The sequence below is a fragment of the Kitasatospora sp. NPDC058162 genome, from assembly GCF_042884005.1.
Taxonomy (GTDB): Bacteria; Actinomycetota; Actinomycetes; order Streptomycetales; family Streptomycetaceae; genus Kitasatospora.
Genome location: NZ_JBHVUS010000008.1, coordinates 1 through 57,671, shown reverse-complemented (window position 1 = coordinate 57,671; position 57,671 = coordinate 1). Strand labels below are relative to the sequence as shown.

The 57,671-nt window shown below is 73.6% G+C and carries 45 protein-coding genes (1 of these 45 running past the window's edge); 13 read left to right on the top strand and 32 right to left on the bottom strand.

Going from position 1 to position 57,671, the window contains the following annotated elements; genetic code table 11:
• Nucleotides 1-426 carry the beginning of an NAD(P)/FAD-dependent oxidoreductase gene (locus tag ACFVXG_RS17770; RefSeq protein ID WP_387928516.1) on the bottom strand. 909 nt of this gene lie to the left of the window's left edge, so the window shows 426 of its 1,335 coding nt (coding positions 1-426); the start codon lies at nt 424-426; the stop codon falls past the left edge of the window.
• 383 nt (nt 427-809) lie between these two features.
• Between ACFVXG_RS17770 and ACFVXG_RS17765 the strand changes: the two genes are divergently transcribed.
• From ACFVXG_RS17765 to ACFVXG_RS17740, 6 genes are all read left to right on the top strand, one after another.
• Entirely contained in the window at nt 810-1,955 is a 1,146-nt protein-coding gene (locus ACFVXG_RS17765; protein WP_387928514.1) for a magnesium and cobalt transport protein CorA, read from the top strand.
• Nucleotides 1,956-2,168: 213 nt separating this feature from the next.
• Nucleotides 2,169-3,740, top strand: coding sequence for a hypothetical protein (locus ACFVXG_RS17760; RefSeq protein ID WP_387928512.1), 1,572 nt, complete (start codon nt 2,169-2,171; stop codon nt 3,738-3,740).
• 216 nt (nt 3,741-3,956) lie between these two features.
• On the top strand, nt 3,957-4,553 hold the full coding sequence (locus tag ACFVXG_RS17755; RefSeq protein ID WP_387928510.1) for a helix-turn-helix domain-containing protein: 597 nt from the start codon (nt 3,957-3,959) through the stop codon (nt 4,551-4,553).
• A gap of 65 nt (nt 4,554-4,618) precedes the next feature.
• Complete coding sequence (gene lepB / locus ACFVXG_RS17750) at nt 4,619-5,626, top strand: signal peptidase I (RefSeq protein ID WP_387928508.1); 1,008 nt, start codon at nt 4,619-4,621, stop codon at nt 5,624-5,626.
• Nucleotides 5,627-5,743: 117 nt separating this feature from the next.
• The gene (locus ACFVXG_RS17745; RefSeq protein ID WP_387928506.1) at nt 5,744-6,019 is read left to right on the top strand and encodes a hypothetical protein; all 276 of its coding nucleotides are present in this window, start codon (nt 5,744-5,746) and stop codon (nt 6,017-6,019) included.
• Between the two features lie 110 nt (nt 6,020-6,129).
• Nucleotides 6,130-6,789 (top strand): zinc ribbon domain-containing protein, encoded by a 660-nt coding sequence (locus tag ACFVXG_RS17740; RefSeq protein ID WP_387928504.1) that lies wholly within the window; start codon nt 6,130-6,132, stop codon nt 6,787-6,789.
• A 117-nt stretch (nt 6,790-6,906) separates the two neighbouring features.
• Here ACFVXG_RS17740 and ACFVXG_RS17735 read toward each other — a convergent pair whose 3' ends face one another.
• A complete protein-coding gene (locus tag ACFVXG_RS17735) occupies nt 6,907-8,577 on the bottom strand; it encodes an LCP family protein (protein WP_387928502.1) in 1,671 nt (556 codons plus the stop codon).
• Between the two features lie 220 nt (nt 8,578-8,797).
• On the opposite strand from ACFVXG_RS17735, the gene ACFVXG_RS17730 reads away from it, so the two are divergent.
• Nucleotides 8,798-9,172: a hypothetical protein gene (locus ACFVXG_RS17730; RefSeq protein ID WP_387928501.1), complete on the top strand. Its 375-nt coding sequence runs from the start codon at nt 8,798-8,800 to the stop codon at nt 9,170-9,172.
• A 118-nt stretch (nt 9,173-9,290) separates the two neighbouring features.
• Nucleotides 9,291-10,499 carry a trans-sulfuration enzyme family protein gene (locus tag ACFVXG_RS17725; protein ID WP_387928499.1) on the top strand — a complete coding sequence of 403 codons (1,209 nt, stop codon included), beginning with the start codon at nt 9,291-9,293 and terminating at the stop codon, nt 10,497-10,499.
• A gap of 128 nt (nt 10,500-10,627) precedes the next feature.
• Here ACFVXG_RS17725 and ACFVXG_RS17720 read toward each other — a convergent pair whose 3' ends face one another.
• The gene (locus ACFVXG_RS17720) at nt 10,628-12,427 is read right to left on the bottom strand and encodes a SpoIIE family protein phosphatase (RefSeq protein ID WP_387928497.1); all 1,800 of its coding nucleotides are present in this window, start codon (nt 12,425-12,427) and stop codon (nt 10,628-10,630) included.
• Between the two features lie 182 nt (nt 12,428-12,609).
• Between ACFVXG_RS17720 and ACFVXG_RS17715 the strand changes: the two genes are divergently transcribed.
• Complete coding sequence (locus ACFVXG_RS17715; protein ID WP_387928495.1) at nt 12,610-13,482, top strand: SDR family NAD(P)-dependent oxidoreductase; 873 nt, start codon at nt 12,610-12,612, stop codon at nt 13,480-13,482.
• A gap of 192 nt (nt 13,483-13,674) precedes the next feature.
• Nucleotides 13,675-14,895 carry an ROK family protein gene (locus tag ACFVXG_RS17710; RefSeq protein WP_387928493.1) on the top strand — a complete coding sequence of 407 codons (1,221 nt, stop codon included), beginning with the start codon at nt 13,675-13,677 and terminating at the stop codon, nt 14,893-14,895.
• Between the two features lie 49 nt (nt 14,896-14,944).
• Here ACFVXG_RS17710 and ACFVXG_RS17705 read toward each other — a convergent pair whose 3' ends face one another.
• Nucleotides 14,945-16,117 (bottom strand): S1 family peptidase, encoded by a 1,173-nt coding sequence (locus ACFVXG_RS17705; RefSeq protein WP_387928491.1) that lies wholly within the window; start codon nt 16,115-16,117, stop codon nt 14,945-14,947.
• Between the two features lie 236 nt (nt 16,118-16,353).
• Here ACFVXG_RS17705 and ACFVXG_RS17700 point away from each other — a divergent pair, with 236 nt between their 5' ends.
• Entirely contained in the window at nt 16,354-16,866 is a 513-nt protein-coding gene (locus ACFVXG_RS17700) for a hypothetical protein (protein WP_387928489.1), read from the top strand.
• A gap of 126 nt (nt 16,867-16,992) precedes the next feature.
• Here the strand turns inward: ACFVXG_RS17700 and ACFVXG_RS17695 are convergent, their stop codons facing one another.
• The 25 genes from ACFVXG_RS17695 to ACFVXG_RS17575 all read right to left on the bottom strand — a co-directional run bounded on the left by ACFVXG_RS17695 (nt 16,993) and on the right by ACFVXG_RS17575 (nt 52,260).
• The gene (locus ACFVXG_RS17695) at nt 16,993-18,423 is read right to left on the bottom strand and encodes a DUF6519 domain-containing protein (protein ID WP_387928487.1); all 1,431 of its coding nucleotides are present in this window, start codon (nt 18,421-18,423) and stop codon (nt 16,993-16,995) included.
• Between the two features lie 45 nt (nt 18,424-18,468).
• A complete protein-coding gene (locus tag ACFVXG_RS17690; protein WP_387928485.1) occupies nt 18,469-20,688 on the bottom strand; it encodes a hypothetical protein in 2,220 nt (739 codons plus the stop codon).
• A gap of 73 nt (nt 20,689-20,761) precedes the next feature.
• Nucleotides 20,762-24,541, bottom strand: coding sequence for a putative baseplate assembly protein (locus ACFVXG_RS17685; RefSeq protein WP_387928484.1), 3,780 nt, complete (start codon nt 24,539-24,541; stop codon nt 20,762-20,764).
• The gene (locus ACFVXG_RS17680; protein WP_387928482.1) at nt 24,538-27,774 is read right to left on the bottom strand and encodes a putative baseplate assembly protein; all 3,237 of its coding nucleotides are present in this window, start codon (nt 27,772-27,774) and stop codon (nt 24,538-24,540) included. Before ACFVXG_RS17680 ends, ACFVXG_RS17685 begins: the two co-directional genes overlap by 4 nt.
• A complete protein-coding gene (locus tag ACFVXG_RS17675) occupies nt 27,771-28,229 on the bottom strand; it encodes a GPW/gp25 family protein (protein ID WP_387928480.1) in 459 nt (152 codons plus the stop codon). Before ACFVXG_RS17675 ends, ACFVXG_RS17680 begins: the two co-directional genes overlap by 4 nt.
• A complete protein-coding gene (locus ACFVXG_RS17670; RefSeq protein WP_387928478.1) occupies nt 28,226-28,558 on the bottom strand; it encodes a hypothetical protein in 333 nt (110 codons plus the stop codon). Before ACFVXG_RS17670 ends, ACFVXG_RS17675 begins: the two co-directional genes overlap by 4 nt.
• Nucleotides 28,559-28,572: 14 nt before the next feature.
• On the bottom strand, nt 28,573-29,082 hold the full coding sequence (locus tag ACFVXG_RS17665) for a phage baseplate assembly protein V (protein WP_387928476.1): 510 nt from the start codon (nt 29,080-29,082) through the stop codon (nt 28,573-28,575).
• Nucleotides 29,083-29,104: 22 nt separating this feature from the next.
• On the bottom strand, nt 29,105-30,262 hold the full coding sequence (locus tag ACFVXG_RS17660) for a hypothetical protein (protein WP_387928474.1): 1,158 nt from the start codon (nt 30,260-30,262) through the stop codon (nt 29,105-29,107).
• Entirely contained in the window at nt 30,255-30,608 is a 354-nt protein-coding gene (locus tag ACFVXG_RS17655; protein ID WP_387928473.1) for a LysM peptidoglycan-binding domain-containing protein, read from the bottom strand. Before ACFVXG_RS17655 ends, ACFVXG_RS17660 begins: the two co-directional genes overlap by 8 nt.
• Complete coding sequence (locus tag ACFVXG_RS17650) at nt 30,605-31,249, bottom strand: hypothetical protein (protein ID WP_387928471.1); 645 nt, start codon at nt 31,247-31,249, stop codon at nt 30,605-30,607. The genes ACFVXG_RS17655 and ACFVXG_RS17650 overlap by 4 nt, the downstream gene beginning before the upstream one ends.
• Nucleotides 31,246-31,860: a hypothetical protein gene (locus ACFVXG_RS17645; RefSeq protein WP_387928469.1), complete on the bottom strand. Its 615-nt coding sequence runs from the start codon at nt 31,858-31,860 to the stop codon at nt 31,246-31,248. Before ACFVXG_RS17645 ends, ACFVXG_RS17650 begins: the two co-directional genes overlap by 4 nt.
• Complete coding sequence (locus ACFVXG_RS17640) at nt 31,857-38,195, bottom strand: DUF4157 domain-containing protein (protein ID WP_387928467.1); 6,339 nt, start codon at nt 38,193-38,195, stop codon at nt 31,857-31,859. Before ACFVXG_RS17640 ends, ACFVXG_RS17645 begins: the two co-directional genes overlap by 4 nt.
• On the bottom strand, nt 38,192-38,578 hold the full coding sequence (locus tag ACFVXG_RS17635) for a hypothetical protein (protein ID WP_387928465.1): 387 nt from the start codon (nt 38,576-38,578) through the stop codon (nt 38,192-38,194). The genes ACFVXG_RS17640 and ACFVXG_RS17635 overlap by 4 nt, the downstream gene beginning before the upstream one ends.
• On the bottom strand, nt 38,569-40,611 hold the full coding sequence (locus ACFVXG_RS17630) for an ATP-binding protein (protein ID WP_387928463.1): 2,043 nt from the start codon (nt 40,609-40,611) through the stop codon (nt 38,569-38,571). Before ACFVXG_RS17630 ends, ACFVXG_RS17635 begins: the two co-directional genes overlap by 10 nt.
• Before the next feature lie 22 nt (nt 40,612-40,633).
• Nucleotides 40,634-41,902, bottom strand: a complete 1,269-nt coding sequence (locus ACFVXG_RS17625) for a DUF4255 domain-containing protein (protein WP_387928461.1) — start codon at nt 41,900-41,902, stop codon at nt 40,634-40,636.
• Entirely contained in the window at nt 41,899-42,606 is a 708-nt protein-coding gene (locus ACFVXG_RS17620) for a hypothetical protein (RefSeq protein ID WP_387928459.1), read from the bottom strand. The genes ACFVXG_RS17625 and ACFVXG_RS17620 overlap by 4 nt, the downstream gene beginning before the upstream one ends.
• Nucleotides 42,599-43,330 carry a hypothetical protein gene (locus tag ACFVXG_RS17615; protein WP_387928458.1) on the bottom strand — a complete coding sequence of 244 codons (732 nt, stop codon included), beginning with the start codon at nt 43,328-43,330 and terminating at the stop codon, nt 42,599-42,601. The genes ACFVXG_RS17620 and ACFVXG_RS17615 overlap by 8 nt, the downstream gene beginning before the upstream one ends.
• A gap of 11 nt (nt 43,331-43,341) precedes the next feature.
• Complete coding sequence (locus tag ACFVXG_RS17610) at nt 43,342-43,866, bottom strand: phage tail protein (protein WP_049649365.1); 525 nt, start codon at nt 43,864-43,866, stop codon at nt 43,342-43,344.
• A gap of 7 nt (nt 43,867-43,873) precedes the next feature.
• A complete protein-coding gene (locus ACFVXG_RS17605) occupies nt 43,874-45,721 on the bottom strand; it encodes a phage tail sheath family protein (protein WP_387928456.1) in 1,848 nt (615 codons plus the stop codon).
• A 197-nt stretch (nt 45,722-45,918) separates the two neighbouring features.
• Entirely contained in the window at nt 45,919-46,326 is a 408-nt protein-coding gene (locus ACFVXG_RS17600) for a hypothetical protein (RefSeq protein ID WP_387928454.1), read from the bottom strand.
• Between the two features lie 19 nt (nt 46,327-46,345).
• Nucleotides 46,346-48,091: a peptidoglycan-binding protein gene (locus tag ACFVXG_RS17595; protein WP_387928452.1), complete on the bottom strand. Its 1,746-nt coding sequence runs from the start codon at nt 48,089-48,091 to the stop codon at nt 46,346-46,348.
• Nucleotides 48,092-48,431: 340 nt separating this feature from the next.
• A complete protein-coding gene (locus tag ACFVXG_RS17590; RefSeq protein WP_387928450.1) occupies nt 48,432-49,094 on the bottom strand; it encodes a transcriptional regulator in 663 nt (220 codons plus the stop codon).
• Nucleotides 49,095-49,267: 173 nt separating this feature from the next.
• Nucleotides 49,268-49,666 (bottom strand): hypothetical protein, encoded by a 399-nt coding sequence (locus tag ACFVXG_RS17585; protein WP_387928448.1) that lies wholly within the window; start codon nt 49,664-49,666, stop codon nt 49,268-49,270.
• A 109-nt stretch (nt 49,667-49,775) separates the two neighbouring features.
• Nucleotides 49,776-50,357: a DUF6817 domain-containing protein gene (locus ACFVXG_RS17580; protein ID WP_387928447.1), complete on the bottom strand. Its 582-nt coding sequence runs from the start codon at nt 50,355-50,357 to the stop codon at nt 49,776-49,778.
• A gap of 139 nt (nt 50,358-50,496) precedes the next feature.
• Nucleotides 50,497-52,260 carry an Imm49 family immunity protein gene (locus ACFVXG_RS17575; RefSeq protein WP_387928445.1) on the bottom strand — a complete coding sequence of 588 codons (1,764 nt, stop codon included), beginning with the start codon at nt 52,258-52,260 and terminating at the stop codon, nt 50,497-50,499.
• A 279-nt stretch (nt 52,261-52,539) separates the two neighbouring features.
• Between ACFVXG_RS17575 and ACFVXG_RS17570 the strand changes: the two genes are divergently transcribed.
• The gene (locus ACFVXG_RS17570) at nt 52,540-54,048 is read left to right on the top strand and encodes a serine hydrolase domain-containing protein (protein ID WP_387928444.1); all 1,509 of its coding nucleotides are present in this window, start codon (nt 52,540-52,542) and stop codon (nt 54,046-54,048) included.
• Between the two features lie 56 nt (nt 54,049-54,104).
• Here ACFVXG_RS17570 and ACFVXG_RS17565 read toward each other — a convergent pair whose 3' ends face one another.
• From ACFVXG_RS17565 to ACFVXG_RS17555, 3 genes are read right to left on the bottom strand one after another with little or no spacing between them, the layout of a single operon-like run.
• Nucleotides 54,105-54,977 (bottom strand): ketopantoate reductase family protein, encoded by an 873-nt coding sequence (locus ACFVXG_RS17565; protein WP_387928443.1) that lies wholly within the window; start codon nt 54,975-54,977, stop codon nt 54,105-54,107.
• Nucleotides 54,978-55,022: 45 nt separating this feature from the next.
• Nucleotides 55,023-55,361 carry a hypothetical protein gene (locus tag ACFVXG_RS17560; protein ID WP_387928441.1) on the bottom strand — a complete coding sequence of 113 codons (339 nt, stop codon included), beginning with the start codon at nt 55,359-55,361 and terminating at the stop codon, nt 55,023-55,025.
• Entirely contained in the window at nt 55,358-55,876 is a 519-nt protein-coding gene (locus ACFVXG_RS17555) for a hypothetical protein (protein WP_387928439.1), read from the bottom strand. The genes ACFVXG_RS17560 and ACFVXG_RS17555 overlap by 4 nt, the downstream gene beginning before the upstream one ends.
• 234 nt (nt 55,877-56,110) lie before the next feature.
• Between ACFVXG_RS17555 and ACFVXG_RS17550 the strand changes: the two genes are divergently transcribed.
• Nucleotides 56,111-57,550: a hypothetical protein gene (locus ACFVXG_RS17550; protein WP_387928437.1), complete on the top strand. Its 1,440-nt coding sequence runs from the start codon at nt 56,111-56,113 to the stop codon at nt 57,548-57,550.
• The last annotated feature ends 121 nt before the right edge of the window (nt 57,551-57,671 follow it).

Genomic DNA, 57,671 nt, shown 5'->3' with positions numbered 1-57,671 from the left:
GGTGCCCTCCAGGAACTCGATCGACGGCTCGGTGCGGACCCGGTCCAGCACCACCTTGTCCAGGACCGGGCGGGTGCACGAGAGGAACGCCAGCCGGGCCGGGTAGTCGGCCATCCAGCCGGCGGAGCTCAGCCACCGGAGGTCGCCCGAGGTGGCGACCCGGTGGGCGCCCGCGTCCGTCAACTCCTGCTTGATGCCGGGCATCAGCTCCTCCAGCGCCCGGTGGCCCGCCTCCAGCACCAGGTGGGCGTGCCGGCCCTGCGGCACCCCGGCCCGGAAGGCCGGCCCGTCCGGGTACCGGTCCCGCTCCACCACGACGATCCGCTCGGCGCGGCCCCGCAGCGCCCAGGCCGCCACCACGCCGGCCAGCCCGCCGCCGATCACCACCGCCGTGCCCCGCGCGGGGGCCGTCTCCGAAGAATCCATGCGACGTAGCGTAGTGGTGGCGGCGCCGGTCCGTAATCGTTCCAGCTGGACGAACGTGCCGGTCCCGCAGGCCCGTTGACGTCGCGCCGGGGTGGGCGGGTGTCGCCGGGGGCTTCGGCGGCGAGGTGCGGTGGCGGGGCCCGCCGGCGGGGCCCGGTGGCAAGGGTCGATCGTGCGGGTACTAAAATCGTGCGGGTTGCGTCGGCGTCCTCCGGGGCGCGCGGATTCGAGGAGGTGAGGGCCGTGGAGTGCAGTAGTACGGGCCGAAGTCGGCCCCACCCCCGGTTGTCCCGCAGGATTCGCGGCCCCCGGCACTCCTCCTCCGGTACGGCTCCCGCGCAGGGCTGACCCCGCCACCGGCGGGGCGCGCTGCCGGTCGCGCCGTGCGCGCGAGCAAGCGTCCGTTCTCCCGTCCGACGGCCGAGCGGCGGCCCGTCGACCCCCGGTCCGCGCCCGAGCACTCGATGGACCCGCGCCCCGAGCAGCCGGCCGAGCCGGTGGCGCTGGAACGTTCCGTCGTGGACGCGGCGGTGTACCGCGACGGCCGCCGGACGGCCGCGCCCGCCGACCTCGCCGAGATCTACCGCGAACTGCCCGACCGGCCCGGCACGATGGCCTGGATCGGGCTGTTCCGCCCGGCCGAGGCGCAACTGCTGGAGGCCGCGGACCGGTTCAACCTGCACGAGCTGGCCGTCGAGGACGCCATCGTCGCCCACCAGCGGCCGAAGCTGGAGCGCTACGGCGACACCCTGTTCGTGGTGCTGCGCGCCGCCCGCTACCTGGACGAGGCGGAGGAGGTGGACTTCGGCGAGATCCACCTGTTCGTCGGCCCCGAGTTCGTCATCACCGTGCGCCACTCGCAGGCCCCGGATCTCTCCGCGGTGCGCCGCCGCCTGGAGGACGACCCGGAGCTGCTGGCGCTCGGCCCGGAGGCGGTGCTGTACGCGGTGCTGGACGCCGTGGTGGACGGCTACGCGCCGGTCATCGCCGGGCTGCAGCACGACATCGACGAGATCGAGACCGAGGTGTTCGGCGGGGACCCGCACGTCTCCCGCCGGATCTACGAGCTGTCCCGCGAGGTGATCGAGCTCCAGCGGGCCACCCGGCCGCTGCTGGAGATCATGCGGAGCCTGGAGGCGGGCTTCGGCAAGTACGGCACCGACGAGGAGCTTCAGCGCCGGCTGCGGGACGTCGCCGACCACGCCACCTACGCGGCCGAGCGGGTGGACGGCTTCCGGCAGATGCTGCAGAACATCCTGACGGTGAACGCGACGCTGGTCTCGCAGCGGCAGAACGAGGAGATGAAGCAGCTCGCCGAGGCGGGGCACGCGCAGAACGACGAGATCAAGAAGATCTCCTCCTGGGCGGCCATCCTGTTCGCACCGACCCTGATCGGCACGGTCTACGGGATGAACTTCGAGATCATGCCGGAGCTCAAGTGGGCCTTCGGCTATCCGTTCGCGATCGGTTTGATGGCGCTGGTCTGCACCGGGCTGTACCTGGTGTTCAAGCGCCGCGACTGGCTCTGACGGCCCCGGGCGGGCCGTCCGTATGCCATCGGAGGGCCCCGCGCTAAGGAAGCGTCAAGAACCCCGTCCGCCGGTGTCAAGGTGGCGTCAGGGAGCGTCTCATCGCAGGTGGCGCGGCACTAGCGTCGCGCGGCGGAGAGAAAACGGTTCTGCGTTCGGTTCCCACCGGGAGCCCCCGGCGGACCGTGCAGCGGGGGAAAGGGACGTGTGGTCATGACCACCTCGACAGCGGGCAGATCGGCCACCTCGGAGGAGGCGGCCGCGGGCGGGGACGACGGCCCGGAACCGACCGGAGGTCCGCAGCCGGCCGGGAGCACGGCACCCGCCGGAGCGCGGGTCCCGACCGGCTCGCTGGCCCGGCTCGCCCAGGGTCTGCGGACCGTCGGCAGCCGCTCCTACTGGACCACCCCGCGGCTGGTCCGCGGCCTCACCGCGCTCAGCCTGGCCGCCCTGATCGGCCTCGGCGCCACCGCCACCGCCGTGCTCGGCGGCGCCCGCGACGGCACCGACACCATCGGCCACCAGGCGGCCCCGCAGGCCACCCGCGCCGCCGACCTGTACTTCGCGCTCAGCGACATGGACGCCCAGGCCGCCAACCTGCTGCTGGTCGGCGACGACCCGGACTACGCCACGCTGCGCAAGCAGACCCTGGACACCTACGAGCAGCGCCGCAACCAGGCAGACGACGACCTCCAGAAGGCCGCCCAGTCCGCCGCCGACGACCCGGCCGGGCAGCGCGCCGTCCAGCTGGTGCTCGGCCGACTCGGCAGCTACGAGGCCCTGGTGGCCCGCTCCCAGCTGCTGGAGGAGCAGGCCAAGGCCCCGGCCGGCCAGCCCTCGCCCGCCGCCCTGGACGCCTACCGGCAGGCGTCCGACCTGCTGCGCAACCAGCTGCTGCCCGCCGCCGACCAGGTCACCGCCGCCAACGAGGCGACCGTCGACCAGGTCTACGGCCAACAGCGCGACGCCCTGGGCACCGGCTGGTGGTGGCTGTTCGTCGTCGGACTGCTCGCCCTCGCGGCGCTGGTCGGGCTCCAGCGCGTGCTGGCCGTGCGCTACCACCGGGTGATCAACCCCGCGCTGGCGGGCGTCACCCTGCTGACCGGCGTGGCGCTGGTGACCGGGCTGGCCCTGGTGGGCCGCACCTCGGACCACCTGGTGACGGCCAAGAGCGACGCCTACGACTCGGTGATCACGCTCAGCCGGGCCCGCGCCGTCGCGTACGACATGAACGCCGACGAGAGCCGCTACCTGATCGACCCGGGCCGCGCGGCCGTGTGGGAGCAGGCCTACCTGGAACAGAGCGAAGCGATCGTCCACTTCGACGGCGCGACCCTGGGGACGTACAACACCCGGCTGCAGACCGCCGTCGACGGACACCGGCAGAACCGCTCCAACGTCCCCTTCGGCGGGTACCTGGGCAACGAACTGCACAACATCACCTTCACCGGCGAACAGGACGCCGCCGAGCGGGTCCTGGGCGCCTTCCAGGAGTACCAGGTGATCGACCACCGGATGCGCGACCTGCGCGCCGCCGGGCAGCTCAAGGACGCCATCACGCTCAACACCGGGCTCGCCAAGGGGCAGTCCAACTACCAGTTCGGGCAGTTGAGTTCGGCCATGCAGGAGACCATCGACGTCAACCAGAAGGCGATGGACTCGGCGCTCGCGGCGACCGACGGCGACCTCGACGGCAGCACGGCGGCGCTGGGCGGGATCGTCCTGGCGGCGGCGCTGGTCCTGACCGCGCTGGGGGTGCGGCCCCGGCTGCGCGAGTACCGGTAGGGCGGGTCGGGCTCACTCGGTTCGTCGGATCTCCCGGGCCGGTGGCCCGGTGACTGGAAGTGTGTGATCAGGGAAGCCGTAGGACGGGGGCCCGGTGGCGATCGGCGGATCGCCACCGGGCCCCTGCCGGCTGCCGGGGCGCGTAGGTGGCAAGGAAGAGCCGTCACCGGTGTGCCGGATTGACAAACACCCTTGCCGTCCCGGCGAATAGCAGGCATGGCCGACGAAGACTTCGAGAACGTCCTCACCACGGTGGGCCCCCGGCTGCGGGCGCTGCGGCGGGAGCGCGGCACCACGCTCGCCAAACTGGCCGCGGCGACCGGCATTTCGCTCAGCACACTGTCCCGGCTGGAGTCCGGGCAGCGCAAGCCGACCCTGGAACTGCTGCTGCCGCTGGCCCGGGAGTACCGGGTGCCGCTGGACGAACTGGTCGGCGCCCCGGCCACCGGCGACCCCCGGATCCACCCGCGTCCGATCGTCAGGAACGGCCAGACCATCGTCCCGCTCACCCGCCACCTCGGTGGTCTGCACGCGTACAAGCACATCATGCCGCCCGGCCGGAACAGCGGGCCCGAGCTGGAGTTGAAGGTCCACGAGGGCTACGAGTGGCTGTACGTGCTCTCCGGGCGGCTGCGGCTGGTGCTCGGCCCGCACGACCTGGAGCTGACGGCCGGTGAGGTCGCCGAGTTCGACACCCGGACCCCGCACGCCTTCGGCAACGCCGGCTCGCAGCCGGTGGAGTTCCTCAGTCTGTTCGGCCCGCAGGGCGAACGGATCCACATCAGGGCGCGCCCGGGAACCTCTGTTCGGTAGGTTCGTTCCCTGACAGGGGGTTTCCGCTTCGGGCTCCCAGCAGGCCGCCGGGAGGGGCCGAATACATGAGTGTGCAGCAGAGCACGGAGTCCGGCGAGAGCGGTGGAACCGAGCAGCGGCCGGGCACCGGCCCGGCCGGAGCGGGAACCGGGTCGGTAGCCGGGGCGGTAACCGGGCCGGACGGGCCCGTGGCCGGCCCGGTGGAGGGGCCGGATGCCGGGTCGGCCGCCGGAGCCGGCGGCGGGACGCCCGCCGACCCGGAGGAGCCCGCCGGGGCCGGTGCGAAGCCCGCGCGCAAGAAGCGCCCGTTCTGGCAGGAGCTGCCGATCCTGCTGGTGATCGCCCTGCTGCTCTCGCTCGGCATCAAGACCTTCTTCGTGCAGGCCTTCTCGATCCCCTCGGGCTCGATGGAGAACACCCTGCAGATCGGTGACCGGGTGCTGGTCGACAAGCTCACCCCCTGGTTCGGCGCCGAGCCCGAGCGCGGTGAGGTGGTGGTGTTCCGCGACCCGGGCGGCTGGCTGGACGACACCGGGCCGACGAGCTCCGGCGGCTTCATGACGACCGTCCAGAAGGCGCTGAGCACCGTCGGCCTGATGCCCTCGGCGGACGAGAAGGACCTGATCAAGCGGGTGATCGCGGTCGGCGGTGACACCGTCGAGTGCAACGCGGGCAGCCCGGTGAAGGTCAACGGCGTCGCGCTGGACGAGCCGTACCTGTTCCCCGGGGCGACGCCCTGCGACAACGACCCGGTCGGCACCGTCACCGTGCCCAAGGGCAAGCTCTGGGTGATGGGCGACCACCGCAACAACTCCCGGGACTCCCGCCCGCACCACAACCTCACCGGGGACGGGTTCGTGCCGGTGGACAACGTGGTCGGCCGGGCCTTCGTGGTGGCGTGGCCGATCTCGAACTGGTCCACCCTGCCCGTCCCGGACACCTTCGACAAGGTGCCCTCCCGGGCCGCGGGCAGCCCGCTGGAGGCACCTCCGGCGCCGGCGGCGCTCGCCTTCGCCGGGGTCGTGCCGATCGCGCTGTGGCGGCGCCGGCGGGCGCGGCGCACCGCGGGCTGATCCGGATCGGGTGGCTTCGCCGGAACTCCGTCCGCCGTGTTCTACACGGCTGTAGAGTTCCGGCGACGGGCCGCGGAGCCGGGCGCGGCCGCACCGGTCGGGTCGGGAGGCGGAGCCGTGGTGGAGAGTCCGAGCGGGCCCGAGTCGGCCGCGGAGTCCGTGGACGGAGTGGAGTCGGTGGACCCGGCGGACCGGGAGGTCCGGTGGGTGTGCCAGCCGGTCGAGGTCGACCTCGGCGACGGCACCTGGGCGCTCGGCCGGATCAGCGGCTGGTGGCAGGACCCGGCCGGGCGGGACTGGTGCCGGCTGCGGGTCGTCCGCGGCGCGGGCCCCGCCGGCTGGCGGCCGTTCGACCCCGAGCGGGTACGGCTGTTGCCGGACTCCGGGTTGTGACCCCGGGTTGTGAAGAGAGTGTCAGGAGTTCTTGGCGGAACCGTTCGAGGACCCCTATCGTCCCTGGGAGCGAACGCCGACTAGGCCACTTTTCAGCAACCGGGGACGACGTGAGTTCCGAGATCTACTTCAGCAACAACTACCGCGACCTGTGCGAGCAGTACGGGACCGGCGCGGGCTTCCAGTTCGAGTTCTCCTGCTACCGCTGCTCCGACACCTGGCGCTCCCCGTTCGAGCGGTTCACCACCGGCCAGGTGGCGGGCTGGATAGGCAAGGGCGTCAGCGCGGCCTGGAACCTGATCGGCGGCAACGCCAACACCATCAGCAACGCCGCGGACGGCCTGGCCGGCCAGACCTGGGGCACCGCGCGGGACGCCGCGTTCCAGCGCGCGATCGACAACGCCCAGTCGCACTTCAACCGTTGCGCCCGCTGCACCCGCTACGTCTGCGGCCGCTGCTTCAACCCGGACCAGGGCCTGTGCTTCGACTGCGCCCCGGACACCGCGGCCGAGGCGGCGGCGGCGCAGCGGCGCGGCCTCAACGACATGGTGTCGGAACGGGCCTACCAGGTCGGCCAGCAGTCCGGCGCGGAGTTCGACGTCCGGACGCCGCGCCAACTGGTCTGTCCGCAGTGCCAGACGGAGACCCACGGCACGCCGTTCTGCCCCGGCTGCGGGTTCAAGCTGGCGCAGCCCGTCCAGTGCGGGGAGTGCCACAAGGACGTGCCGGAGGGGGCGGCGTTCTGCCCGTCCTGCGGGGCGAGGCGCTGAGCGGCCGGTAGCCGGCAGCCGATGTGACAGGGCGCCCGCGGACCTCGAAGGTCCGCGGGCGCCCTGTCCGTTCGTGCCGGGGCCGTCCGTCGGTTCGGCGGCGGGCCCCGGGGCGGCTCAGCCGTACGACACGTTGGCGCACGGGTCGTCGTCCGCCGAGCGGGCGGTGCCGCTGACGCTGGTCGGCAGCGGGGCCGGGACGCCCGGCGCGCCGGGCGCCGAGGTGGCGGCGGAGGCCGGGTTGGCGGCGGCGAAGTCGTGGCCGAGCACCACGCTCAGGCCCCTGCCGCCGGGCTCGACGGTCGCCCCCGGGAAGAGCTTGGCGACCGCCTCGGCATTGGTGCGCTCGCCGGTGCCGTACTCGACCACGGTGGTGCTGCGGGGCTTTCCGCCCGCGTTGCCGACGGTGGTGACGGTGTAGCCGGCGCCCTTGACGGCCTCGGCGCCCTTGTTGCCGATGCCGCTCTCGCCGGTGCCGTTGAGGACGGCGACCTTGACGTCCGCGTTCTTGGCGGCCGCCGTGGGGGAGGGCGTGGCCTCGGCCGCGGGCGGGGTGCTGGGGGCAGCGGAACCGGTGGCGGCCGGGCTCTGGGCGCTGGCGTCCTGGCCGTCGATGGTGCGGTCGGCCTTGAGCGCGGCCCAGAGCTGGTCCACGTCGGGGTGGACCAGGGCGACCCGGGGGCCCTCGTAACGCCACGGCGCGGTCAGGAACTTGACGTCGTGCAGGTCGACGTCCTTGATCGACATGGCGAAGGACATCAGCTTGGCGGCCGAGCCGAGGTCGGGGTCGACGGTCAGCGACTTGGTCGCCGCGTCGGCGAGCGGCAGCAGGGTCGTAGGGTCCATGCCGCGGGACTTGACCTCCTTGATGAGGGAGGAGAGGAACGCCTGCTGGCGCTTGGTGCGGCCGATGTCGGAGCCGTCGCCGATGCCGTGCCGTACTCGGACGAAGTCCAGCGCGGACTGGCCCTCGACCTTCTGCTTGCCCTTGGCGAAGATCAGCTTGCCCTTGTGGCCGAGGTTGGGGTTGAGGTCCCCCTCGTAGACGTTGTTCGGCAGGCAGACCTCGACGCCGCCGACGGCCTGGGTCATCGAGGCGAAGCCGCCGAAGTCCACCACGATGGTGTGGTCGACCCGCAGGTTGGTGAGCTTCTCGACGGCGTTCTGGGTGCAGGCCGGGTTGCCCTGGTCGGTGTTGCCCACCGAGAAGGCGCTGTTGAACATCACATTGGTCTGTTCCTTGGTCCACTTGCCGTTGGGGAGCTTGCACGGCGGGATGTTGACCAGGGAGTCGCGGGGGATCGAGATGCCGACGGCGTGCTTGTGGTCGGCGTAGACGTGCAACAGGATCGCGGTGTCCGAGCGGGCGCCGTCGTCCCCGCCGCCGCCCAGGTCGCTGTTGCCGTTGCCGCGGCTGTCCGAGCCGATCAGCAGCACGTTGACCGGGGTGCGGCCCTGGGCGTCCGGGGCGGCGGCCTCCGGGCGGTCCTTGCTGAGGGCGTCGCGGTCGAAGGTGGTGATGTTGCTGTTCAGGCGGTAGTAGACGGCGCCGCCGGCGAGGACCAGCAGGGCGGTGCAGCCGGCCGTGATCCAGAGCACCTTCTGCTTGGTGCTGCGCTTGGGCTTCGGCTTGGCCCGGCCGGCGGGGCGGCCGCCGGGTATGTCCTTACCCGAACCGTCCTTGCTCGAACCGTCGTTGTCCGTGCCGGACTTACGGTTCGCCGCTCTGCGTCCGCCCGCCCGGCGCGGCGAATTCTCGGTCTCGGTGGAACCCCTGCGACCCGACACGGCGTCATCCTCCACAGTAGCCACGGAACCCCCGTCGGAGCGGTGGCTTGCGTGGTACTGGGTCGGAGTGGATCCGGGCCGTCCCGTCGCTAAACTTTTACACCGCTGTAGAAACTTCAGTGGAGCATACTAAGCGTAGATGAGAAAAATACTGGTCAGGCCATCAGAGAAGGTCGACCGGGTCCCGTCTCCGCTGCTCCGTACCCGCACGAGGAGCACGATGACTCACCGGATCGCACGTTCGATAGCCGGCGCCCTGGTGGCACTGCTGGCCGCCGTCGGCCTCAGCGCCGCGGCGTCGAGCGCGACGGCGGTGGCCGCACCCCGGACCGCCGCGAGCGGCACGGCCGTGGCCGGCGCAGCGGCGGCCGGATCCGCCGCCCCGGCCGCCGTTCCCGTCGCTGTAGCCGTTGCGCAGGGCGCAGCGGAGCAGCAGGTCGCGCACAGCGCGGCCAAGACGGAGAAGAAGAAGTCCGGCTTCTTCGCCAAGCTCGGCAAGTTCCTGCTGGTCGTGGTCATTCTGATCATCCTGTTCATCATCCTGGTGATCTGGGGCATCGTTCACCTGGTGCGCAAGCTCTTCCGCCGCCGCTGAGGCGCTGAGCGGTCGGTTGACCATGGCCCGTCCCCTCTGCCGAAACGGCGCCCGGGACGGGCCACTTGGCCGTGATTGGCCCTGTCCCGCCCGGCCGCGCCGCCCCAGGATGGGCGGCATGAGCGACTTCCCCCGGAACGCCGGCACCGACGCGCTGCACCCCGAGAGCCGGATCGTCCACCCGCCGCTGGCCGGACTCGGCGGCGGTCGGCCGATGGGCGTCCCGCTGCACCAGAGCCACCTGTACGCCTTCGAGACCAGCGACGCGCTCAGCGCCTCCTTCACCGGCCCCGACGGGGCGTTCGTCTACAACCGGTACGGCAACCCCACCGTCCGCTCGCTGGAGGACGCCGTCGCCGACCTGGAGGGCGGCACCGGCGCCCTCGCCACCGCCTCCGGCATGGGGGCGATCAGCACCGTGCTGCTCGCCCTGCTGCGCTCCGGCGACCACCTGATCGCCCAGCGGAGCCTCTACGGCGGGACGTTCGCGCTGCTGGCCGACCTCGCCGAGCGGTGGGGCGTCGAGGTCACCCACGTCTCCGGCGCCGACCCGGACGAGGTCGCCGCGGCGCTGCGGCCCACCACCCGGCTGCTGCACCTGGAGACCGTCTCCAACCCGACCACCTGGGTCACCGACCTGCCCGGGCTGATCGCGGTCGCCAAGCGGGCCGGGGTGCTCAGCGTGGTCGACAACACCTTCGCCACCCCGCTGCTGTGCCGCCCGATCGAGCACGGCGCGGACGTGGTCGTGCACTCGGCCACCAAGTACCTGGGCGGGCACTCGGACGTGCTCGCCGGGATCGCCGTCTTCGCCGACGCCGGACTCCACCGGAAGGTGTGGCACTACGGGACCGAACTCGGTGCCAGCGCCGACCCCTTCGCCGCCTGGCTCACCCTGCGCGGCCTGCAGACCCTGGCGCTGCGGGTCCGCCGCCACTGCGACACCGCGCTCGACCTGGCCACCCGGCTGTCCGCCCACCCGGCCGTCGCCGCCGTCCACTACCCGGGCCTGCCCGACCACCCCGACCACGAACTCGCCCGCCGCCTCCTGCCCGACGGCCACGGCGGCGTCCTCGCCTTCGACCTGGCGGGCGGCCGGGAGGCGGCCCGGGCCTTCACCGAGTCGGTCCGGCTGGCCGCGCTGGCGCCCTCGCTGGGCGGCGTCCACACCCTGGTGGTCCACCCGGCCAGCACCTCGCACCGGCAGCTGTCGGACGAGGAGTTGGCGGCGGTGGGGATCGGCGCGGGGACGGTGCGGGTGTCGGTCGGCATCGAGCACCCGGAGGACCTGTGGGCGGACGTGGAGCAGGCCCTGGCGAAGGCATGACGGCCGGCCACCGGGGTGGGGACGAGCACGTCCGGTCGGTCGTGTGGCGCGAGGAGGGGTCCGGTTCCGTCTCCGCCGCTGCTCGGGATCGACGGCGTAGTGGCCGGTCATCCCGGGCCGGAGGGCCGTCAGCGGGGCTTGGGGCGGGCGGCGAGGAGGGCGATGTCGTCCTCGGCGGCGGGGGCCGGGGGTGGCGCGAGGGAGTGCAGGACGGCGTCGAGGAGTTCGTCGAGGTCGCCGGTGGCGGGGAGGCGGAGGGCGGCGAGGCGCGCCAGTGAGGTGTCGATGTCCTCGTGGCGGCGCTCGACCAGGCCGTCGGTGTAGAGGAGCAGGGTCTGCCGGGGGTCGAGCGGGTAGGTGGACTGCTCGTAGCCGCCGAGGCCGGTGCCGAGCGGCGGGCCGGTGGGCACGTGCAGCAGCTCGGTGGGGTGCTCCGGGGTGATCAGGGCGGGTGGCAGGTGGCCGGCGCTGGAGAGCGTCCAGCGGGCGCGGCCCGGGTCGGCGAGGGCCAGCAGGCAGGTCGCGGGGCGGGCGGTGTCGTCGGCCGAGATGACGTGGTCGAGCTGGCGCAGGATGCGGTGCGGGGGCAGGTCCATGCCGGCGATGTCGCGCAGCGCCGAGCGGTAGTGGCTCATGTCGACGGCGGCCTCGACGCCGTGCCCCATGACGTCGCCCATCGCCAGCAGGGTGCGGCCGAAGGGCAGCCGGACCGTCTCGTACCAGTCGCCGCCGACCACCGTGCTGCTGCCGGAGGGCAGGTAGCGGGAGGCGAGGGCGAGGTTCTGGTGCGGGTTGCCGGGCTCGCTCAGCAGGGCCCGCTGGAGTTCCAGGGCGATGCCCTGGGAGCGGGTGTAGCTGCGGGCGTTGTCGATGCCGGTGGCGGCGCGGGCGGCGAGGTCGCCGAGCAGGGCGGCTTCGTCGGGGGTGAAGGCCGGGGTGGCGGCGGTGCGGCCGAGGGTGAGCAGCCCGACCAGGCGGCCCCGGGCGATGAGCGGCAGGACGAGCAGCGAGGCGGCGCCGGCCGGGCAGGCGTCCTGGGGGCCGGGGTCGGCGAGCACGGCGACGCCGCTGGCCAGGCTGCGGGCGGCGGCCGAGCCCTCGCGGTGGCGCACGGACTCGCCGGGGCGGGCCAGTTCGGCGCAGGCGGCGTCCAGTTCGGGCACGGCCCGGACCGCGGCGCGGTGCAGCCGCCGGGAGCCGGGCCGGCCGGGCCGGCTGGGTTCGGCCTCGGGCGGGAGCACGTCGACGACGGCGAGGTCGGCGAGGGCGGGCACGGTGAAGGCGGCGAGTTCGGCGCAGGTGGTGCCGATGTCGAGGGTGGTGCCGATCCGTTCGGCGGCGGCGTTCAGCAGGGCGAGCCGGGCGCGGGCCTGCTCGAGTTCGCGCAGCTGCTCGCGGGCCGGGTCGGGGTCGTCCAGGACGACGACGATCACGCCGGTGGTCCGTCCGGCGTGGCGCAGCGGCCGGTAGCGCACCCGGAGGCCGGGCGGGACGGGGGAGCCGGCGCCGTCGGGGCCGCCGGTGGCGTGTTCGCGGTCGTGCCCGTCGGTGAGGACGCGGCGCAGGGCGGGGACGGCGCCGGCGAAGGCGGTGGCCTCGGCGGCGCGGCCGAGCAGGTCGGCGCGGCGCAGTCCGGTGACGGCGGTGAAGGCGGGGTTGAGGTACTGCCAGCGCAGCCGGTCGTCGAGGAGGGCGACGCCGACGGGGGCGGTGGCGAGCACTTCGCGCAGCAGGTCCGGGTCGTGGTCGGGGTTTTCGGTACCGGGGTCCTCGACTCCGGGGTTCTCGGTTGCGGGCCCCTGGGTTCCGGGGCGGTCACTGCCGGTGACGGAGCCGAGGCGCGCGGCGATGGCCGCCGCGGTCGCCGCCGCGGAGCGGGCGTCCGGGGGCGGGGTGCCCTCGGTTCGGTTGCCGTGCCGGAAGTGCATAGGTCCATGATCACGCGCCGGGGCGCGGCGCGCCCACAACTGGGTGAAACCTTGACTGCTCGGAGACACCGTTGTAGCAGAGCGTCGCTGTTTGCGTGCGCGCACACGCACTTGTAGAGTGCGTGCACACGCACACAGTCATTCGGCTTCCGGCAGCGCCCGGCAGCCGGGAGGAGGGCCCCATGGCAGACACCCCGATGAACGGCACCCGGATCGTCCTGATCACCGGCACCTCCTCCGGGATCGGCCTCGCCGCCGCCGTGGCCGCCGCCCGGGCCGGCTTCCGGGTGGTCGCCACCATGCGCGACACCGGCCGGGCCGGGCAGCTGCTCCGCGCCGCGGAGACGGCGGGCGTCGCCGAACGGATCGAGATCGAGCGGCTGGACGTCACCGACCCGGCCTCCGTCACGGACTGCCTGGACGTCGTCCTCGACCGGCACGGGCGGCTGGACGCGGTGGTCAACAACGCGGGCGCCGGTTTCGTCGGCACGATCGAGCAGGACGGCATGGCGCCGGTGCGCGCCGCCATGGAGGTCAACTACTTCGGCGTGGTCGAGGTGACCCGGGCCGCGCTGCCGCACCTGCGGGCCGCCGGCGGCCGGGTGGTCACCGTGACCAGCGTCGGCGGGGTGGTCGGGCAGCCCTTCAACGAGGCCTACTGCGCGGCCAAGTTCGCCGTCGAGGGCTTCATGGAGTCGCTGGCGCCGGTCGCCGCCGCCGTCGGGGTGGCCGTCACCGTGGTCGAACCGGGCGCGGTGGCAAGCGAGTTCATCGGCAACCAGGGCATCGACGTGCCCGCGCTGGTGGCCGCCGCCGGCCCGTACGGCGACGCCCTCCAGGCGTACGTCGACCGGACGTTGAAGGCCTTCGGCAGCGCCCAGACCCCCGAGGAGGCGGCCGCGCCGATCGTCGAGGTGCTGACCGCCGAGCGGCCGCCGCTGCGGGTGCAGACCTCGGAGGCGGCCCGGGCCTTCGCCGGGGTCAAGCTGGCCGACCTGGACGGCTCGGCGGTGCGGACGATGACGGGCGGTTGGGTCGCGACCGAGGGAGCCTGACACGGGGACGGGGCGCGGGGACGGGGCGCGGGGACGGGCGCGAGGACGGAGATGGGGACGGGCGCGGGGCGGGTCCGCACAGCGGTCCGCGGGTGATCACCGGTCATACTTGGGCGGCGGCGGCGCCGAGGTCGTCCGCAGCCCAGCCCGTCAGCAGCCCAGCCCGTCAGCAGCGCAGACCCGGAGGAACCGATGAGCCCCCACCAGCCGACCAGTCGCCCGGCGGCAGGGGCCCCAGGGGTGCCGTGGAACCGGCAGCGGCTGCGCAGCAACAACGAGTGGCTGCTGCTGGAGCTGCTGCGCACCGGCGGCGGCACCTCGCGCGCCCAACTGGCCCGGGACACCGGCCTGTCCAAGCCCACCGTCTCCGCCGCGCTGGCCGAGCTGGAGCAGGCCGGGCTGGTCCGCGAGGCCGGGCGGGTGGCCCCGGAGCGGGGCCGTACCGCGGTGCTCTACGAGGTCGATCCGACGGCCGGTCACGTGCTCGGCGTCGATGTCGGACGGGCCCGGCTGCGGGTCGCCGTCGCGGACCTGGCCGGCACCGTGGTCGCCCGGCGGGACGTGGCCAACCGGGGCCGGACCGCGGACGCCGTCGCGGACGCGGTGGTCGCCGCCGCGCGCGAGGCGACCGAGGAGGCGGGCCTGGCCGCGGTGGACCTGGTGCACGCGGTGATCGGCACGCCCGGGGTGTGGGACGAGGAGCGGCGCGGCCTCCGGTACGCCACCAGCCTGCCCGACTGGGGCCGGCCGGGGCTGTTCGACCGGATCGGCGAGGGCCTGGGTACGGCCGTCACGGTGGCCAACGACGCCAACCTCGCCGCGCTCGGCGAGTACACCCTGGGGGCCGGGCGCGGCAGTCGGATGTTCGCCTACCTGCTAGTCGGCACCGGGCTCGGGGTGGGGGTGGTGAAGGACGGCGAACTGCTGCTCGGTGCGCACGGAGCGCTCGGCGAGATCGGCCTGGTGCCGCTGCCCGCCCGCCCGGGCGGGCCGGCCGCGACGACGCTGGAGCAGGAGGCGGCGGCGGACGCGGTGGTGCGCACCGCCGGGGAGTTCGGGCTGACCGGGAAGGGCCGGAGCCGGCTGACCGCCAAGCAGGTCTTCGAGCGGGCCCGGGCCGGGGAGGACGCGGCGCTGCGGGCGGTGGAGTGGGAGGCGGACCGGCTCGCCTACGCCGTGGCGGTGCTCTCCGCCGTGCTGGACCCGGACCTGCTGGTGCTCGGCGGGGGCATCGGCAGCAGCGCGGACCTGCTCCTGGAACCGCTGGAGCAGGCCCTGCGCCGCTACGCCCCGATGCGGCCGACGCTCGCCCCGAGCCTGCTGGGGGAGGAGGCGGTGCTCCTCGGCGCGGTCGCCACGGCGCTGGAGACGGCCCGTCCCGAGGTGTTCGAGCGCCGGACGGCGGAGCTGTGACCGCGGGGCCGGTGGGTCGCGGGGATTCCACCGGCCCCGGGGGCGTCGGTCAGCCGGTGGCCAGGGTCAGGCCGTAGGTGCTGAGGATCGGGTTGACCGGCTGGAAGTAGGTCTCGCCGCCGGAGGTGCAGTCGCCGGAGCCGCCCGAGGTCACGCCCTGGGCCTGGTTGCCGGAGATGAACGAGCCGCCGGAGTCGCCCGGTTCGGCGCACACGTCGGTGCGGGTGAGGCCGTAGACGCTGCCCTCGGAGTAGTTGACGGTGGCGTTCAGCTCCTGGACGGTGCCGCAGTGCCAGCCGGTGGTGGAGCCGGAGCGGCACACCGAACCGCCGACCGACTGCTCGGACGAGCCGCTCACCGTCACCGCGCCGCCCGCGTAGTCGTTCACCTGCGGCTGGGCGGTCCAGTCGGATCCGGCCGCCACCCAGGAGTAGTCGTTGCCGGGGAAGGTCGAGCCCTGGAATGTGCCGATCGAACTCCCGTCGGAGGCCGCCGCGTTGGAGCCGGGCTGGCCGCAGTGGCCGGCGCTGACGAAGCCGGGCTGGCCGTTCTGGGTGACCGGGAAGCCGATCGAACAGCGGGCGGAGTTGTCGATGTAGTACGCGTCCCCGCCGCGCAGGTCGGCGAGCGGCCGGGGCGTGGCGGTGGCCCGCTCGACCCGGACCAGGGCGCGGTCCACCCCGGACCGGTCCAGGAAGGCCGTGGTGCGGGCGTCGTCGGCGGACTGCACCACGACGGTGTTGGCGCGGACGTCCACGTACCAGAGCGGGGTGGCGTCCGGGGCGGCGGCCCGGGAGGCGTGGTCGAGCGCGTCCTTGGCCTGGTCCAGGGACTTCAGCGTGTGCCGGACGACGGTGGCCCGGCCGCCGTGGGCGGTGATGGTCCGGGCGGCGGAGGCGTCGGTGGTGGCGACCACCAGGTCGGCCTGCGGTCCGTCGATCCAGGCGCCGGCCCAGCGGTCGCCGAGCGCCTGGGTGAGGGCGCTCTGGACGGCTGCGGCCTTGCCTTCCCGGGCGATCCGGTCGGCGGCGGCCTGCGGGGCGAGCCCGAGGTCGCGCTGCATCGCGTGCAGCAGGGCGGTCGGTACGGCGACCGTGCGGGCGGGGGCGGCTAGGGCGGCGGCTATGGACGGGTCGTCAGCGGGGGCGCTGACGGCGGGTGCTGCGGTGAGCGCGACGGTCGCCAAGGCTGCGGCGACGGCGAGCGCACGGAATCGGAGCATGGGGTCTCCTCGTTCGGCGTGGGGGTTGCCGGAACCGTAGCGATCCGCCTGTGCTAGCCGGAACATGTCATAACGCCCCGCGCTCCGGGGCTATACCCCTGAGCAGCGGGTGGTCGTCGCGTTGGGTAGTCGAAAGATCTCGATCTGCCAACGAGTGGGGAAATCGTGGTCGCCGGGTGTGCGGACCCTGCTTGAATCGCACGCCTCACCCATACGGAACGGAGCGTTCTCCCCTCATGGCTTCACCGATACCCGGGCGCCGTCGGGCGGCCGGCCTGGCCGGATTCGCCGGACTCGTCCTCACCGTCGGTCTGACGCTGACCGGTTGCGACCCGTCGGCGGCCGACGCCAAGCCGACGTCCTCCCCGACGCCCTCCCAGACCGTCGCCGCCGTGCCGAGTGCGGCCACGCCGAGCGCGGCCAGTCCGACGGTCCCGGCGCCGCCGGCGGTCACCCCCTCGGCGCCGCCCACCGCGACCGCCCCGCCGCCGTCCGCCCCGCCCGCCGTGCACCCGCAGACTCCGGCCGCCAAGCCGCAGCCCAAGGTGACCACCGCCCAGCCGCCGACCGACCCGCAGCACACCCAGGCGGCGGGCGGTTCCGAGTGCGAGATCCGCTCCAACGCGGGCAACTGCTACGCGGCCGGGCAGTTCTGCCGGAACGACGACCTGGGCCGGAGCACCCACGACGCGGGCGGGCGGGTGATCTACTGCCGGATGGTCAGCGGAAAGCCGCACTGGCAAGCGTGAGTCACCCGCGGATGTGAGCCCCGACAGGCGTACGCCACCGGCGGGTGCGGCCCGGCTGCTGCCGGGGGTGTCCCAGGGGGTGTCCGACGATTCGCGCCGGACCAGGCCGGAATCGTCGGACACGCCCTACTGCGGGGTGGGGGCGGTGAGCGGGGCGAAGGTCTGCCGGAGGTCGACGACCGTGGTCGGGCCCTTCACCCAGGCGAGCGGGGCGTGGTGCACCCGGACCCCGGCCGGCTCCCGGAGCAGCGCCTCGCCGGCCGCGTTCTGCGGCCACTCCACCGAGCCGGTGGCGGTCCGCGCGGGGATGAGCCAGTAGTCGCCCCGGGTGTACTCGCCGCCCGGTCGGAAGTACGCCTGGACGCCGTCCTCCAGGTCGAGCCAGGCGCCCTCCTGGAGCTGCAGGGCACCGCCGGCCAGCGGCAGGGCATCCCGGCCGCGGGGTGCCCGGTGGTCCCAGCGGCGCAGGAACGGGTGGCGTCCGGCCAGCCGTCCGACCTCCGGCACGGGTTCGGCGGACAGCCGCACCCGGCGCCCCGGCAGGTCGGTCTCCTCCACCTGGAGCAGGTTCGCCGCCTCGCCGCGGCTGACGTACGCGCTGTCCGCGACCTCGACCCAGTCGCCGACCGAGAGGCTGAGCTTGTCGTCGTCGCCCAGCGTGGTGAGGTCGACCCAGACGCCCTCGATCGAGGCGATCGGCAGGGCGACCGAGCCGTTCTCCCGGGACCACTTGAACGTGGCGCCGCCCTCCGCCGAGCCGCCGTGGTGGACCTCCACCCGGTACAGCTGGTTCTCCGGACCCCGGTAGCCGGCCTCGGGGTGGGCCAGGCACGGGTCTTCCGCCCGCTCCGGCCGCCGGGCGCGTGCGGCCAGCAGCCCGCCCGGCCGCTCCTGCGCCCCGGCCCACGCGTCGAAGGCCTCCCGGACCCGGGACACCCCGCCGTCCGGAACGCTCAACTCCGAGGCGGGCAGGGCGAGTACCTGCCAGACGAGCTTGGCCCGGGCCGCCGTGTCGGGCATCGCCGCTCCGAGCGCGACCTCGCGGATCTCCGGGTCCTCCACGGCGGTGACGCTGCGCTCCCAGACCTTCAGGTAGACCAGGAACGGGAATTCGCCGGGCAGCCGGTCGCCGGCGCGCTCCTGGTCCCGGTAGGCGTCGGGCTGGTCCCAGTACGTCCAGCCGGCGGGCGCCTCCCGGGCGACGCCGTCGTGGCTCCGGCCGCCGTCGTTGCCCTGGCCGCCGTCGTCGGGCACGGCGGTGCCGGGCTCCGGCCGGTCGGCCTCGCACAGGAGGCCGTCCACGTAGTAGCGGCCGCCGCCGATGGTGAGGTCGTCCACGTCGTGGTTGCCCGGCACGTAGCCGATCGCGAATCCGGCCGCTGCGGCCGGTCCGCCGCGGCGGCCGATCAGGTCAGCGGCGAGCGTGCGCAGCTGGTACCGCTCGATCGCGGCCTGCTCGTTGGCGTCGGCGTCGAGCTGGACCCGGCCCTGCTGGGTCAGCACCGCGGAGTAGTGCTTGCCGGGCCGGAAGGTCAGGCGCGAGAAGTCTGCGTGCACGGTTTCCCTTTCGGAATCACTCGGAGCGGGTCGGCTCGGAGCGGGTCAGGAGGCGTGGAAGACCCCGGCGTCGGTGCCGGCCGGGGTGTACTCGGCGAGCCGCGCCCGCAGGTTGTCCTCGCGCTGGGGCTGGAACAGGTCGTGGAAGGCGCCGAGTTCGGAGCGGTCCTCGGCGCCGCGGGTGATCTCCGGCGCGCACCCGGCGGCCAACTGGCCGTAGCCGGGCGTGCCGTACCGCAGGCTGGTGAACAGCGGGCGGACCCGTCCGGCCTCCAGCTCGCGCAGCCGGGCGGCCTGCGCCGGGTCCAGCTCGCCGCGCTCGACCAGCTCGGTCACCGCCGAGCGCACAAGGTCCGGCTGGCACTCGTACCGGCGCGGGGTGCGCGAGCACGGCGGGACGTAGCAGAACCGCAGGCAGCCGGTCGAGCGGCGGGCCACCCGCAGCCGCCCGGTGAACACGCAGTCCTCGGCGATCGGCACGGCGTGGGTGTGCACCTCGCCGACCACCGTGGAGCGGTGGGCGTGCAGCAGTGCGTAGGCGTGCTCGCAGTCGGGCCCGGAGAGCGCCGGGCGCTCGGACCCGGTGGCGTCCAGGATGCTGTCGGAGAGGTGGATCTCCAGCGGGTCGGTGTCCACCTCGTCGCCGACGACCTGGATCGTGCCCAGGATGCTGCGCTCGATCGTCACGCAGGCGGTGGTGTGGTCCAGCACGAGGCTGGGCTCCTGCGGCGAGTGCGGTTCGCAGTGCGGCTCCAGCGACCAGCCGGGCACCAGGGTGCAGTGCCGCAGGGTGACGGAGGCCAGCGGTCCGGTGACGTTGACCCCGCGACCGGTGATCAGCAGCCCGTCCAGGACCAGGCGCCCGCCCGGGCAGACGCCCCGGACGTTGAGCGCGTCCGGCCGGTTGCTGTACCAGTCGAGCAGCCGGATCACCGGCCGGGTGCCCTCGGCGGCGCGCAGTTCGAGGCGGTCGTCGGCCGCCAGGTCGAAGTCCAGCTGCTCCTGGTAGGCGCCGCTGTGGGTGATCTCGATGACGGCGGCGCCGCCCGCGCTGCCGGACTCCTGGTCGGCGCGCCACTGCTGGTAGGCGTCGTTGATCCGCTCGAACGGCGCGCCGGGGCCGACCTGGTAGACCGTCCGGTGCCGGACCTCCGGGCGGTCGCGCGGGTACTCCCCGCCGCCGGTGTCGTCGCCGAACGCGTAGTGGTAGTCGACCCAGACGCCGCGGCGCGGGGCGGAGCGGGCGCCGAAGGCGATCCGGCCGAGCAGCGGGTCGACGGCGACCTGGCCGCGCGCGGGCCGGTACGTCCAGTCGCTCAGGTCGGCCACCGTGATCTCGGCGGGCGGGACGGGCTCCTGGGAGCCGTCGCGCCAGATGGCGAAGCTCTTGCCCGGCCCGTAGAGGTCGGCCAGGCGCTCGGCGAGCTGCCGGCGCCGGATCGGGGCCGGCACGTTGTCGATCGTCGCGAGGTGGGTGGTCGACGGTTCCGGCTCGGGTTTGGTGACCAACTGGGCGTCATTGCCGAGGACCGAGAAGGTGAAGAGGTTCCGGGCCCGGTCGATGCAGTACGCGGGCGCCCGGGTGACCGGGTACGGCTGCAGCCGCCAGACGTACAGGGCGACACCGGCCGGGGTGTAGCCGCCCTGGCGGCGGGTGGAGGCGGCCCGGCGGACGTCGACGGTGTGCGCCTGCCCGTCGAATGGCCCGCCGAGCAGGTCCAGCTCGGCGCCGCGCCGCACGTCGACCAGCCGGCCCCGGCCGAGCCGCTGCCGGTCGGCCGGCTCCTCGTCCGGGCGCAGCAGCCGCACCGGCTGGGTGCCGCCGAGCAGCCGGGAGAGCTCCACCGCCCGGGCCGGCCAGTCGGCGACCGAGGCGGACAGCTCCTCCAGCAGGGCCAGCGTGCCCTTGCGCCGGCGGTTGGCGACGGTGTTCGCGACATCGTGCCGCGGCGCCAGCCGGGCGGCGAGCCGGTCGCGGGCCGCGGCCCGCTCCGGGGAGGCCCCGCCGTGCAGGCCGGTGGCGAGCACCGCCTCGTAGCCGGGCAGGATCCGGTAGCCGACCAGGTCGGCGAGGTAGGCGACGGCCCAGTCGGCGGCGGTCTCCACGAACCAGTCCTGGTAGCCCTGTTCGACGCCGCTGCGGACGACGTCGACCTGCTCGGCGATGACGGCCAGCAGGGCGCGCAGGGGCTCGCCCGCCTTGGCGTCCCGCAGTCGGTGCCACTGCGGCAGCAGCTCCACCAGCCCGTCCGGTTCTCGACTCATGCGCCCGCCTCGCTTCGCTCGGCAGGGGCATTCGCCCACACGCACCTCTTGATCATTCGCTCGCTGCGCTCGCTCATCGGACGACCTCCTTGAGGATCAACGTGTCGGGCAGGTTCGGTGAGAGCAGGGCGAGTTGGGCCGGGCGGATGCCGCGGAACACCGTCACCACGCGGCCGGGCGGCAGCGGCCGGGTGTCGGTGACGGACGGGTTGAGGCGCAGCAGCTCGGCGATCGAGATGCCGTTGCGGGCGGCGACCTCGGTGAGGGTCTCCGGGTCGGGGCCCCGCACCCGGTACCGCTGTTCGTCGTGGCGGGCGAGTCGGGCCGGGACGGTCGACTGCGGCTGGGCGAGCTGCTCGGACAGGTGCTCCAGGCCCTCCGGGGTGAGACTTCCGGGCACGCCCGTGAAGGCGTCGACCTCGACCCAGTCCACACCCGGGACGGCCTGGGCCGCGGTGAGCACCTCGGACAGGTGGGCGCTCTGGCCGAGTTGGCGCCCGGCGTAGCCGAGCCGGTCGAGCAGGGCGCGGCGCAGCGCCGGTTCGACCAGGTCCCAGGAGTGGTCCGGGTCGACCTTGACGCTCAGGGCGACGACCAGCAGGACGAGTTCGCGCAGCGCGACCTCGACCGGCAGCCTCGGGTCGCCGTAGGTGGTCAGCGAGGACCGCAGGGTGCGGATCAGGTCGGAGTCGGCGGTGAGCGGGATGTCGTCCACCCCGGCCACCGTGACGTGGACGAGCTCCCGCCTGCCGTCCGGGAGACGGGTGGCGCTCGCGCGCCCGATGCCGGCCCGGGAGCGGGTGAAGTCCTCGTAGTCGGGCACCGAGACCAGCCGGTCCAGGGCGGTGACGGCGAGCGGGATGGTGCGCCTGGCCAGGCCCGGGCCGTCCGGTCCGGCGCCGCCGGTGGCGGGCAGCGGGTTGACGACGGCGGAGACGCCGAGCGGGCGGGTGGTGAGCTGGGTGATCCGTCCGGCGCCGACGTTGCCGCTCTCGCCGATGCCGATCCGGTAGCGGGCGCGGACGTTCTCCCGGCCGGTGGGCAGGCGTGAACCGTGCACGCCGTTGCCGAAGGTGACGGTGGTGCGGCCGTCGGAGGCGGTCGCGGTGACGTAGACCTGTTCGTCCGGGCCGCGCCCGGCGAGGCTGTCGACCTCGTGCCAGCGCACCCCGTCGACCCGGACCTCCAGGGTGCTGCTCGCGCCCCTGGGGGTGTCGGCGGCGAGCCAGGTGAGCGGCGACTGCCACAGCGTGAAGCGCTGGCCGGGGACGCCGGCGTCGCCGCTGCCGATGGCCTCGTCGCGGGTGGCGCCCTGAGTGGCGCGGACCACGTTGCCGAGCACCTGGACGGTGTCGCGCCGGTAGCGGTAGGCGAGGGGGGCGCTGAGCGTGATGCTGGTACGGACGGTGTCCCCAGGCAGGAGCGGGTCGACGCCCTGCTCGACACCGGCGATCATGGCGAGTTCGGTGCCCCGGACCCCGGTGGTGTTCGGGATGTCGGTCCGCTCGCCGCCGACCGCGATCCACCGGCCCGGGGTCAGCCTGCCGTAGAGCCGGGCGAGTTCGATGCGGTCGCCGCGGACCTCCTCGGTGACGGGCTCGTCGGCGAGCCGCAGCGACTCGCCGCGGGCGTAGACGGTGGCGTCCCGGATGTCCGAGAGCTGGGTGTCCTTCTCGTCCAACCACGGCTGCTGCAGGGACAGTTCGGTGACCTTGCCGGTGATGCCGAAGTCGGCGCGGGAGATCACGCGCACGTCGGTGACCCGGGTGATGACCTCGGCGAGGTCGCGGCTGCCCGGGATGCCGCCGTCGATCCCCTTGCGCGGGCGCTGGATGACCACCCAGCTGCCGGGCGCGATCTGGTCGTAGACGGCGTCGAGGGTCAGGATGGTGCCGGAGACCGGTTGCAGCTTGGTGGTGAACACCACCTCGACCGCGGGCGGCGACTCGTCGGTGGCGGTGTAGCGGTGGACCCGGACGTTCAGTTCGCCGGACTCGCCGGTCTTCTCCTGGCCCGGGTCGAGCTGGTAGTCGAGCGCGGTGCCGGGCCCGCCGGCGACCTTCACGTGGACGCGCCCGTCGGCCTGCGGGCGGGACACGAAGACGGTGCGTTCGGGGAGCTTGGCCAGGAACTCGGCGCTGACCCCGGCCTCCGGGCCGGGGGCGGGCACGGCGGCGCGCGCGGCGGCGGCGTGCGGGTTCGGCGTCGGCGCGGGCGGCTCGGTGGTGACCACCTTGACCTGCCCCGGCCCGAGGGTGAAGGTGTGGTCCCACGGCAGCGAGAAGGCGTTGTGCGTCAGGCTGCCGGCCTCGACGTAGGTGAAGTCGGCGGTCTTCGGGACGGCGCCGGCGGTGTCGAAGTTGACCCGGACGCCGATCAGCGTGCTGCCGGAGAGCGGCCAGTCCACGTAGCGGTCGATCCGGCCGTCGTTACCGAAGACCGGCTTGAGCGGCGCGGTGGCGCCGAACGGGGTGGCGACCACCCGCATGGCCTGGATCTCGTGCACGGCGAGCGGCGCGGTCAGGTCGACCTGCCGCCAGGCGGGGTAGAGGCCGTCGCGCAGCCGGGGATCGAGCGCGGACAGCAGCTGGACGCCGAGGTCCGAGCCGGGCGCGAACAGGCGCTGCGGGTCACGGGCGAGGTCCCGGGCGCTGAGCGGGGGGCGGGTGGGGGCGGTGCGCAGCGCCGCCAGCACCGAGCCGAGTCCGCGGACGGCCGGGTCGGCGGTGCCGGTACCGGGAGGGTTCGGCCCGGGCATGTCGGGGGCCTGCTTCGGCTCCAGCTGGTGGGCGCGGTCGCGCAGGCCGGACAGCTTCTCCCCGAGGTCCTCGAACCAGCCGGCCACCGGCTTCTGGGAGCGCGCCAGCTCGGCGGCCTCGGCGGTGCGGGCGATCACCGGGGCGAGCCGGTCGGCGAAGTCCGCGGGGGTGCTCAGCGGGCCGGACGGCCGGTCGAGGTCGGCGCGCAGCGGGGCCAGCACCTGGTCGTCGAAGTCCCAGAGGATCCGGCTGTGCCCGGGCCGGGGGTTCGGGGCGTTCTCGGAGACGGTGATCCGGTCCGCCAACTCGGCGCGCAGGTCCTTGAGGGTGCGCAGGTCCCGGGGCAGCCCGATCACCGTGACGTCGTTCTCGCGGTCGATCCGCACCTCGGGCACCAGCCGCAGGGCCCGGTGGACCGGGTCGGCGGCCTTGTCGGCGCTGAACACGAACAGCAGCCGGTCGCCGGGCTTGATGTTGTTGGCGGTGCCGGCGGCGAACAGCTCGGCCCGCCCGCCGGGGTTCAGCTGCGCGGGCGTCAGCTGGTACGGGCGGCGGAGCAGCACCGCCAGCTCGTTCCAGGCGGAGCGGGCGGCGAGGTCCTCGGCGGTCTCGAAGGACTGCGGGTCCTCGCCGGGGCCGGGGACGCTCTGGCTACGGGCACCGCGCGGGATGGTCACCGTCGGGTCCTCGGCGGCCTGCGGGTCGCGGTCGAGCGTGTAGGCGAGGTAGGTGTCGGCGGCGACGCCGGGCCGGGGCCGGTGGCCGACCAGCCGGCCGAGCAGGGTGAGCGAGCCCTCCTCGGTGGCGGTGCGCAGGTAGCCCTCGTTGGCGATCCGCTCCGAGTAGAAGGTGAGCACGTCGGCGAGCACGGCCCAGGAGTCCAGCAGCGCGATCGCCGGGTCGTCCGGGGTGCGGACGGTCAGGTCGCGCAACGCCGGGTAGGCGGGGCCGGACAGCCGGGCGAGCAGGCTGGCCAGGAACTCCCCGTGGCTGCCGACCCGGTAGCCGATGGCGTCCAGCCCCGGCGGGTTGAACAGCGGGACGGGCGTCGCGGTGGCGGTGCCCGCACAGCCGCAGGTGCACTGGCCGCTCATCGGCCACCTCCGATGACGATCGAGAGCCGGCCGTTCTCCGGCCGGTCGGGGTCGTTGTCGCAGCCGGCGACCTCCAGCGCGCCGAGCCGCAGCAGTCCGTCGGCGAGCTCGCCGTCGTCCCGCCCGAACTGCCGCCGCAGCCGGGTGACCCGGGCACTGACCACGCCCGGGACGGCGGCGGCCGCGGCCACCAGCCGGGAGACCCGCACCGGCTCGCCGAAGCCCAACGCGTCCGGGTGGAAGAAGCCGAGGCGGCCGTCCGGAAGGGCGCGCGATCCCAGCACCTGGCGCAACTCGGCGAGCACGTGGCCGCGTTGGTAGCCGGCGGCGGCGCAGACCTGCAGTTCGATGTCGAGCGGCACCACCAGGGCGGGGCGGACAACCAGGTCGTGGCCGATCCGGCGGTACGCCTCCAGGGCGTGCCCGACCGCTTCGAGCAGGGCGGTGTCCGCGGTGGCGTGCCCGTACGGCTCGACGGCGACGTGCACCTCCTGGGCGCTGCCGGTCCAGCGGAGTTCGGCGGCGGCCCGCCGGACGCCCGGCAGGGCTGCGGCCAGCTCCGCGTAGTCGGCGGCGGTGACGGCGCGCAACCGGGTGCGGCTCAGTGCGAGCGGGGCCGACTGCCGTACCTGGTCGAGCGGTTCGGGATCGGTGCCGCCGCTCGCGGGCATCGGGTTGCGGACCCGGAGCAGCGCGTCCTGCGGCGGTGTGACGGTGCCGCGCCCCCTCGGGCGGGGCGGCTGGTCCTGGCAGACCACCAGGTGGGTGATGGCCTCCGCGCCGACGTTGCCGGCCGTGCCGTTGCCGATCCGGTAGGCGACCCGCAACTCCGCGCCGGGCTGCGGCGGTTGACCGTGCCGCCCGTCGCCGAAGCGCAGCGCGAGGCGGCCGTCGTCCTCCGGCTCGCCGACGAAGTGCCGGTCGCGCGGGCCGTCGGCGAGGAGGTCCCGGCGGGGCGTCCACTCCTGGCCCCCGGCGGTGGCCCGGACGGCGGGCAGCGCGGCACGGGGGTCCTGGGCGGCGATCCCGGACGCCGGGCCGGCCAGCGCGGGGGAGTCGGGGTCGAGCCCGGAGGCGAACCGCCCGCCCCAGCTCTGTGCCACCTCCCAGACGCCAGGCCGCTGGAGCACCCCGCCGGAGCGGGCCCGGGCGGTGAGCACCTCCAGGCGGCGCAGCTTGGCGGCGAGCAGTCGGGTGCGGCGGGCCAGCAGTTCGCGCAGTCCGGCGGCGGGCCGGTCCGCGAGGTGCAGCTCGCGCACCACCTGGGCCCCGAACAGCAGGGTCAGTTCGGCGAGTTCGGCGCGGGAGAGGGAGTGGCCGCAGTCCGCCCGGTGCCACAGCTCCTCCAGCCGCTGCCGGACCCGTTCGGGGATGCCGGCGAGCAGGACGGCCTGCCGGGCGCAGACGTGTGCCCGGTCCGGGTAGGCCGCAGCCTGGGTGACCGGCGCGTAGCGCAGCACCGGGCGGAAGGGCTGTGGCAGGACGGGGTAGCGGGTCTGGTCGAGCAGCGTCTCCAGGGCCGCCGCCTGGGCGTCGGCCGTGGGCGGCTCGACCACGGCCCCCTGGCCGTCCGGGCCCTCCGCGTTCGCGTCCGGGGCGAGCTGGATGCCCAGCCCGGCCCGTCGGACCGCCGCCTCGCCGAGCAGCGCGTACAGCTCGCGGACCTGTTGCGGGCCGAGCTGGCGGCCGGCCCTGGTCCGGTCGAGCAGTTCGTGGATCGCCTCCGCCGCGGGGCTGCCCCCGGTGCGGTCCGCGCAGCCCGAGCCGCAGCCGCAGCCGTCCGGCCCGCAGGGCGCCACCCGGACCGGCTCCGGCGGCACCGCGAAGGTCTCCGGGGCTTCGCCGCAGAAGGTGAGCGAGCGGCCGTGGTCGACCAGGACGACGTTGCCGCGGGCGACGCTCACGTCGGTGATCGGCCCGCAGTCGCTCCCGCCGCGCGCGGACAGGCAGACCGGGAAGGCGAGGGCGTCCTCCGGCGCCCACTCGACCTCGACCACGGGTTGCTGGTACAGCTCGTCGACCAGGTGGGTGACCGAGGTGAGCCGGACGGCCTGGCGGTGTGCGGGGTCGGCGTCGGCGGCGGCGCCGGTGCGAGGGCCGAGCACCTCCTCGACGACCAGCAGGTCGCCGGGGCGCAGCGCCAGGTGCCGGGTGCGGTCCTCCGGCCGGTCGGCCTCGTGCCAGTCGTCGCGCAGGGTGGCGGAGGTGACGCCCTTCGGCAGGACGCAGTCCTGGTCGCCCCAGGTCCAGAACCGGATGGTGTTGTGCTCGGGGCGCAGCACCAGGTCCGTTCCGCCGAGCGGCTCGAACACCTCGACCGCCGCGGTCCGGGCGAGCGTGTCCAGTCGGTCGTCCGGAATCACCGTGGACAGCTCCGGGCGTTCCTGCGGGCCGAGCCGGCTGACGTCGACGGCGGCGAAGCGGAAGCCGCCGGGGTGGAGGGTGAGCGGGCGGTCCGTCGTCAGGGCGACGAACGCCCGGGCGTTGCAGCCCTCGTGCACGGCGTAGTCGATCAGTCGGACGTGCCGGCGCACCGACACCCGGCGTCGGGCGGTGTCGAGGTACGCCTCGGTGGCCACCGCGTCCTGCTGGTAGGAGAGCTGGTCGGCGGTGTGGGCGAGCAGCTCGACCAGGGTGATGCCGAGGTCGGGCAGGTGCCGCTCGGTCCAGCCGGGGGTGGTCAGGCTCATCCGGTCCAGCACGAGCCGGCGCAGGCTCTCGTAGTCGCGGGCGGTGTAGTCGATGACGGGGGACGCCGGGGCGGAGGACGGGCAGTTCTCCTCGGTGCGGCAGTCGTAGGGGGAGGGGCAGTCGGCGCCGAAGGAGAACCCGGTGCTCGCGTACCTCGGGTCGAAGCCCGGGTACGGTCGGGTGCCCGGGCGGCCGTAGGCGTCCGCCTCGACCACGGTCAGCCGGTAGCGGGAGGTGTCGCCGGCCCGGTCGAGGGTGACGTGCATCCGGTCGTCCAGCTCCGGGTCGTCCGCGCGCTCGATCTCGACCGCGAGGGCGCGCAGTCCGGTGATCCGGCGGCCGCCGTCGACGCGGATGTTCTCCGGGCCGAGCTCGTCCGGTGCCCGGCCGAGGAAGGCCACGGTCAGCGTGCGCCCGTCGTCGTCCGGCTCGGCGCCGTCCAGGCCGAGCAGGTGCGCCGCGCGCACGTCGGCGCGCCGCAGTTCCGTCCCGCACTGTTCTGTTCCGCACCGTGCCGTCGGACGTTCGGACCGCCCGGTCATGCCGCCACCCCGCCCTCGAACACGTCGTCCCGCTGGGTGCCGGTCCGGCGGACCACGTAGGCCAGTTCGACCCGCACCACGTTGTCCTCGCTCTCCACGTCGAGTGCGGCGATCTCGATGACGTCGCCGAGCCACCGCTGCAGCGCCGCTTGGACGGACAGCTGCAGGGTGGCCGCCAGCTCCGGGCTGTTCGGCGCGAAGACCAGGTCGAGCAGCCCGCAGCCGAAGTCCGGGTGCATGACCCGCTCGCCGGGGCTGGTGAAGAGCAACTGCTCGATCAGGTCGCGTACGTGGTCGTCGTACGCCGCCTCGGCGGTGCGCCCGCGGCTGTCGATCCGGAACGGGAACGCGAGGTCCGTCCGTGCCGGACCCGGCAGCGGAGCCGTCGGCCCGGCGCCGGGCCCGGGCTGCTGCGCGGCGTGCGCCCCCCTGGTGTTCACGGGCCCGGTGCTCATGCGCCCTCCGCCCGCTGCTGGACGACGGTCACGATCGGCGGCCCCTGCGGGACCTGCTCGGCGCTCTGGCACAGCCCGGTGGCGGACTGCGGCAGGGCGGGGGAGCCGTTCACCCGGATCCGGGCGGACGGCACCACCCAGCGGACCGTCACGCAGGGCTGCGGCTTGCCGGCCACGCTGAACGGGCAGCCGGTGACGGTGTACGGGTCGGCGGTACTGGTGACCGCCTGGCCGGCGACCAGCACCCGCGCCTGGGCGGGCCGGGCCGTCGCCAGGGCGCCGTGCGGGCAGGTCACCGTCGCATTGACGTGCAGCAGATTTCCGGTCATGACGTTCTCCCCCGTCAGGTCACGCTCAGGGCGTCCTGGTTGATGGAAACGGTGGCGCCGACGAGCGAGATCGAGGCGCCCTGGCCGTTGTTGATCTGGATGCCCGAATCGTTGATCACGATCGAGGCCCCGCCCGGGGTACGGAGCGTGATCCCCGTGGTCGGGTCGTCGGAGAGCACGATCACCCGCCGCCCGGTGGTCTCCAGCACCGTGTTCGGCGCCCCCGGCGGGCCGGTCCTCGCCTCCACCGGGACCTCCGAGGCGGAGCCGTACCAGCAGCCCGTCCAGATCGGGTAGCTCTGGTCGCCCTGCTCGAACTCCACCCACACACCCGCCCCGACCGGTGGGAGCGCGTAGTGCCCCATGCCCGGACCGGCCACCGGGAAGCAGGGCATCGCCCAGGTCGACACGGCCTCGCCCAGGACGTCGGGCACCTGGGCCTGGATGCGGCCGATCCCGAGCGGGTCGGCGTTGTTCACCACCGTCCCCCGGAACTTGCCGAGGTAGCGGGTCGGTTCGGCCATGCGGGCAACTCCTGCGGCAGCGTTAGGGGATGACGGTCGGCTGGAGGGCGATCAGGCCCTCGCGGGTCAGCGTGAAGTTCTGGGTGTACGAGCCGCGCTTGAGGTTGTGGGTGACGCTCTTGACGAAGTACAGGCCGTCGTAGGTCAGCCCGGCGCCGCGGACGCCGACCAGCTCGCGCGGCCGCAGCACGTGCCCGTACCGGACGACGTCCAGCTGGCCGGAACCGGAGACGGCGTCCGCCGACTGCATCGCCTTGGCGATGGTCTCGGCGACGGCCTGGGAGGTGTCCTTCTTGGCGGTGTCGGCGATGACCTTCTTCTTGAGCGCCGGCGCGGGCCTGAGCGCCAGCGGCGGGCGCAGGATGCTGACCTCCGGCACCGGCAGGACGGAGGACACCTTCGTCGCCGGGAGCTGGATGCGGGCCTCCGGCTCCTCGCGGGCCGTGCCGTCGAAGGCGAAGGTCAGCTGGTCGACGTTGGAGAGCGCGTCCATGTTCACGTTCAGCGCGTGCTGCGGGACGCCGAGCCGGTTCTCCGGCCCCCAGTAGGCGCGGCTCATCCCGGGGACCGGGCCCGGGTCGAGGTAGAACACGTAGCCGTTCGCCTTCGCCAGCTCGCTGACGTACCCGAGGTCGGTGCCCTTCTGGAAGTCGATCCGCCGGGTGGGCATCGGCGTCTGCGGCACCAGCTCGGGGACGACCAGCGGCAGGATGCCGTACTGCCCGTACTTGCCGATGATCGCGGCCACCCGGGCCGCCGGGGACATCGCGGGGAACGGCACCCCGGCCTGCTCCTCCAGGTCCATCAGCACCGTCAGGTCCTCGCCGGTGACGGTGAGGGTGGACTGGCCGGGCTGGTTGCTGATGCCCACCTCCTGGCGGATGATGACACCGTCCATCAGCACGGTCGGGGTGCCCGTGACGGTCACCATCAGCACGACCCTGATCTTCGGGTCGAAGAAGCCGCCCGGCAGCAGCGCGGTGTTGATCAGGCCCTGCTTCGACAGGTCGAAGGCCAACTGGAACCCGCTGCGCTGCCCGGACGCCACCGTCACCTGCGCCGACAGCAGGGCGTCCGTCACCGGCTGCGGCACCGGCACCGGGATCTGCGGACCCATCAGCAGGCTGAGGTGGATCGACCCGACCGGCCCGCCCCCCGTGACGGCCGAGAGGTCAGGCATTGCCCACCCCCGGCACCGCACCGGGCAGCGCGATGGTGATCCGTCGGCCCGGCGTCGCGGTCAACTCCCGCGGATCGAGCACCGGGTTGGCGTCGGCGATCCGCCACCACTGGTCGGCGCTGCCGAGGTAGCGGTCCGCGAGCAGGTCGAGGCGGTCGCCGGCGGTCACGGTGTGCTCGGCGAGCGGGGTCAGTCCGTCCGCGCTCGGCAGCAACCTCCTTTGCAGGTACGGCACCTGCCGCCCGTCCGGGGTCGTGTGCAAGGCCACCGGGACGCCGTGGTACCGGCTGGTCAGCGGGTACGGCGAGGCTGCGGGCAGCGCGTCGGACGCGCGGTCGACGGTCATCGGAGTCCCCCTCCCAGTCCGAGCGCACTCAGCCGGCCGTCGGCCGCGCCGACCAGCCGCTCCTTCTGCGCCAGGTGCGCCAGGTACAGCTCGGCCCCGCGGTGGCCGGTCGGCAGGTCGGTGACGGTCAGCACGCGCAGGCCGATCGCGACGGCGGCCCTGATCGGATTCAGTTCGATGTCGAACGCCTCTTCGGTGATGGTGAGTTCGGTCAGCCGCACCGGCAGGATCCGCTTGCTGCCCCAGGTGAACAGCGTCAGCGGCGCCTCGGCCGGCGCGATCTCCAAAGTCCCGGCCGACGCCAGTGCCTGATTGACCATCAGCTGTGCGCTGGTCGGCTGCACCAGCAACTCCAGCGTCGCCAGCTGCGGATGGATCCCGTTCGGCGACGGCACGTCCAGCTGGTCCGTCGCGTCCAGCTCCGCGGTGAACTTCCACGTCTCCACCGCCGGCCCCTTCAACCGCAACGCCTCCGTCCGGTCCCCGCTCCCGTCCGCCCCCGCCACCTGCGGCGCCAGCGACCGCTCCAGGCTGTCCGGATTGAACTGCAGCACGATCACCCGCTGCGGCGTCCCCCGCTGCGGATCCACGATGACCAGCCCGGACCTTATGGGCCGGGGGGTGTCCGTGTACCCTGTCACGAATTCTCCAGACCGAGTCGGTCAAATACGTCGAGAACGCCCGCAGAGAATTCCCTTATGAATGTGTCGGGATCGGTTTCTGTGAGCTGTCGTACGGCATCCCGAAAAGTTGGCCATTCGGAATATGAAACCGCCCACAGCGCCCCTTCGCGGATTCGGTCATCGGCGGACTTCAAGGAGCTTGAGATCCTCTGGACCAGGCGCTGGTCCGGTTCGAGCGGTGCACCGAGACCCGCACGGGCCAGCGCCAGGGCCTCGTCGGCCGTCCCGCGCGCCGAATCCAGCTCTGAGATCAACTCGTCGACCGGGATCACCTCGGGGTGAACCTCGAAGACTGCCACCGCAATGTCGGCTGGCTCGGGACCGAGACGACTCGTCACCATGGCATAAGAGCTGCGGATCGAGTCCTCCTCGGTGTAGGTGACATTCAATCCGGGAATGATCTCCCACTTGACCACCAGAGGAATGCCGTGCTCGGCGTCAGCCGGCTGGTCCGCCACCCTGGCCCACGAGGATCCCCGTGCGATCAGCTCCATGTCCGCCAGCGAAACCTGCTTCCGGAAGATGTAGCGCCGGGACCGGTGGCCGTCGGGCCGCTTGATCACGTTCATTTCAGGAGTCCTTTGTCGGGTTTCCACCAGGGGAGTTCTTGCTGCAAGCGCCTCACGATGCTCTCATACATTTTCCGGCGCGTCGCTTCGGCATTTCCGTCCGGTCCCTCGAGATCGATGCCTCCGAAGCTGGAGACCCATTGGCGCATGAGTGCTATCTCTCGATCGGCCAATTTGTTGGCGTCCTGCTGCTTCTGGAGTTGCTGGAGCGACCTGAATTCCTTCGTGTTGTGCTTCTTGAGTTGCTCCTGGGCTAGCTTCGACTGTTCCCTGGCGTTCGATTCCGCTGCCGCATCCCCGGCGTCCGCCGCCTTCGAAACCGCTCTCTCGGATCTCTTCACGGACTTCTCGGCATCACGCACCAGCTGCTCCCTGTCCTGCCAGGCTTGATTGCCTCGCAAGTCGCCGTGCAGGAGTTCGGGAGGTACTCCCTGGGCCGCCAGCGCCTGAGTTCTCCGCGCTATTGCCGCATCCAGTGCGCCCGGCTTCTTGTTCATGTACTTCTTCAGTTCGGTGGCCGCGCTCGACGACCCCTCCGGCAGCATGGTCTGCATATTGAAAACTTCTCGGAACAGGCGCTCCCGCTTCGCCTTGTCCGGCTCCTGTGCGATCAGCTTGTAGTAATCCGAGTGAAGAATGGACAGCACACCTGTGCCGAGGTTCCTTCTTTTCTCGATATCGTGGGCGAGCAATCCGAGCAGTGCAACCTCGCCGCTGTCCGCCCCGAAGTCCTCGGCGCGTGAGGTCTGGAACGACGACAGGGCCTGCGAGGTCTCCAGTACTTTCCCGCTCGCTACGACCCTCTCTTCGGAATCGGCGTAGCGCCCGCTCTCCTTCGTCCTGCCGTTCTCGTCCATCTTGGTCAGGAAGTGGCTGCCCTGATTATTCTGGCGAGCATCCAGCTTTCGATGCTCAACCGTTCCGCCGCCGGCCCCTTCGAATCTGACGACATTTCTTGCGAAGGGACGGCCGAATTTCTCGGTCAGCGACTCGCTCGCGGTCATGATGTCCTCGTTCGGGCCAATCGGCAGCTCGCCCCTGGTGTTCGGTTCGACGGCGCGCCCGGCCGCGCGCTCTTTTGCCTGGTTGCGTATATCCTGCTCGACTTCGCGAATGAACACGAGGAAGGGCTCGGAGTCCAGGGAGACTCCGTTCAGTACCAGTTTCTCCGGGTTGATCTTGGCAGTATCGGCAAAAGACCCGGCACCGCTCGAAGTCAGTTCGGTGAGGCGGTACCACATCCGCAGACCGGCCAGCACCGCCGTGTGCATCCGATGGCCGAGGCCGCGGCTCAGCAAGCGCTGGATCCTCGGCTTGATCCTGGCCACGACCAGGTCCAGGCGCTGCCGCTTCGCCTGGGGCGAGTTCTCGTGAGCGCGGCGTTGGGCGCGCTGCTGTTGGCGCTTCTGGTGCCAGGCGCGGAGGCGGTCGCGTTGCTTGCGGTAGGCGTCGCGGATCTTGTGGGCGCCGTTGGTGAGGGCGCGGCCGAGTTTGCTGTTGAGGAGCTTGCGGCCGAGGGTGCGGGCGGCCGTCCGCACCCGGTTGAGGGCGGCCTTGACGGTCTGGCGGGAGGCGTTGAGGGCGCGGCCGACGGGGGAGGTGGGGCGGCGGGGTGCGGTGGACTTCGGGCGGGTGACCTCGCGGCGGGGGCGTCCGGGGGCGGCCGACGGGTGGCGCTCCGCGTGGCGGACGGTGTGGCGGGCGGGGCCCGTGCGGGCGGGGCGGGCGCGGCCGGGGGAGGGGGGCTTGCGCAGGGACCGGGTGGCCCGGCGCAGCCCTGCCCGGGCCTTGTTGACCGCGGTTCCGGCCGCCTTGCGGGCACCGCGACCGGCCTTGGCCAGGCCCTTGAGGATCTTCTGGGCGATCGCCTTGAGCTTGGTGCCGACGGCTTTGCCTGCCCCCTTGAGCTTGCTGAGCAGGAAGTTGGAGATGAAGTCGAGCAGCGCGACCACGCCCGAGGCGACCGCGTCGGCGAACAGGCGGGCGGCCGAACCGGATTTGACCGCCTTGAGGAAGGCGACGAACTTGCCGATCGCGGCGACGATCTTGCTGATGGTGTTCCACGCCGCCATCAGGCCCTGGATGATCGCCATGATCGCGCCCGCGGCCGGCACGATCATCGACACCAGCTTCTCGATGACGAGCGAGATGATCATCCCTGGCAGTGCCGCGACGATCGCCTGCCAGGCCATCCGTCCGATCTGGGCCATCGAGATGCAGCCCTTGACCAGCACGTTGATGATGGTCGAGGTCAGGCCGACCACCGACTCGACCTTCTCGTTGAACCAGGTCCGCACCGCGCTCTTGATCGCGCCCCACAGGTAGTGCTGGATGCCGTCGATCGCGGCGCTGCCGAGCTTCTTCAGCCACCCGCCCGGGTCGGAGGCGATGTCGCCGATCAGGACCGCGAACTCGCCGAAGACCGCGATCGCCTTCTGCACGAAGTCGATCGCGTCCATGACGGCCTTGCGGACCGCCTCGACGGCGGCCTTGAGCCCGGCCTCCAGCGCGTTCAACAGCGCGTTCAGCCCGGCCGCGAGCACGTCGAGGAGCTTGTTGACGGCGTTCTTGAGCTTGTCCGCCCACTCGTTGACCTTGGCGACGGCCTTGTCGCGCCATTCCTCGATCTTCTTGCGGAACTTGTCCCGCAGTTCGGGGAAGGCCGCCAGCAGGACGTCGCAGATCTTGATGAGCGCGTCGGCGAGCTTGTCGATCAGGTCGACGGCGAACTTCCGTGCCTGGTCGATCGCCCAGTTCGCGAACGTGCGGAAGCCGTCGATGATGTCGTTGATCAGGCCGCGGAAGTAGTCGAAGACCTTGGTGACCGCCTCGACCAGCGCGTCGAAGGCCGCCTTGACCTTGGACTTGACCCAGCCCCACCAGCCCTCGGACTCCTCCTTCTTGCGGTCCTTCTCCTTCTGCGCCTTCTCCTCGGCCTCTTTCCGCTTGTCCTGGATCTTCTGGTTGTCCTGCTGCTGACGGTCCTGGACGTCCTTGTCGGCCTCGGTGCGCTTCTTGTCGATCCGGCCGGTCTTGTCGGTGTGCTCCGCGTCGGAGTCCTGGTCCGCGGTGGTGACCTTCTGGTCCTGCTCGGTGCGCCACTGCTCCCGCTCGGCCTTGACCTTCTCGGCGGCGTCGCCCCGTTCGCCGGCCTGGGCCTGGGCGTTGTCGGCCACCGCCTGGTCGACCTCGGCCTGGTTCTGCCGGCGCGCGTCGGCCTCGCCCTGCTGCTGCCTGGCCTGTTCGGAGCCCAGTCGGCTCTGGCCCTGGCCGACGGCGGCCTGGATCTGCGGGCCGCGCTCCTGCTGGGTCACGATGCCGATGCCCGGCTTGGTGTCGACCGCGCCGCCGGCCTTGGCGCCCCCGCCCTTGCCCCCGCCGCCCGGTACGGAGGCGGTGAGGGTCTCCTTCGGCACATCAGGGTAGATCCGGTCCTCGCCCATCGGTTTGGCGGCGTCCTCCCGGCCGACGCCGAGGATACGGCCCGAACTGTCCTTGAGCTTCGCCGCCTGCTGGTCGGTGCGCGCCGGGTCGCTCTCCCCGGTCAGTGCGACCTTCGGCGCGGGGCCGACGGTGGTGTTCAAGGCCGGGTCGGTCGTGGGCACCTCGCCGACCGCGCCCTGCACCTGCTGCACTTCCTGCGGCGAGACCTGGTTGCTCGCGTCGTCGGCGACGTGGGGTGAGGCGACCCGGTCGCCGGGGTTCCCGCCCTCGACCTTCTTCTGCTCGGCCTTCTGCTGCCGGCCATCCTGTTGCTGGCCGTCCGCGCCCTGCGGACCGACCCGCTCCAGCCGCTCCGTCACCGCCTGGGCGGGCGGCGCGGCCTCGGGCGTGCCGGACTGGGTCTGCGGTGCGCCGGACGGGCGCTGGACGGTCGGCGGGGCGGCCTGCAACCGGGCGTGCTGCTCGCCGACCGTACGGTCCACCGAGCCGTCCACGCCGTCCAGGGTGGCGGCCATCTGATCGGGCGGCAGGCTCGCGGCGGTGGCGAGCGCGCTCCGCGGGTCCTGGGCGGAGACGTCCGGCGGGGCCGCCTTCTGCTGCTGCTCCGGACCGGCCTGGGTGGCTCCGCCGCCCCCTCCTCCGCCGCCCGCGCCGTCCTGCTCCGCCTCGGTGGTGGGCTGCTGCGGGCCCGCGCAGGCGCCGCCGCCCGACTCCAGCGAGGCGTCCGGGGCGGGCTGGGCGGTGAGTCCGGCCGGCGCGTCGGCCTGCTCGGCCGCGGGGCCGGGGGCGGCGTCGGTGGCGGTGGCGGCGGTTCCGGGTGCGGCGTCGGGGGTGGTGTCCGGGACGCCGGTGGGCCCGCCCGGGCCGTCCCCGCCGACCGGCCCGCGGCCGCCGACCGGACCCGGCGTCGCGGAGGCGGTGCGCTCCGGGCCGTTCGGCTCGGGCGAGGCGGCCGGTTCGGCCTCGCGGGCGTCCTCGACGGGGGCTTCGGTCTGCTGCGGTTCCGGAGGGGTGGGCTCGGTGGCGGCCGGCTCCGCGGCCGCGGCCGGGTTCGAGGTGGGTTCCGGGCCGATCTCCTGCTCGACCGGCTGCTCCGGTTGGAGGTCGCGGGCGCTCCCGTCCTCGGCCTCGGTGGCGGGGGTCGGTTCGGGGGCGCCCTGCGGCGCCGCGGCTCCGGGCTGCGCCGGCTCGGGCGCCGCTGTCGGCTCGGCCTCGTCCTCCGGCCGGCTGTCCCGCTCGGCCTGCACCTGGTCGGCCTTGGTCGCGGGCGGTTCCGGGAACTCGGGTGCCTCGGCGTTCGCGGCGGGCGCGCCGTCCGCCGGCACCGTGATCTGGTCGGCCGTCGGGACGGCGGACACGTCGAGGTCGGACGAGGGCAGGAAGTCCCCCGGGTTGAGCTCCGGCCCGGGGGCGGCCGACTGCGATTGCCGGTCCTCGCCCGGGGCGGGCGAGTCGTGGAGTTCCGAGTCCGCGCCGGGCTCCATGCCCAACGGCCTTTCCTCGTCCCGGGTTTCGCCCTGCGGGCGGTCGCCCTCCAGCAGCCCGTGCCGGGCGAGCGGGCTGTCCTCGGCCCGCGCGATCGCGTCCAGGCGCTCGGGCTCGACCGGCGCGGGCTGCGGCAGCGGACCGGCGGCGGGATCCTGCGGCTTCGTACCTGCGGAGGGCTGGGTGGCGGCCTCCGCCGGCCCGGCCTCGGGCGAGCCGGGGACGGAGACGGCTGCCGGTCGGGTGCCCTCCTCCGCCGTGGCGGCCTGCTCCGGCCCCGTCTCGGGGAGCGTTGCCGGCGCCTCCTCGACGGGCGAGGGCTGTGCTTCCGCAGCGGCCTGACCGGCCTCCGACTGTGTGGCCGGCTGCGCGCCCGGCGGAGTCTGCGCGGCCTCGCCCTCCGCGGGCCGGGCCTGCTGCTCGTCCGGTTGCTCTTCCTGCTGCTCCGGGTGCTCCTTGTCGTCCTTGTCGCCGTGCCCGTTGCGGCGCTTGCGTCGACCCTTCGGGTCGTCCGACTGTCGCTCCTCCTGGTCGAGTTGACGGTTCCGGCCCTGCTCGTCGCGGCCCTGCCCGTCCGTCTGCTCGCGCTCGTCGGTGGCCTGGTCGGCGGCATCGGTGACCGGCTCGGGCGTCTGTGCGCCGTCCACCTCGGCGGGGCGGTGCTCGGCGGCCTCGACCAGTTCCAGTACCCGGCTGTAGTCCGACGAAGGAAGTCGGTCCTCCAGCCGGGTGAGCACGGAGGCCTGCAACTCGGGTGCGAAGCGGGCGAGTTGCAGGCGGACCCGGCCGGAGGAGTCGGTCGGGTCGCCGCGCAGCGAGCGCAGGATGCCGGCTGCCAGCCGGTCGACCAGGGTGGCCGGGTCGAGCCGCTCGGTGCGGAACCGGTCGGCGTCGACGGTTGCGTAGCGGAGCCAGCCCGGGGTGGCACTCGGCGTCGCCGCCGCCGGCCGGTCCTCGCGCGCGCCGTGCTCCGCCTCCCGCTCGATCGCGTCCTGCGGCAGGCTGACCGCGCCCAGGTCGCGGCCGGCCCGCAGTGCGCCCAGCGGGTTCGGGGCCTGGACGGTGTGCAGCAGCTCGTGGGTGAGCAGCCGCCGGCCGTCCTCGTCGGCCGGGCGGTACTTGCCCTCGCCGAAGAAGAGGTCCGGACCGACGGCGACGGCGTCCGCGCCGATCAGTTCGGTCAGCGCGGCGGAGTCCCGGTCGGTGTGCACCCGGACCCGGCTGAGGTCGTGCCCGAGCCGCGCCTCCAACTCCCGCCGCACGCCCGGGTCCAGCGGCTGGCCCGCGCCGGAGACGATCTCCTTCGGCTCGGGCGTACGGGCCTTCGGCGCCGAGGTCTTGCGACGGGCCGCGCCCTGCTCGGCGTGCTGCCCGGCATCCCGGGCGGGAGCGTTGAGCCGACTCATGTCCGCCCCCGTCCCGGCGCCCGGCCACCGCCGGACAGTCCGGTGTGCACGGCGCGGGCCAGCGCCTCGCCGAGCCGCTGGGCCGAGGTGTCCGCGGGCAGTGGCGGTAGGCCGGAGAGCAGGTCCAGCGCGCGGTCGCCGTCGACCGCGAGAGGCACCCCGCGCGCCTCGATCAGGCGGGTCAGCTCGCTCCGGAACGCCGCCGTCAGCCGGTCGTGGTCGATCCGCGCGAAGCCGTCGAGGACCAGCTCGCCGATCTCGACCTCGATCCGCCCGGCACCGCCGCGGCGCTCGACCGCGTGCTGCGCGGCACCGCCGAGCTCGACCGCGTGCTGCTCGGCGTCGTCCGGCCTCCCGGTCCCGGGCCCCTCGGTCAGACCCATCCGGACACCTCCGAGGGTGTCAGCGAACGCTCCAGCTTGAGGTACTCGGTGCGAGCCGCGGCCAGCAGGTGCCGCATCTGCATCGGGCAGTCCTCGTCGGCGGCCAGGAAGGCGGCGGACAGCGCGATGTTGCGGATGGAGCCGCCCGCCACGGTGAGCTGGGCGAGCCGCTCCGGGTCGATGCCCTCGCTGGGGGTCTGCGCGGGGATGACCCGCCGCCAGATCTCGGCGCGCTCCGGCACTCCGGGGAACGGGAAGTCGGCCACGAACCTGATCCGCCGCATGAACGCGGGGTCCAGCGCCTTCTTCATGTTGGTGGTGAGCACGGCCAGGCCCCGGTAGGCCTCCATCCGCATCAGCAGGTAGCTGACCTCCAGGTTGGCGTAGCGGTCGTGGCTGTCCTTGATCTCGCTGCGCTTGCCGAACAGCGCGTCGGCCTCGTCGAACAGCAGCAGCGCGCCGCCGCGTTCGGCCGCGTCGAAGACCCGCCGGAGGTTCTTCTCGGTCTCGCCGATGTACTTGCTGACGACCTGGGAGAGGTCGATGACGAACAGGTCCACGCCGAGCCGCCCGGCGACGACCTCGGCGGCCAGCGTCTTCCCGGTGCCCGACCCGCCGGCGAACAGCGCGGTCACGCCGAGGCCGCGGCGCAGCACCGACTCGAAACCCCACTCCTGGTAGACCGTGCCGCGCCGGCGGACGTGGGCGACGATCTCGCGCAGCGTCGCGAGCTGGCGCTCCTCCAGCACCAGGTCGTCCCAGTCGGCGCGCGGCTCGACCCGCCGACCCAGCTCGTCCAGGGACATCCGGGCCTCCACCAGTCCGGCGTTCCACGCCAGTCGGCTGACGTCCGGACCGTCCCCGCCGTCCCTGCCCTCCCTGCCGTCCGCGCCGTCCGCGCCGCGGTCGCCGCCGGACTCGGCAGCCCGCCGGGCCGTCGCCGCGGCGGACCTGATCACATGGCCCGGCAGCGAGAACTGCGCGGCCAGCGCGCGGAGCCCGCCCTCGGTGACGCCCGGCGCGCCGTCCAGCGCCTCGGTCCAGATCCCCAGCTGCTCCTCGGGGCCGAGCGGGGGCACGGTCAGCCTGGTGCGGTCCGAGGCCCCGGCGGGCGGGGGCTCGTCGCCGGACACGACCAACGGCACCGCGAGCCCCGCGAGGAAGGCCTCCGCGCCGTTCGGGGCCTGCGGGCGTTCCCGGCCCGGCTCCCCGCCCTCCACCAGCAGCGCCGCCGGGATCAGGATCGCCTCCCGCTGCCAGAGTCGGGCGAGTTGCTCGCGCTCGGCGGGCTCGGTGGGCAGGTCCTCGCGGTGCGCGGCGTAGAGGCCGAGTCCGGCGCGGTGGGCCGCCTCCGCCGCGATCTCCCAGCGGGTGCGGCGGTCGGCGCCGGTCAGTTCGGTGTGCGGCGGGCCGGACAGACCGGCCGAGGTCCACCCGCGCGCCAGCTCGGCGGCACACCGCTCGTGCGGGCCGGGCAGTTCGCCGGGCGGTCCGACCCGGGTGAGCAGGCCGTGCAGCCGCACGTCCAGGTACGGCACGCCGACCAGGAAGTGCAGCACCCGCTCGTCGATCCGCAGCCGGGAGGCGGTGAGCGCCGTCTCGTCGTCCAGTTCGACCAGCCGGAAGCGGCGCAGCGGGCCCACCGGGGTGAGCGCGCTCCAGTGCGGTTGGTCCAGGGCGGCGAGGGCGAGGGAGAAGGTCGGGTACGCGCGCCCCGGGTCGCCGCCCGCCGCGGCGCACCGGGCGGCGGTGGTGGGGTCGATCGCGGGGGCGGCGGTCAGTACGAGGACGTCGCGCTCGAACGGGGTGAGCCCGAAGGAGGCGGTGAGCACGTCCAGGGCGGTGGTGGGCTGCCGGCGCCCGCCCCGGCGGCTGCCGGGGGCGGAGGGTACGGCGGGCTCGGCGGGGTCGACGCTGCGGCCGGCCGCGTGGGCGTCGACCCGTTCGAGCACGGCGGCGACCGCGGCGGACAGCGACTGCTGGTGCGAGTCGTCCGTCGAGCCGTCGCGGCCCTGCCTCCGGCGCGTGCTCATCCCCGATCCCCCCGTCCTGAGGTCAGTGCGTCAGGTCCACGACCGGGCCGGTGAAGGCCCCGTCGCCGGACACCGTCAACTCGCTCGGCACGCCGTCCACCTGGACCCGGGCCAGGTACGCCGTCGGGCGGACGCCGACGACCGGCACCCGGACCGCGAACGGATCGGGGCGCGGCAGCGGCGGCGCGGGTGCGCGGAACTGGTGGCTCGCCCCGGGCCGCCCGGCGGGCGGGTGCAACTCGTCCAGCAGCAGCAGGACTTGCTGGTCGTCCCGGAGCGGCAGGTCCAGCCGGAGGTCCAGCCGGGCCGAGACCCCGGCCGGTCCGTCGCCGCGGTCCGCGGTGCCGATCGGCGCGACGATCCGCGGCTGCCGGGCGAAGGCCTGCGCGTTGGACTCCACGGCGAGGTGGTCGGCGGCCGGTCGGCCGTCCAGCGCCAGTCCGTGCAGCACCTGCACCTGGTACACGCCGGGAGGCAGGTCCTCCGGTACGGCGACCACCAGTCGGTCGTCCCGGACACCCCCCGGGTCGACCGGGACCCGGCGCTCGCCCAGCCGGGCCACCACCAGGTCCGCGCGCAGGCCGGAGCCCTCCACCACCAGCTCCCGGTCCTTGGTCACCGGCCCTTCCACGGGTGCGCCCGGGGACCCGGCCGGCCGGGACAGCACCCGGTCCACGACCGGACCGTGCGACGGCACGGCCCGTACGGTGCGGCGCAGGACCGGCTTGCCGGCCACCGGATCGGCCCTGCCCTCCACGAAGACGGCGGCGGCCTGGTAGGCCACGGACAGCGCGTACGGCGTCTGGAGCAGCGTCATCCACAGCTTGGACGTCTCGTCCAGGTCCATGGGAGTGGGCGTGAAGCGGACCCGCTGCGGCGAGGCGGCGAGGTCCGTTCCCACCAGGTACGGCTGGGCAGCCGCCTCATCGATCAACTGTCGTGACAGCAGCGGCTGTTCGGTCAGGGCCCGGACCACGCAGCCGAGCAGCCGCTGACCGACCAGCTGGGTCTCCTCGCCGTAGCAGCTGATCAGGTAGTGCAGGTCCAGGGCGGCGGCCGGGCGGGTCAGCAGGGTGCCGTCGGTCGCGCGGGTGGGCGCGTCGCGGTTGCGCAGCGAGGCGTTGGGCGTGACCTGGTAGAGGAAGACGGTGATGGTCGGGTCGGCGGGCGGCTCGGTGGGGGGCTTGCGAGTGCTGACCTCGACCGCGAACGGGATGTCGGGCGCGAGCGCTCGGGTGATGAGCAGCCGCAGCGCCTCGCTCACGGTGGCGATCGCGAGGTGGTTGCTCATGCCCCCGCCCCGCTGCGTCCGTTGAGGTACTTGTCCAGGTCGAGGGCGGGAGCCGGGCGGGCGGCCGCGGGCTTGCGCGGTGCGGCCGGGGCCCGCTCGGCGGCTCTGACCTCGACCCGCCCGATCTGGACCCGCACCACCCGCTCGACCGGCCGCTGCCGGCGCCGGGCCCCGGTCCCGTGGGTCAGGCCCGGCGCGGCTGCCGCGGCAGCCCGCCGTACGGACGCGGGCGCGGCGGCGGGCCGGATCGCCGCGGGCGGTGCGACGGGCGGCAGCTCGGGGGCGGCCGCCCGGTGCAGCGCGGTGACGGGCGTCGGTACGGCCGTCGGGCGGGCGGCCTCCCGGCGCGCCGTCGGTGCGACGGCCGGTGCGGCAGCGGGGGTGACCGGTGGCGTGACCAGCAGCGGCGTGCGCGGCAGCGGAAGGACGGGTGCCGCGGCCGGCCGGTCCCCACCCTCCACTGCCCGCAGCGCCGTCCCGGCCGGCGCCGCGAGCGGTGCCGCCGACGGCCGGGGGAGCGGCACGGCAACGGGTCGCCCGCCCGAGCGGCCCGGACCGAACGGCTCCTCGGCTGTGACCGGCCGTGCCGGAGCGAGCGCGTCGGGCCGTTCGAACGGTCCCGGCAGGCGCGGGCGCAACCGCACCCCGGCCCGGTCCGCGCCCGGGCCGCCCTTCGCCAGCAGGCGGTCGAAGTGGTCAGGCATCTGCACACAGCTCCAGGTAGTAGCGGCGCCGCAGCGGGCTGAGCGCCAGGATCTCCGTCTCGCTCCAGCCGTAGGCGCGGGCCAGGAGGTGGACGTCGAGCAGGGTCGCCCGCGCCCAGTCGTCCAGCTCCTCCCAGAGGTAGGAGGCGATGTCCAGTTCGGCGAGGGCCTGCTCGCCGCACTCGGGGCAGCTGAGGTGCAGCCGGACGTCCGCGCAGGGGTCGGCCGCGGCGGCGGCCTCGGCCACGCGCCGCTGGACCGGTTCGGGGAGCTGCCGGGCGGCGACCGGCTCCCCGCCGTGCTCGGCGGTCAGTACGCACCGCTCCAGCACGACGGTCCTGGCCCGGTCCGCGGGGGCCTGTTCGGCGGCGGCCAGGTCGCCGGGGGTGGGCAGCCGGAAGCCGACCTGCCACCCGTCCAGCTCCACCCGCAGCGGGCCGTCCGCCGGCCGCTCGGCACCGACCACCTGCCCGGAGTCGAAGGCGAACTCCATCTCCTCCGCGCAACTCGGGCAGCCGACCCGCACGTCGAGCCGCTCGCCGAACAACTCGGCCCGCAGGCCGAAGAGTTCGGCGTCCCGCCGGCCGATCGGCACGGCCAGCAGCTCCTCCGTACCGGCGTCCGGCCGGGCGACGGTGTGCAGCAGCAGGGCCCGCCCGGTGCGGCCGGCCGCCAGCCCGGCCTCCCACGCGGCCAACAGGGCGGCCTCCCCCGCGAGTTCCATCGGTCGGCCGCTCAGGCCGGCTGCTGGAACGAGGGCTCTTCCGGCTCGGGCGTCTCCTCGTCCCGCTCCCAGCCCTCCACCTCCAGCTTGAGGCTCTGGATCGCCACCGCGTTCGCGTTGGCGTCCAGTTCGCCGAGCACCTGGTACTCACTCGGCCAGGCGCGGTACAGCTTGTGGGCGACCGCCACCTGACCGGCCTCGTTGAGCACCTGGATCACCAGGTCCTTGCGGAAGTCCCGCAAGGAGACCTCCGCCCCGCGGCCCGCACCGACCATCCAGACCTTGTTGGCCCAGCGGTCGAACTCCGGGTCGTGGGTGACCCCGCGCTCCAGGGTGACCGCCTCGAAGTCGGTGCGCCCCGGCGATTTCCGTGGCGCGCTCGGATCGCCCCCGCTGCGGTGCTTCACCACCTCGGTGGTGCGCTTGAGCGGGCTGATCTTGCTGATTCCGGCGACGACCCGACCGTCCCAGACGACCAGGAACTTGAAATTCTTGTACGGATCGAACCGGTGTGGATTGACGGTGAACTCGACCATGGAGATCCTAAACCTCGAACTGTCCGGCGAGCTGCTCGATCTTGACGATCACGAATTCCGCGGGCTTGAGGGGCGCGAATCCGACCACGACGTTCACCACGCCGCGATTGATGTCGTCCTGGGTGGTGGTGTCCTTGTCGCACTTGACGAAATAGGCCGAGCGCGCGGACGTGCCCTGGAACGCGCCCTGCTGGAACAGCGAGTGCAGGAACGCGCCCACGTTCAGCCGGATCTGCGCCCACAGCCGCTCGTCGTTGGGCTCGAACACGACCCACTTGGTGCCGCGGTAGAGGCTCTCCTCCAGCATCAGCGCCAGGCGCCGCACCGGGACGTACTTCCACTGCGAGCTGAGCGCGTCGGCGCCCGCCATGGTCCGCGCGCCCCACACCACCGGGCCCACCACCGGGAAGGTCCGCAGGCAGTTCACGGCGAGCGGGTTCAGCAGGCCGTTCTCCCGGTCCGTCAGCGGGACGGTCAGCGCGCGCACCCCGGGCAGCCCGGCCTCGGTGCCCGCCGGCGCCTTCCACACGCCCCGCTGACCGTCGGTGCGCGCCATCACGCCCGCGATGGTGCCCGACGGCGGGAAGCTGCGCAGCCGGCCGGTGAGCGGGTCGACCAGCTCCAGGTGCGGGAAGTACAGCGCCGCGTGGTCGCTGCGCACCGAGTCGAAGGCGGACAGGCCCGCCCGGGCGGCGTCCAGCGTCGTCCACGCCTGCGGCGCGTCGACGATCAGGAACATCCGCTGCTCCACGCAGAGCGCCTGAGCGGCCGAGACGACCGTGACGGCGTCGTCCATGCCGGCGTAGCCGGCCAGTTCCGGCAGCACCAGCAGGTTGACGTCCGGCACGTCGCGCAGCGCCTGGATGCCGGTCTTGCCCGCCTCGCTGCCGATCAGGTCGGTCATGCCGGGGGCTCCGCCGTCCTGGCCGCCGGAGAGGGCGAGGACCGGCGGGTTCACCGAGCCCTCCAACCCGAGGTTGTTGGCGGCCTCACCGAGGAAGCGCACCACGTCGGCCGGGTCGGTGGAGCCGGCGACGACCTGCAGCTGCCGCCCGAACACGCTCACCCGGGTGCCCGCGAAGGCCCGCTTGCCCGGGGCGTCCGGCAGGGCGCGCAGCTTGCGCTCCAGCAGCAGGGCGAGTTCGGGGACGGTGGTCGGTGCGGTGCCGTCCGCGGCGGGGTCGTAGATCTTGACGGTCCGCGAGACGTCGGCGATCTTCACCTGGATCTCGTGGGTGAGGTCCGGCAGGGTGGCCGCGAAGGGCTTGGAGACGGTGCCCACCGGGTCCGGCCGGGCCTCCGCCAGCACCTTGACCCGCACGACGCCCGAGCCGCCGTTCACCACCGTCTCGGCGAACCGGGGGCTGGCGGCCTGCGCCGACAGGTCCGTGAAGGACTCCTGGACGGCGCCGGAGGTGTCGAAGACCTGGAGGTTGAAGGTCTCGGCCGGGGTCGGTGTCCGGTAGTCCACGGCGACCCGCAGCCCGCCGCCCCAGAGCCCCGGCTCGATGGCCGTGACCTGGAGGGCGGGGGTGGCGGTGGAGGTCTGTGTCGAGTTGAGGGTGACGGCCGCGGTGGCGCCGGTGCCGGCCGCCGCGACCCGGACCACGATCCCGACCGAGCCCCCGTTGAGGAAGAACTGCTGGACGGCGTAGCTGACCGGGCTCTGGCTCGCGAGTCCGCCGAAACGGCGTTCGAAGTCCGCGAAACTGGTGATGGTGACCGGCTGGTTGAGCGGGCCGCGTCGGGTGGCCCCGACGAAGGCGGTCACCGAGGTGCTCACTGCGGTGATGGTCCGGACGCCGCTGGGAAGCTCTTCGATGTAGACGCCCGGGTAGGTCGGTGTCGTCGGCAATTCCCCCTCCGTTCACTTCGTGCATCAAGGGCCCGGTAAAAGGGGATCAGGATGCATTGGCGGCAGGCTCAGTCTCGGATTCAGGCGGCAATTCGTCAAGGCCTGAACGCGAAAGGGTAATTGTATTACCGGGCCTGTTTTCGGGGTTTCGGAATATGCCAATCCGAAGCCCTGGTGCTGGTGTTCGGCGGGGCCCGTCAGCCGCCTTCGGGCAGGTTCCGGTAGTCGGGCCGAGCCGGCGTGGGGTCCGCGGGTGCGGGTGCGGGTGCGGGTGCCGGGGCGGGTACGGGTGCGGCCGGCGTCGGTCCGGATGCCGGTGCGGGCGTCGGCTCAGGCGTCGGTGCGGGTGCCGTGGCCGAGGGTGCAGGGGCCGGCGGCTGGTAGGAGGGCGGCCGGGCGGCCCCCAGGAACCAGCCCCAGCTCGCGCCGAACCGGTGCTCCAGGAATCGGAACACGGCGTAGTAGACCGTGCCGAAGCCGGTGACCAGGGCGGAGGTGACGGAGGCGTTGTCCAGGTGGATGCCGAGCCGGGCGGCCTGCACCAGGAGGAACGCGACGATGTAGGGCACGCAGGTGCGCCACAGGGACAGGGTGAGTTGGTACATCCGTCCTCCTCGTTCGACGTCAGCCGACGACAGTGAAGCCGTGCGCCTGGCCGAGCCGGGTCAGCGAGTCGATGCCGGGTATGCCGTCCGCCTGCTGCCCGCTGTACCCGTACCGGCGCTGCAGCGCGGAGTAGGCGTCGATGGTCTTGGTGCCGAACGACCCGTCGACCCACTGCCGGTCGAGCAGCCCCTCCGCGACGAGGGCCCGCTCCACCGTGTACACGTCGTCGGGGTACGTGGTGGCGCCCTGGGGTGCCTCCGGGTCCTGGCGGGCCGCCGCGACCACGTGCGACTTCGACACCTCGGCCAGCGGGATCGGTCCGCCGAGCAGTCGGCGCAGCGAGGACTCGCCGGGCACGCCGTCCGCGTCCCCACCGGAGTAGCCCAGACTGCGCTGGTAGTCGGCGTAGTTGAGGGTGTCGGCATCGGTCCAGTCCGGTCCCGGGCCCCGGCTGTAGTGCGAACCGAAGCCCGCCGCCACCAGCGCCTCGCCGACCATGGTGACCTGCGGACCGTGCGCGCCGTAGCCGTACGAAAGACCGCCGATGTCCCGCCGGTACCGGGCCGGGGTCGGGTCGGGCTGCGGCGCGGGCTGCTGGGGCGGGGTGACCACCGTGCCGGAGGGGCGCGGCGCACCCGACGTCACCCAGGCGTACAGCGCCGGGCCGGGGCAGTCGGTCGAGTAGCCGTCCTGGTGCCCCTTGATCTCCGGGCCCGCCGGGCCCTGCTGCTCGCAGTACTCGATCGCGTCCCGCAGCCCGTTGAGCTGTTCCGGGGTCGGCACGGTCGAGCCGGAGGAGCCGACCAGTCCGCACACCGCGTAGTGCGCCTCGTTGAGCGGGACGTCGCCGTTGGCACTGTTGCGCCGGTTCAGCCCGCGGCCCTCGAACACGTAGCCGTGCTCGCAGACCACGAAGCTGTAGCCGATGTCCGACCAGCCGTCGTCGTCCATGTGCGAGGCCTGGAGGCGCCGTACGTAGGCCGGGCAGGTGTCGTGGGTGCCGAAGGTGTACGCCGTGCCGAGGTAGTGCACCTTCACTCCGGCGCGCGGACCGGCGTACGGGATCGAACCATTGGGCTCACGCCAGGGCCGGGCGCCCCACTGGTCCCGGTTGACCAGCTGCAGCCCCGGCCAATCGGGCGACTGCGGCCCCGGGTCCGGGGTGGGGGTCGGGGTGGGCGTGGGCGGCCCGGGGTCCGGGGTCCGGGCGGCCCCGGCCCACGCCCGCAAGTCGTCCAGCGAGCCGTTGAACACGTCCGCGTCGAGCGGGTCGTCGCTGTACTGGTGGAAGCGCCAGGACGCCTGGATCCGCGGCGAACCCGCGGACACGTAGTCCGCGATCCACAGGAAGTCACCGGCGTTGTCGTCCGTTCGGAACCAGTAGTCCCGGTTGGTGTAGAGCCCGACCAGGCGGTCCGGGTAACGCTGCTTGACGGCCGCCAGCCAGCGGTTCTTGGCCGCGGTCGCGTCGCCGTCGCCGACCGACTGCCCGTACGGCTCGAAGTCCAGTACCAGCAGCTCGCCTGCGGGAACCTGCCCCACGACCTGGCAGAAGTGCTCCACCTCGCCGTCGACCGGGTTCTCCGCGTGCAGGAAGTGGTAGTGCCCGACCACCAGCCCGCGCCCCCGGGCGTCCGCGAGCTTGTCGGCGTACCCCGACTGGCCGGTGTGGCCGCCTTCGGTGGCCTTGATGAAGACGAACTCCGCGTCCCCCGGGATGCCCGACTGGAAGTCGGAGACGTCGTAACCCTTCGCGTTTGCCATCAGGATGCTCCCCCTTTGCGCCGATGGCAGCCATGGCCGACCGGCCCCGTCCCGCAGGGCACGCGACGCCGACCAGGGCGTCATGTTCACTCCACATGAGAATTGACTGAACGTCAACTCTCTTTGTCTGGAGGTGTTCTGTGGATTCTGAGCGCCTCCTGTGGCGACCGGTACCACGGGCCCGTGCCACTGGCACATCTGCCGGACGACACGCCGGGGTGAGGGTGGTCGGGAGTCCTGCCCGGTGGTCGGTGGTCGGTGGTCCCGGTGGTCCCGGTGGGCATGGTCGGGCCCGCCGAGTGCCGGATGGTCGGCGGAAAGCCGCACCGGAAGGTGTGAGTCAGCCTCCCAGGGTGTCCCAGAACAGGTGCTCGTAGGCCTGGAGCAGCAGGCCGTACTCCCGGGCGGTGGCCAGGGTGTGGTCGTCCAAGGGGTCTGGCCCGAGGGCGTCGGCGGCCTGCTGCTCCAGCTCGGGCGCCGGCTGGGCGAAGAAGTCGAAGAAGGCGCACGCCTCGTCGGAGAAGCCGTGGTGGCGGCGCAGCGCCTGGGCGATGGTGGCGCAGTAGCCGCCCCAGGCCGCGAAGTTGGCCACCAGGGCGGCGGCCGCGGCGGGCGGTCGGCTGTTCAGTGCGAGCCAGGCGAGGTAGGCCGGGTACGCCTGGCAGCCGGCCAGCGGTGCCCGGGCGGCCACCGCCCGCGCGTCCAGGCCGCAGGCCTCGGCCAGGGCGGGCAGGGTGCGCAGCGCGGCGCTCTCGCCCCCGGCGAGGGTGACGAACCAGTCGCCGAGCGGCCGGTCGGCGCAGCGGGTGGCGAGCAGCAGCAGGCTGCGCCGGTCGGAGGTGATGATCCGGTGCTGCTGGGCGGCGAGTTCGGCCACCGCGGTGAGCGGGGCGGTGCCCTCGGCGAGTGCGGTGACCAGGGCGGGGACGGTGTCGCCGGGGGCCAACTCGGCGCGCAGTCGGCGGATCTGGTCGAGGATCGGGTCGAGGGTCGGGTGGTTCACCGGTGCCTCCGGGGTGCGGTTCGGTCCGGTGCCCATTCCTACCGGTCGCGTGCTCCGGGGCGGCGGCGACAGGCCGGGGGAGCCGCTCGGCGTGCCCGGGTGACCAGGTGCCCGGGTGCCGGGGGCGCCCAGGTTAGGGTGCCCCCGGCCCGGGTGGCGGGGTTGTGCGGGGATCAGGCGCCGGCGCAGGCCTTGGTCAGCTCCCCGGCGGCGTCGCCGATCGGTCCGAAGTCGGGTTCCTTGCCCTTGGAGACGGCGGCCTGGGCGTTGTCGACGGCCTTGGACAGCTTGTCGGCCGCCGCGTCGAGTTTGCCGTCGCCGTCCTTGCGGATCACCTTGACGTCCTCGACGATCTTCTTCAAGGCCTCGACGGTGTGTTTGCGCCGACTGTCGTCGGTGATCTGGCCGACGTTGAGTGCGGAGTCGGTGAGGTCCTGGACATCGCCGGTGAGGCTGATCGCCCGCTTTCCGCAGTCGAGGGCCTGGTCGGCGTTCTTGCACGCGGTGAACAAGGGGGCCGCCACGAACAGGGCGATCGTGGCGGCGGCCAAACGGTACGGCTTCTTTGTCATGTCTGTATCCCTCCCGCAGTCAAGAACGTTCCGTCCTCGTGCGGTGGTTCCGACATGACAAGTGAACGGTCGGAAAAGTTTCCTCGGCCGGTGGTGGATTGACTTGTCGTCAATCCTGGCCGCCCTCCTGCCTGCTCTTCCAGTCCTGCCAGGCCCGCCAGGCCGCAGGCGGGAGCAACTCCCGTGCGCGGGAGAGGAGTTCGTAGAGGACTGGTCCGTAGCGGGCGGCCAGCTCGGGGTTGTGGATGAACACGTCGAGCTCATTGGCGGCCGTGATGGCGAGGAAGGCCCGCAGGTCCTCCTCCGGCGGGGAGTAATCCTCCCCGGTGAACCGGTCGTGGAACAGCGGCACGTCGTCCCGCCCCAGGCGCGGGTAGACGGCGGCCCGGCCGCAGCTCGCGTACAGGTAGACGAGCGCCTCGGCGCGGTCGCCGATGACCTCGGCCAGGGTGTCCCGCTCGTCCAGCCCGAGCAGGGCGCCGTCGAACCCGTCCGTCCCGTACGCGGCGTGGCAGAGCCCGGCGGCCTGGACTGCGGAGTCGGTGCCCCAGTCCGCCAGCAGGGTCGCCACCCGGGCCAGATGCTCCAGCAGGGTGCCGCCCGGATGCGGGATCCGGTCGGCCTCGTGGGCGCGCAGGAACTCCTCGACGTGGCTCCAGGCGGGAGCGGTGCGCTGATCGGTCGACGTCACCCGAGGAGTTGTACTCCTGTGGCCGACCGCCCCGCAACCGGGCTCGGCCGTTGAGCCGAAGCCGGCGCTCGAACTCCCGTTGCCCCATCAAGTAGCAGTTCGACGACGGGAGTTCGAGGGGCGGGTCCGGTCCCGTGGGCTAGCCAAGCAGGCGGGCCGGGAGGTACGGGGACTCGACGTGGACGGCCCAGCCGCGGCGGCGGGCGTGGCAGGCGAGGGCGAGGATGTCGAGGCTGATCGCGGCGCCGGGGTCGGTGGCGCGGTCGGCGACCGCGTGGTGGTCGCGGTGGGCTTCGAGGGCGTCGAGCAGTGCCAGGTTGAAGCTGGTCTCGTCGCCCTCCACGAGCTGGGAGAAGAGGACGACCGGTGGCGGGAGAAAGCCCCAGTCCTTCGCCTTCTCGACCTCGCGCAGGGCCTGTTCGGTGGCCGGGAGCGGGTCGGCGCCCCGGAAGTAGTCGTGCAGGGCGACGCGGTAGGAGGCGAACGCGGAGCGGTCGGCGGTGGAGTGGGTCGGGCCGGCCAGGACGACCGGGGCGAGGTCCTCGCGGACGCCGGTGATCAGGGCGAGGTCGAGGGCGAGGTGCCAGTGGCCGGGGCCGGAGTCCTCGTCCCTGGTGGCCGGGTAGCGGACCGTCCGGCCGTCGATGGTCACCTCGGCCTCGGTGCCGGGTTCGGCGAGGGCGATCCGGAACAGCGCGGCGCCCAGTTGGGAGGCCAGGCGCAGGCCGGCGAGCTGGGTGTCGGTGACGTCGGCGGACTGCGAGGCGCGGGCCCGGAGGAGGAGTGCCTGCTTGCTCAGGGCCCGGGCGAGCCGGGAGACGGTGTGGCGGTCCTCGGGCCCGGGGTCGATCGCCTCCCGGGTGCGCTGCTCGTACAGCGCCTCGGTGTCGGCGTGCAGGGGGAGGGCCGGGCTCGGCCGGTCGACGCGGACGGGCCCGGCGGCGAGCCGGGTGACGGCGTCCGGGCGCCGGTCGCGGCCGAGGCCGCCGACCCGGGGGCCGGGGCCCGCGAAGCCGGTGACCAGGGCGTGCGGGAGGTAGTCGGTGTCGACTGCGGGGAGCCAGCCGCGGGCCCGGTGGGCGAGCGCGGCGAGGGCGAGCGGGAGCAGCGGGAGGAGGCTGCGGGGGCGGGTGCCGTCGGCGCGGGCGAGGAGGGCGAGCAGCCCGGAGTCGAAGGCCTCGCGGTCCCCGGCGGCGAGGGCGCGCAGGGTGTGGAGGGCCTGGGTGGCGTCGCTGTCCCGGTCCTCGATCCGGGCCAGCGCGGCGTCGATGGCGGCCAGCCGCTGCTCGGGGGTCTCGGCGGGGAGTGCCCTTCCGGCGCGGAGTGCGTTCCCGGCGTGGAGTGCGTTCCCGGCGTCGGGCGCGGCCTCGTCGCGGGTGTCGCCGAAGAGGTGGGCCATGAAGCCGTTGACGAGCTGGGCGGCGGAGTAGCCGCCGCCGGCGGGCATGGCCTGCCAGGTGAAGGCGAAGGCCTCGCCGTGCCGGGCGACCCGGTCGGAGAGGATCGCGAGGCAGAGCGCGTCGAGCCAGTGCTGCGGCAGGACGGGCCTGCGGCGCACGCTGTCGTCCGCGTCCTCGGGGGAGTAGCCCATCCCGAAGTTCGGATAGTCGAGGAACACCTGGAAGCTGTCGCGCCCGTAGTACGCGGCGAACGCGATGGCACCGGCGGCGGCCTCGGTGGCGTCCTTGAGGACGGCCCTGGCCTCGGGGGTGTCGAGGGCGGGGGAGTCGGCGGAGAGCGCGCCGAGGTAGTCGAGGAACTCGTCGGCGATCAGTCGCCATTCGGTGGCGGTCATCAGGCCGGCGCGGGAGTAGGAGTGGACCATCCCTCCGATCCGGTCGGCGAAGCCCTCGCGGGCGGCCGAAACCGCCGACTCCTGCACCTGATGACGCTCGATACGCACAGCTCTGCTCCTTGATCCCTTTTGTCTCGCAGCCAGCCTAGGCCTGCGGTCCGACAGCAGGCCGTGCGGGGGCGGCGGAGGGCGCTGAATTTCAAACGCTGTTTGAAAAAGCTCGTGATCGCGCTAGTGTCATGATCGGCAGCACCGGGCCGTGCCGAGGGCGCGGCCCGGAATCCGTGTGCTCACACGGGAGTTGACGGTCCGTTGCACCGGATCGCGAGCGAGTGTGCCGAGTCCACCGCTGCCGCATCGAACCGTCGTGACCACGAGGGAGAGCACATGTCGGAAAACCTGAGCCGCGAAGTGTCCAAGGTCGTCGACCAGGAGGTGGCCAGGATCCTGGAGCGGACGGAACGGGCCGTCACCCGCACCGTCAACCGGGCGCTGGGCGTCCCCGAGGGGGCACCGGCCTTCGACACCGACCGCTGGCAGGCTCGGCTCGACGGACTCCTCGCCGCCCACCGCGTCCACGGCGCCGCCCTGGCCGTGCTCGCCGACGGCGAGATCCACGAACTGGCCTCCGGCATCCTGCACTCGGAGACCGGCGTCGCCGCGACCACGGACTCCGTGTTCCAGATCGGCTCCGTCAGCAAGGGCTACACGGCGGCGATGGTGGTGCTGCTCGCGGAAGCCGGGAAGCTCGACCTCGACGCGCCGGTCGTGGCCGTCCTGCCCGAGTTCGCGGTCGCCGACGCCGAGGCGAGCCGCACCATCACACCGCGCCAACTCCTCAACCACACCAGCGGCATCGAGGGCGACCACGTCAGCGACACCGGTCGCGGGGACGACTGCCTGGCCCGCTACATCGAGGGCGCCCGGACGGTCGGACTGACCAACCCGCCCGGCACGACGGTGTCCTACTCCAGCACCGCGTACAACGTCCTCGGCCGGATCGTCGAGGTCGTGACCGACGGCACCTGGGACGAGGCGCTCAAGGAACTGCTGACCGGCCCGCTCGGGCTGGCGCACACCATGACCCTGCCGGAGGAGGTGCTGCGCTTCCGCGCCGCGATGGGGCACATGGGCGACCCGGGCGAGGAGCCGGTGCCCACCCCGCTGTGGAACATGATGCCGCGCTCGGCCGGCCCGTACGGCGGGATCTGCGCGACGGCGGCCGATGTCGCCCGGTTCGCAAGGCTGTTCGTGGACGGCGGCGCCGCGCCGGACGGGACGCGGGTGGTGCCGGAGGCCGTGGTCGAGGCGATGCTCAACCGCGAGGTCGAGATGCCCGACCAGTGGTTCCTCGGCGGGCACTGGGGCCTGGGCTGGGGGCTGTTCGAATGGGACGGCGTCCGGGGATTCGGGCACGACGGAAGCACCTTCGGCCAGCTGGCGTACCTGCGGGCGATGCCGGAGAAGGGCGTCGCGGTGGTGCTGCTGACCAATGGCGGGGGAGCGGCGCCCAAGGTCTTCGAGACGCTGTGCCGGGAGCTGTCGGCGGAGTTCGCGGGCGTGACGATGCCCGGGTTCGAGCCGCCCGCCGAGCCGCCGGTGGTCGAGGTCGGGGAGTTCCTCGGGAGGTACAAGCGCGAGGGCTTCCTGATGACGATCGCCGAGGGGAGCGGCGGCAGCGCACTGATCCTGACCTACGAGGGGGCGGACGGGCTCGCGGGGACGTTCGACCCGCTGGTGTGGCAGCTGACGGCGGTGTCGCACACGCCGACGAAGACCGTGTTCGCGGGGCGGCGCAACGACAAGGACGCCTGGATACCGGTGGTGTTCTACGCGCTGGCCGACGGGAGCCGGTACGTGCACTTCGGGGTACGGGCCACGGCGAAGGCCGCGTAGGGACGGAGGGGCGGGCCGCTCGGCGAACGGCCCGCCCCTCATTGGGAGCCCGACCCCTAGGACAGTTCGCGCACCAGCCGGGCGATGGTCGGGGTGGGAACGGAGTGCGCCTCGGCGGCCCGCAGCACCGCGCCGCCGATCGCGTCGAGCTCGGTCGGCCGGCCCGCCTCGACGTCCCGCTGCATCGAGGACTTCATCCCCGCGGGGATCCGGTCGAAGGCCTCGAGCAGCGTCCCCGCGTCAGCCGGCGCGCCGACCGCGTCAGCGACGGCGGTGATCTCCGCCAGGACGGCGAGCAGTTCGTCCCGGTGCTCGGTCCGGACGACGCCGATGCCGTCGGCGTGCCGGGTGGTCAGCAGGGCGAAGGGGGCGAGGAAGGAGAGCTTGCTCCAGAGCATCGCGGTCTCGTCCTCGCGCAGCGTGACGTCCAGCCCGGTGTGCCGCAGCCGTTCGGCGAACTCGGCCACCGGACCGCCGAGTTCGACGGCCGCGAACGGGCTGGTGTGTTCGATCCGGCCCGGCGCGGTGCGGGTGGCCTCGACCCGGATCGTCCCCGCCACGACCTGCCCGGCCGGGTACCGCTCGCGCAGCAGCGCCATGTGGTCCAGGCCGTTGAGCAGGGGCACCACGATGGCGGCGCCGAGGGCCTGCGGCGGCATCCGGTCGAGCGCGGCGGTCAGGGCGGTCTCCTTGACGGTCACGAAGGCCGCGTCGACCGGCTCGCTCAGCTCGGTCGCCGCCTCGACCCGGGCGGTGAACTCGCCGAACTGGGCGCTGCGCACGTGCAGTCCGTCCCGGGCGAGGAGGGCGGCGGTCTGCTCGCCGGCCAGGCAGATGACGCGGTGGCCGTCGCGGGCGAGCAGCCCGGCGATCAGGCCGCCGACGCCGCCCGGGCCGAGCACGGCGACGGTGAGGGGGGTGGTGGTCATGCGCTGTCTCCTGGGATGGGGTGGGGTGGACAGGGGCTTCGGGTACTACGGGACTTCCCGGTGGAAGCGGCCCTCCAGGCCGTCCGGGCTGAGGAAGCCGGTGCCGACGCCGTAATCGAAGTCGAGGAAGTACGGGTCGCCGTCGTCCGGGGCGTCGGAGAGCGCGAAGAGGTACTGCCAGGGCGCGGGAACTCGGGCCTCACCGTTGGGGAAGGACGGGAGGCCGCCGAGGTGGTCGAAGACGTGGCCGCCGTCCGGGAACGGGACTTCGGGGCCCTCGTCGCGCAAGTACCGCTGGAACGCGGCACGTTGGGGGAGGAAGGCGGCGTCGTACGGGCCGCTGGCGGTGCCGGTGGGGCGCGGGTTCGCCTGCTGCGGGGTCATCGGGGGGCCTCGGGGGTGGTGTGGTGGAGGGAGACGGAGTCGAAGTGGTAGGGCACCTCGTGGCGGGTCTTGCGACCGGGGGCCGGGCGGGGCGGGCGACCGGTGCTCGCATGGAGGTAGAGGCCCTGGTGGCGCAGGGTGCCGTGGTCCGGGTCCGACACGGGCAGGCCCTCGGCGCGCAGGGCCTCGGCCAACTCCCGGGCCGGCCAGCCGAACACGTCGATGCCGAGGTAGCCGACCGGGCAGGCGGGCCGGTCGTCGTGCGGGTTCCGGCCCACCCAGACCCCTGCCAGGGCGTCCTCGTGGTGCGCGGAGAGCGAGACGCCCACGCCGGGGAGCCGGAAACCCAGGGACCAGCGGCAGCCGCAGACGAAGGTCGAGTGCACCCCGTCCGGCAGCAGCTCGCCGTGCGGGGCCAGCAGCGCGAGCACCGCCGCCTCGGTGAGGCCGAAGTGCAGTTCGGGCAGCGGGGCCGGCAGGCGGACGCCGAGGCCGGGCAGCAGGTCGATGGTCACCTGATCATGATTCCTCCTCGGGCGCGCGGGCGGGAGTCCGTCGTTCCGTGGCGGGGATCACGGGCTCGGCGCGATTCCCGCATGTGCTCGACAGGTTCACTCGATCCGGCGAACTGTGCGGTGCCGTGCGCCGGGCTGTTCGCGGGTGGCTGGATACTCCGGGATCACGTGCGCGTCCACCGACCGTCTCCGAGGGCTGCCGCACGCCTCCCGCACCCGTAAGGACGTCCGACCATGCACCAGGTTCCCGGCCCCGGCGGCCCCGGCATCGAGCTGGCTGCCGCCGCCAGTCCGACCAGCGCGACCACCGCGACCACCGCGACCACCGCGACCACCGTCATTCCGCCCCGACCCAGCACGCCCCTTCCGGACGAGGACGGGGGCGACGCAGGCGGGTACACCTGGGCCGGGCTGGACGAGGACTTCACCCGGGACGTCGTCGCGATCGCGCGGAAGGGCGAGGGGCGCGAGCTGGCCGAGTCCCAGGTCTTCGAGATCGTCCGGGCGCAGCCGCAGGCGCAGGGGCTGCCGCTGCGGGTGCGTCCGCACCTGCGCGGCGAGCTGGACGCGTTCGTCGCCTCGTACCACCGGGTGATCGAGACGGTCGTGGCCGCCTGGGACCACGACCGCGGACTGCGCGAGGTGCTGACGCTCCCCCGGGTGCTGCACGAGCAGGTGGCCGCCGCCCGGGACACCCGGGTGCACCTGCTGCGGATCGACCTGTTGCCCCAACCCGACGGCACGCTACGGGTGTTGGAGACCAACGCCAACTGCCCCGGCGGCCTGCCCGGCGCCGGCCGGGGCCGTTCGGCCTGGCGGCCGCTGCTGGCCCGGCACGGCATCACCCTCCCGTCGCCGCTGCCCGCCGACGACGCGCTCTGGCCGGGGAGTTGGCTGCTGCGCCTCGCCGAGCAGCACACCGGCAGCCGTCCGGAGACCGTCGCCCTGCTCTGCCCGGACGGCAGCTACCGCGCCGACACCCGTGACTACGACACCGCCCTGACGGCCCTCGGCGTCCGCGTCCTGCACGCGGACCCGCGCGAACTCACGGCCGACGGGCGCCACGGCGTCGCCGTGCGCGGGGAACCGGTGCGGCACGGGTTCGCCAAGGTCGGCATCCAGGACCTGCTGCGGATGGGCGACGACGCGGCGCCCTACCTGGAGGCCGTGCGCGAGGGCCGCCTGTTCGTGCAGAACGGGCTGCGCGGACGTCTGATCGGCGACAACAAGCTGTGCCTCGCCGTGCTCTCCGACCCGCGCTTCGCCCACCTCTTCGACGCCGCCGACTACCGTCGGGTCCGCCCGGCCGTCCCGTGGTCGCGCAACCTCGCGTACTGCGACGCCGCGACGCTGCGCGCCGTCCTGCGCGACCGCGACCGCTACGTCCTCAAGCGCCCGCTCGACACCCGCGGCAACGGTGTGGTGATCGGCCGGGAGGTCGCCGACGGGTCCGCCTGGGAGGCGGCCGTCGGGCTCGCGGGCGACGAGGGATGGCTCGTCCAGGAGTACGTGACCAGCCCCCACCTGTACGGCGTCATGGACGGTCCGGCACCCCGCCACGACGTGGCCCTCGGCGCGGTCGACGGCCGCCTGGTGTCCGCCTTCGCGCGCGCCAGCCACGGGGAGCGCCACAACGTCGCGGGCTCCGGACGCCCGCACCCGCTGTACCTGTGAACCGGACGGGGCGTCGGCGGCGGCGCCGACGCCCCGCCGACCTCGGTCAGGCCCGCTCGCGGTGCCGGGTCGGGGCGCGTCGGCGGTCGTCCGGGTACGCCCGTACGGCCGTACCCGGACG

Coding starts and splice junctions, on each gene's coding strand:
- ACFVXG_RS17610 (WP_049649365.1), bottom strand. CDS start 43,866: ATGGTCGAGTTCACCGTCAATCCACACCGGTTCGATCCGTACAAGAAT.
- ACFVXG_RS17600 (WP_387928454.1), bottom strand. CDS start 46,326: ATGTACCAACTCACCCTGTCCCTGTGGCGCACCTGCGTGCCCTACATC.
- ACFVXG_RS17700 (WP_387928489.1), top strand. CDS start 16,354: ATGGCTTCACCGATACCCGGGCGCCGTCGGGCGGCCGGCCTGGCCGGA.
- ACFVXG_RS17760 (WP_387928512.1), top strand. CDS start 2,169: ATGACCACCTCGACAGCGGGCAGATCGGCCACCTCGGAGGAGGCGGCC.
- ACFVXG_RS17755 (WP_387928510.1), top strand. CDS start 3,957: ATGGCCGACGAAGACTTCGAGAACGTCCTCACCACGGTGGGCCCCCGG.
- ACFVXG_RS17720 (WP_387928497.1), bottom strand. CDS start 12,427: ATGCACTTCCGGCACGGCAACCGAACCGAGGGCACCCCGCCCCCGGAC.
- lepB (WP_387928508.1), top strand. CDS start 4,619: ATGAGTGTGCAGCAGAGCACGGAGTCCGGCGAGAGCGGTGGAACCGAG.
- ACFVXG_RS17560 (WP_387928441.1), bottom strand. CDS start 55,361: ATGACCCCGCAGCAGGCGAACCCGCGCCCCACCGGCACCGCCAGCGGC.
- ACFVXG_RS17570 (WP_387928444.1), top strand. CDS start 52,540: ATGTCGGAAAACCTGAGCCGCGAAGTGTCCAAGGTCGTCGACCAGGAG.
- ACFVXG_RS17625 (WP_387928461.1), bottom strand. CDS start 41,902: ATGAGCAACCACCTCGCGATCGCCACCGTGAGCGAGGCGCTGCGGCTG.
- ACFVXG_RS17685 (WP_387928484.1), bottom strand. CDS start 24,541: ATGAGCGGCCAGTGCACCTGCGGCTGTGCGGGCACCGCCACCGCGACG.
- ACFVXG_RS17705 (WP_387928491.1), bottom strand. CDS start 16,117: ATGCTCCGATTCCGTGCGCTCGCCGTCGCCGCAGCCTTGGCGACCGTC.
- ACFVXG_RS17620 (WP_387928459.1), bottom strand. CDS start 42,606: ATGCCTGACCACTTCGACCGCCTGCTGGCGAAGGGCGGCCCGGGCGCG.
- ACFVXG_RS17690 (WP_387928485.1), bottom strand. CDS start 20,688: ATGAGTCGAGAACCGGACGGGCTGGTGGAGCTGCTGCCGCAGTGGCAC.
- ACFVXG_RS17655 (WP_387928473.1), bottom strand. CDS start 30,608: ATGACCGTCGACCGCGCGTCCGACGCGCTGCCCGCAGCCTCGCCGTAC.
- ACFVXG_RS17565 (WP_387928443.1), bottom strand. CDS start 54,977: ATGACCACCACCCCCCTCACCGTCGCCGTGCTCGGCCCGGGCGGCGTC.
- ACFVXG_RS17550 (WP_387928437.1), top strand. CDS start 56,111: ATGCACCAGGTTCCCGGCCCCGGCGGCCCCGGCATCGAGCTGGCTGCC.
- ACFVXG_RS17675 (WP_387928480.1), bottom strand. CDS start 28,229: ATGAGCACCGGGCCCGTGAACACCAGGGGGGCGCACGCCGCGCAGCAG.
- ACFVXG_RS17630 (WP_387928463.1), bottom strand. CDS start 40,611: ATGAGCACGCGCCGGAGGCAGGGCCGCGACGGCTCGACGGACGACTCG.
- ACFVXG_RS17635 (WP_387928465.1), bottom strand. CDS start 38,578: ATGGGTCTGACCGAGGGGCCCGGGACCGGGAGGCCGGACGACGCCGAG.
- ACFVXG_RS17595 (WP_387928452.1), bottom strand. CDS start 48,091: ATGGCAAACGCGAAGGGTTACGACGTCTCCGACTTCCAGTCGGGCATC.
- ACFVXG_RS17725 (WP_387928499.1), top strand. CDS start 9,291: ATGAGCGACTTCCCCCGGAACGCCGGCACCGACGCGCTGCACCCCGAG.
- ACFVXG_RS17665 (WP_387928476.1), bottom strand. CDS start 29,082: ATGGCCGAACCGACCCGCTACCTCGGCAAGTTCCGGGGGACGGTGGTG.
- ACFVXG_RS17585 (WP_387928448.1), bottom strand. CDS start 49,666: ATGACAAAGAAGCCGTACCGTTTGGCCGCCGCCACGATCGCCCTGTTC.
- ACFVXG_RS17680 (WP_387928482.1), bottom strand. CDS start 27,774: ATGACCGGGCGGTCCGAACGTCCGACGGCACGGTGCGGAACAGAACAG.
- ACFVXG_RS17710 (WP_387928493.1), top strand. CDS start 13,675: ATGAGCCCCCACCAGCCGACCAGTCGCCCGGCGGCAGGGGCCCCAGGG.
- ACFVXG_RS17670 (WP_387928478.1), bottom strand. CDS start 28,558: ATGACCGGAAATCTGCTGCACGTCAATGCGACGGTGACCTGCCCGCAC.
- ACFVXG_RS17660 (WP_387928474.1), bottom strand. CDS start 30,262: ATGCCTGACCTCTCGGCCGTCACGGGGGGCGGGCCGGTCGGGTCGATC.
- ACFVXG_RS17615 (WP_387928458.1), bottom strand. CDS start 43,330: ATGGAACTCGCGGGGGAGGCCGCCCTGTTGGCCGCGTGGGAGGCCGGG.
- ACFVXG_RS17645 (WP_387928469.1), bottom strand. CDS start 31,860: ATGAACGTGATCAAGCGGCCCGACGGCCACCGGTCCCGGCGCTACATC.
- ACFVXG_RS17730 (WP_387928501.1), top strand. CDS start 8,798: ATGACTCACCGGATCGCACGTTCGATAGCCGGCGCCCTGGTGGCACTG.
- ACFVXG_RS17640 (WP_387928467.1), bottom strand. CDS start 38,195: ATGAGTCGGCTCAACGCTCCCGCCCGGGATGCCGGGCAGCACGCCGAG.
- ACFVXG_RS17715 (WP_387928495.1), top strand. CDS start 12,610: ATGGCAGACACCCCGATGAACGGCACCCGGATCGTCCTGATCACCGGC.